This is a genomic window from Terrimonas pollutisoli, from assembly GCF_029360765.1.
GTDB classification, from domain to species: Bacteria; Bacteroidota; Bacteroidia; order Chitinophagales; family Chitinophagaceae; genus Terrimonas_B; species Terrimonas_B pollutisoli.
In genome coordinates, this window is record NZ_JARKNA010000027.1 from 1 (window position 1) to 55,289 (window position 55,289).

A 55,289-nucleotide genomic window follows, 5' to 3' on the forward strand; every position below is an offset into this window, starting at 1 on the left:
AAATAAAGGCGTTGTTTTTAAGAAAAATACATGCAGTGACCTTTAAGGGGTTCCTGCTAAAACTGGTGATGTTTATTCTGGCTTTTACCCTGAATAAGCTCACCCTTTAACTAGCAACTTGAATTAAATAGTGCAAAATGATCGTGGATATAAACGAATACAAAAAAGAATAAACTGGTAGTGAAAACATCAAGAAGCCTTTCAGCAATACCTACATTGAGATTAGCGATCGATTCAGCATATTGAAACAAATTTTTTCCCCTGCGCTTTGAATAATAATACTCCAACCCGATGAAAAATAAAAACATTGGAATTGCTAATCTGAGCAAATTTAGTTTCATACCTTAAGTTTGGTAGTCTACTAATTTTATAGACTAACAAACATAGGCTTTTAAAAGATGAGTACCAAACTTTGCCGGCCAAAAAGACCGTTAATGTTGTTCAACGGATTGAGCCACTCCTCCGAAGAAATTTTGGAGATCAGTGAACATGCCTTTGAATACAGGAACCACTGACGCAAAACCATCAATCACTTTTGGTCCCAACGGGTGAATATAGGGGTAACTTACAGAATTGGCGGTAGTGGCTGGTTGTAACAGGTTGATCGGCCCGGCATAAAAAAGGACTACGCTAAAAACAAGAACGTAAATAGCAATGTATAATAATATTCCTCCGAGCCTGTTCACCCAGCCCAGCATAGAAATTTCAACTGTTTTTTGAATAAGGTTTGCACCAAGCCGGATCAATAATACGACCAATATAAAAACTACCGCAAAAGAAATGACAGGCAGCCATGCATCAGAAACTTTTAGGGCTGTACCAATATAACCGGCTGCCACAGTAGAAAGTTTCATGGCTGCGGCCAGTCCAATAACGACAGCAATAAAAGAAAAAACGCCTACTATCAAACCCCTTTGATAGCCTTTTATTATTGCCAATGCTAAAACAACAATTAAAAGGATGTCAATAAACATGCTGTGGGTTTACCTGCATAACGTGAAGGCGGATAGATTTAGTTCTTCCAGATCTATAAAAAAATATTAAACTTAATATGGGCTCTTATTTAGTCAAAAGCTCTTTTACCAGGGCTGAAATAGTTTTCCCATCAGCCTTTCCGGCAAATTGCTTGCTTGCTATTCCCATCACTTTGCCAAGGTCAGCCGGTGAACTGGCGCCGGTTTCAGCAATGATCTTACTTAAGGCCTCTTTTAATTCCTCCGCCGAAAGTTGCTTTGGCAAAAATTTTTCAATTATCTCTATTTCTTCTTTTTCCTTTTGAGCCAGTTCCGGACGGTTTTGTTTTTCAAAAATCTCCAGCGAATCTTTACGTTGCTTCACCAATTTCTGCAAGAGCTTTATTTCATCTTCTTCCTTCAATTCACCGCCGGCGCCTTCAGAAGTTTTAGCAAGAAGTATAGCGGCTTTGATTGCACGAAGGCTCCGCAATGCAGCTTCGTCTTTTGCAAGCATTGCTGCTTTCAGTTCAGCCATAATTTTTTGTTCGAGAGCCATATAAAAAAGTTTATAGTTTATTGTTTGCGGTTTATAATTGATATAACCTGTAGTTACAATTTATACTTCATACCGCTGATTTCCGACATCCGGCTTCTGATCTCTTCTAGGCTTTATTTTCTTTCATTTGCTTTTCACGGAATTTCTGGTAAAAATCCTGCGCAAACTTTTTCATTTCGCCTACCATTTCTTTGTGATTGGTCGCTCTGCCGTAAGTATCCGCCATTGTCATCATGGTCTGGTAAAAAAAATCGGCCATTTCATCCACCATCATATCTTTTGTCCAAAGATCGATTCGTAGCGCTGTTTTTTCCGCTCCATCCCAAAAAGACAGCATCATGGCTTTTGCTTTCTGCTCATTATCAACAGTTGTATCAGAAGCATTCCAGGTAATAGCATCGGGAATCCGGTTCTCGTCAGTGTGCACATTAATATTAATACTAGACAAATTCATAAGTGTTTCTAAAATTAAAGGGGGCAAAGGTAATTAAATCATTCCATGGCTTTCAGAATGCCTTGCCAAAAAAGCGTCACGGCTCTTTGCTGGTCATTGACAGCAGCAATCCTTTTACCTTTTTCAATAAGCTGGTTGCGCAATGCTTCATCTTTATATAATAGCATCATCTTTTCAGCAAGTTCCTGGTGACTGGTAATATCCGCATATAAGGCTGCATCCCCGGCTATCTCCTCAAATGCAGAGCCGGGAAAGGTTATCACCGGTACGCCGCTGCTCATCGCCTGGAGTAAAGGAATATACTGATCCTCGCAAGGTGAGGGAAAAACCATTCCATAAGCAGCTCCCAGCAAAAAAGCCAATTGCGTTTCGCCTTCCAATACCACTGTTATTATATCATCACGGTATTTATAACTCCGCAGGCTTTCCATAAATTTCTTATCCATACCGCTTGACGCCAATACAAATTTCCAATCGGCTTTTTGACGCTTTTTAAATACTGAAAATGCCTTTAAAAGATTGGTTAGGTTTTTAAGCGGGGAAACATTGTCAGCATAAATAAGGTAGTTTTTTCCACCGGTATATTGAGCTCTTATCTCTGCTTCTTCGTTTTCGTTAAGGCAGCGAAAGAGATCGCCGGCGACACCATTTATGACATGTAGTTTCTCTTCTTCAACCGGGTAATTGGATAAAATAGCGGCTTTGGAAAAATTTGAAAAGGTGATAATGCTTTCTGCTTTTTCAACAGCTCTTCGCATATACCTTTTTAAAAAAAACAGGTGCATTTTCTTTAGAGGAGAGGAGGGCTGCAAAAAGGAAAGATTTGGCAGCATTATGCATTGTGGAATCCGGGTGTTGAAAGAGCAGTATCCTGCGGATGAAACAAAAATATCAGCTTTATATTTTTTCAAAAGCAAAGGAACTTTGATATCATACCAGTATTTGTGCTGAATACGATTATTAATTTTAGGACCCGCTACAATCGTTCTCACTTTTTCATCGAAGAAAAATTCGGGTGCATGCGGTCGATCGGAAATGAGAATAAAATAATCGTCACATTGTTGCTTTATAAGACAGCGTAATAATTGATATACAAAAAGCGCATATCCATTTGCAGGTTTCCGCGATAAAAGATTTGTATCAATGATTATTTTCATGGCCGCTGCAAAGTTAACCGGTTCGGTATCGGTATTTTACAGGTAAAAAATACTGGCACCAATCGTATTGCTTCTTTGTAAAAAAGGCTGATCACCTGATTTTTTTATCGTTTTAGCTCGAAGCTATTTCCTGTTTCAGGCTTCGACTATTTGCAAGTCATTTTACAGATAAGATTCGCTTATTACTGCACATCAAAACGGGCATTTATACAATTGTACGTTGTTAAACCCAGGTTTACCTTTACATTATAGAGAGAATCCAATAGGCAGGACACAAATCATGGCCTATGAACCGTTTATACAAAAAACTTTTTTTTAAATTACTGTTTTTATTGATCGCCTTTTTTGTTTCACATAAAGGCCACGCTCAGTGCCCGGACGGGTATGGAGCTCCCACCACAAGTGTAGCTTTTGACACCAGCTTCGCTATTCCGGCGGGAAACACATCGATGCCGATTTATCTGCCCAAGTTTGACCCTGCCGATGGCATGGTCAATTGTATGCGGCTTTGCCTTACTATTACTGGTATCGTCGACAGCTTGTCTTTTGAAAACAACCAGGTGGCGCCTCATACTTATACGGCAAGTTATTCCAGAACGGATATGCTAACCGGCCCCGGCCTAAGTACACCTATATTTAACAGTGATGGTAAAAATTATTCATTTTCCCTTTTGGGACAGGACGGAGTACCAGGTTCGGGTCCAGACTTTGGCAAGGTGGTCAATGACACTGTGCTAAATGCCAAATCCAACTGTGTTACCATCACGAATTCAGGAGATCTGACCCAGTTTTACGGCCACGATAGCCTCTTATATAATTATACTATCAATGCCGGGGTGACTATTTCAAGTGGAGGAAATGCCTCAATTGGAATTGCGACTTCCGGACAAGTGAACATTCGTTTTGAATATTGCTATTGCCCGGCCATGGTGCTTCCCTTAAACATTCGCACCTTTAATGTTTATAAATTAACCAATCAAAAAGTGGATTTGAAGTGGGAAGCAGACGATGATCAAGCCAGTTATTACTATGAAGTAGAAGTAAGTAGAAATGGTACAAATTTCTCAAGTATTGGCACTGTCAATAAAAACATTGAGACAATCAGTCCATATAAAATGACATTTACTGCGAACAATGGTGAGACCGGAACGTTTTACTTCAGGATAAAGCAGGTCTACATTAATGGGTATATTCGCTATAGTAATATTCGGCAGGTAGTGCTGGAAAGTTCCGCAAAAACAAAATTTTCTATTTATCCCAACCCCTCAAGGGGTATTGTTGGTATCAAATTTGATAATAAAACGAAAGGAATTTTTAAAGTTCTTGTTTATACTACGTTGGGGCAAATGGCGGTGTCAAGGGATTTAGCTGTTGATTTTGGATCGCCTTATTTGGAGCTGGCAAGATTAGAGCCGGGTGTATATTGGGTTAGGCTTACCGATAAAAAAAGCCTTGAAACCAGCGTAACTCAATTTTTAATTAAATGACCTCTTAGGTGGAAGAGGATGGTGGCTTGTAAAAGGGGCCTTGGTTCGGGGCCCCTTTCTTTTTTTAGCACCCCAAACCCTTAAAGGGGCTTACCGACAATACCGGACTTTCGAATACAAACAACTCATTGTAATCGGTTGAGTCTTGACGGTTGGCGCAATCTGATCTCTTATCCCGGACTTCCGATTTCTTTCTCTACATTTGTTACTCTACTTACAACCATTTATGGAATATAATACGACGAGAAATAACATGGCTATGCGTGAATATGGCAGGCATGTGCAAAAAATGATCGAGCACCTGTTGAGCATTGAAGACCCGGAAAGACGCCAGCGAAATGCACAGGCGGTGATCGAACTCATGGGATTTCTCAACCCTCACCTCAAAAACGTTGAAGATTTTCGTCATAAACTGTGGGATCACTTATTTTTTATTTCGGATTTTAAACTGGACGTAAAATCACCTTACCCTATTCCTACAAGGGAATCACTGAGCGAAAAGCCTCATCCTCTCCCTTACCCTAAGCGATATCCGAGACATTCTCACCTGGGTAAAAACCTGGAAATAGTTATCAAGAAAGCATTGAAAGAAGAAGATCCTGAAAAACGGTCAGGATTCGCCAATGCTATCGCTTATTATATGAAGCTGGCTTATAACAATTGGCATAAAGAAACGGCGCATGACGACGCCATCCAAAGCGAATTGACAGGCATCACTAATGGACAGTTGACCTTTACCAACACACCGTATGTAAAGGCATTCCGCCCACAGGATAACCGGGGAGACAGAGATCGTGGGGGCTACGGTAAACCGAGAGGTAAATTTCAACAACGCAATGGTGGCGGTGGTGGTGGCGGACAATTTCGCAATGACAGGAACGACCGTGGCGACCGTGGCGGCGGCGGGGGTAAGTTTAAGAAAAAACGTTACTAATCATTTATAAAAAATCATCTGAAAAGGTTGACAGGTTTGCTTGTCAACTTTTTCTTTTTTAAGAATAGCAGGCGTAGTTGCAACAGATCTTTGTTACCAATCCTGTCAAATATTTACCTTGCAGCCGTCCTTATTAACTAATAATCTGATCAACTTTTAATCATATCATGCATTCATTCGAAGTACAAGGTGGAAAAAAACTATCCGGCGATATTATTCCCCAGGGCGCAAAGAACGAAGCACTACAAATTATCAGTGCTGTTTTACTTACGCCAGAAAAAGTCACTATCAAAAACATCCCCGATATTCTTGATGTAAACCTATTGATTGAGTTATTAGGTGAAATGAATGTGAAAGTGGAAAGACCACAACGTGACACCTGCATTTTCCAGGCTGATAATGTAAACATTGACTACCTCCACAGTGAAGCATATAAAAAGAAAAGCGGCAGACTTAGGGGGTCGGTAATGTTGGCGGGCCCCATGCTGTCACGCTACAGAAAAGCTTTTATCCCTAAGCCCGGTGGTGACAAAATCGGAAGAAGAAGGCTGGATACACATATTATTGGTTTCGAAAAGCTGGGAGCGACATTCAACTATCACCCGGAAGATGGATTCTTCCATTTGGAAGCACCTGATCTAAAAGGAATGAATATGCTGATGGACGAGCCTTCCGTGACGGGTACGGCCAACATAGTAATGGCTGCTGTAATGGCAAAGGGAACTACTACCATTTATAACGCAGCCTGTGAACCGTATTTACAACAGCTGTGTAAAATGCTCAACCGGATGGGAGCAAAGATCAGCGGAATAGGCAGCAACTTATTGACAATTGAAGGGGTCGATTATCTCGGCGGCACTGAGCATCGCATGTTGCCGGACATGATAGAAGTAGGTTCGTTCATAGGTTTGGCAGCGATGACACAGAGCGATATCACTATTAAAAATGCTGGAATAGAACATCTTGGAATAATACCTGAAAAATTTCAGCAATTAGGTATTAAAATGAATTTTAAAGGCGATGATATTCATATCCCGTCACAGGAGATATATGAAGTGCACCGCTACCTGGATGGAGGTGTATTAACCGTATACGATCATCCCTGGCCCGGCTTTACACCTGATCTTTTAAGTATCGTATTAGTAACAGCCATACAGGCAAAAGGCAGTGTATTGATCCATCAAAAAATGTTTGAAAGCCGTTTATTTTTCGTGGATAAACTGATTGATATGGGGGCCCAGATAATATTATGCGATCCGCATCGTGCCGTTGTTATTGGATTGGAAAGAGAACAACAACTGCGCGGCATCACCATGAGCAGCCCCGATATACGGGCCGGTGTTTCGCTTTTGATTGCAGCCCTTAGCGCCGAAGGAAAAAGCACTATCCAGAATATTGAACAAATCGACAGGGGTTATCAATATATTGATGAACGATTGAAAAAATTAGGAGCCGATATTAAAAGAATTTGAGAAACCTCACCCCAACCCCTCTCCGAGGGAGAGGGGTACGAACCCTCAACCAAATAAGTAAAGTATTGGATACATTTTATTAGACAAACCTGGCAAAAAAATAAAAGAGAAGAAGCTCCATTCCGTTTCATTTCTTTTCTTTGCGCATGAGCTCCTTTCAAAATAAGATCATCATCATCACGGCCCCGTCCGGCGCCGGCAAAACGTCGATCACAAGACATTTGCTGAAAGTATTTCCTCAATTAGCCTTTTCTATTTCGGCCGCCACCCGGGAAGCCCGCAGTTATGAAACCAACGGCGTTGATTATTATTTTATCCCCCTGCAGGAGTTCAAACAAAAAATACAGCACAATGAATTTGTAGAATGGGAGATGGTATATGAAGGAAAATACTATGGTACCCTTAAAAGTGAGCTGGAACGACTCTGGAATAACAATCGTTGCCCTTTATTGGATATTGATGTAAAAGGAGCTATTCATGTGCAACAACAATACCCTGACACTTCACTCACAATTTTTATAGAACCTCCCTCTGTGGATGAACTCAAAAAAAGATTGGAAGGAAGGGGAACCGAAACCGCCGAGTCTTTACAGGCCAGGGTAAATAAGGCTTCGTACGAAATATCTTTCAAAGAACATTTTAATAAATCCATCGTAAATGATGATCTGGAAAAAGCCTGCGCCAAAGCAGAAGAGATCGTGAAAGAGTTTTTGGGGCTATAAGCAAGATTTGCCACCTACTGGCCACCAAAGGCAGCCGTTTATTATCTTTACCCTATGGTGGAATGGAAAACAATAACCTGGTTTGTAATGACCCTGCTGCTGATGGGTTTTTTTGCAGGTATTGAAATGGCTTATTATAGCGCCAACCGGTTAACTATTGAATTAAAGCGCAAACAAGGTGGCACTTCTGCTCACTTATTAAGTAAGTTTATTGATGAGCCGGCCAACTTTATTGGGGCAACCTTAATCGGCTTCAATATTTTTCTTGTTTTTTTCAGTTTGCAGATCAGTACAGTGATGCAACCCGTGTGGAGATATTTTGTAGTAGGGGCAGATATCGTTCACATTTTAATTGAAATTGCTATTGCAACGTTCCTGGTTTTGATTTTTGCCGAATTTATACCCCGTGCCATTTTCAGGGCCCGTAGCAACATTTTGCTCTCCAACCTATCATTGGTTACCGATTTTTTCTTTCAAATGTTTTCACCCATTGCAAAAGGCTTTATCAATTTATCAGAATGGATGCTGAAATATGTTTTTAATGTACGGGTTGATAAACATAAAGAGCCCCTGTCACATAGTGAATTAAAAAATCTTTTTGAACAAAATATTGATGAAGACCGGCAGGACCGAAACGCACAGTTACTGGAAAATGCACAGGAGTTTCCAAAAGTAAAAATTCGCCAATGCCTTGTACCCAGAAAAGAGATTGTGGGAGTAACACTTTCTACCCCGATCGAAGAGGTCAAGAAAAAGTTTGTGGAGACGAAATTGAGTAAACTGGTCGTATATGAAGATGATATAGATCATTTGTCTGGCTACATACACCAGCTTGACCTTTTTAAATTACCCGACAATATTAAGTCGATCCTTTTGCCCATTCCGGCCGTTCCTGAAAGTATGAGTGCAGCCGACCTTATTGGAAAATTTAGCCGGGAAAGAAAAAGTATTGCCTGGGTGGTGGATGAGTTTGGCGGAACAGCGGGTATCATTACTATGGAAGATGTGCTGGAGGAACTGTTTGGTGAAATCCAGGACGAATATGACCGGGAAAAGTTCGTAGAGAAACAGATAGCTGAAAATGAATTTATTTTTTCCGGGAGGTTGGAGCTGGACTACCTGGAGGAAAAATACAATTTTGAATTCCCCGAAAATGAATCGGAAACATTATCGGGTTATATTATAAATTATCATGAAACCATTCCCCAACAAAAAGAACGCATTATCATTGATGATTATGAATTCGATGTTATCAGCGTAAGTGATACCCGGATTGAAATGGTGAAGATGAAGAAACTGAAATGAAGTACGAGGTAAGAGGTCGGAGGTACGATAGTGCCCTGTTGTAGCTATTTTACTCCTTCTTTGCCCATTGCCTATTGCTTATTGCCAATTGCAAACTATAAACTGTCGACCACCAACTGCATACTGCTCCCTATCTTTGCCCCACTTTTTTAAAATACACTATGGCCTTACTGGATTTTTTTAACCGCAGAAAGAAGAATGCCACGGATGAAATGTCATTTATTGACCATTTGGAGGAACTGCGCTGGCATTTGATTCGTTCAGTGGTGGCTATCCTGGTTTGTGCCATTGTTGTTTTTATTTATTCTGAATTTATTGTCGACACCATTCTTTTCGGACCAACAAAACCCGATTTTGTATCTGCGAGATGGATGTGCCGGCTAGGAAATAATATTGGCATAGGTGATGCGCTTTGTTTTCCACCGGTGAAAACTGAGTTTTTGGAAACAACGATGACGGGCCAGTTTATCGCTTCTTTTACAGTAGCCTTTATCGGTGGTTTTATCATAGCTTTCCCTTATGTATTTTTTGAATTTTGGCGTTTTGTCCGGCCTGCCCTTTCGGATAAGGAAAGAAAAAATACAAGAGGCGTCATCTTTTGGGTATCATTACTCTTCTTTACAGGTGTAGCATTTGGCTATTTTATACTGACACCATTTATGGTTAACTTTTATTTTAACTATAAGCTGAGTTCGCAGATAAAGATAATGCCCAGCTTTTCAGATTATCTTGAAAATCTCATCTATACCACTGTAGGTATTGGCGTATTATTTCAAATGCCGCTGTTAATAATGGTGTTGGCCAAGGTAGGCTTTGTTACTGCCAGATTTTTAAGAAAATATCGCCGTCACGCATTTATCATCATAATAATTGCTGCCGCTATTATCACACCATCGACGGATCCATTCAGTCTTACCATAGTTACATTGCCTCTCTATTTATTGTTTGAAGCAAGCATCATCGTTGCTTCCCGCGTCAATAAAAAACAAGATCAACAGCTGGAAGAGTGGAGTTAACTGAGGTATAAAATCGGAGGCCGGAGGTTAAAGGTCGGATATGCCATAAAACACTGCCTACCACCAGCTTCATCTGTCAGGTTCTGAAATGAATACAGTAGCTTTGTGTTTATTGAAGCCTCGTACTTCTTATTTCTGACTTCTAATTTTTTTGTTATGACATCTCCTTTTGACCTTCGCAAACCAATTGCAATTGGCAGTGATCATGCCGGATATGATTACAAAGAAGACCTGATTTCGTTCCTGGAAGGCAAAGGACTTTCATATAAAGACTTTGGTACTTATTCAAAAGATTCTGTTGATTACCCCGATTTTGCGCACCCGGTCGCATCAGCCGTTGAAAATGGCGAGGCCGCTTTTGGTATCCTGTTATGCGGAACTGCCAATGGAGTGGCTATCACCGCCAATAAACATCAAAATATCAGGGCCGCATTGTGCTGGGGCGATGAAATTGCAAGCCTTGTAAGACAACATAATAATGCCAACATTATTTGTATACCGGCCCGTTTTGTACGGGAAGGGGACGCAGAAAAAATGGTCAGTACATTTATCACTACAGCTTTCGAAGGTGGTCGCCACGCAAGCCGGGTGGAGAAAATAGCCTGCGCAGTAAATAGTTAACCACTCATCATATCGTTGGTAACCTCAGACTTTTTATACTTAAGTTTGAGGTTATTTTTTTATTTAAACAATCATCAATGAGAAAATTTCTGCTGCCGGCGCTATTGCTCAGCTGCTTTATTGCAACAGCGCAAAAAAAGAATACACCTGCATATTTTGCTGCCACCATTTCTGCGGAGGATATGAAGAAACACCTGTACATTATAGCTGGTCCTGAAATGGAAGGCCGTGATACTCCATCACCCGGCCTTGAAAAAGCAGCTAATTACATTGAATCTCATTTTAAGTCTCTTGGGTTGCTGCCAGGTAACAAAGACAGCTACCGGCAATTATATCCCCTTTATAAAGACTCAGTAACCAGTACCACTTTAAAAGTGAACGGTGAGGCTTTTGAGCTAAACAACGATTTTCAACCGAATACTATGATCAACCATACTGCTGAAATGCCTTTTTCAGAAGTGGCATTTGCAGGATATGGAATCGTAGATGGCGATATTGACAGTTATAAGGACCTGGATGTAAAAGGAAAACTGGTGATGATATTGGATGGTTCTCCCGCAGGTTACAAACCTTCTGTGTCTGGTTTTAATTCACCGGCCAATGTCTTTTCAAAAATTGGAAAAGCACAGGAAAAAGGGGCATCAGCGGTGTTGATTGTCTATGGGAATTATCCCCGCAAAACCTTCAACGGTTTATCCTCATATAGCCTGCACGGCTATAAGGAAGGCTTTTTACCACTGACATTCACCATATCTGAAGGCATTGCAGAAAAGATCCTGGGCAGTGAAGGCAAAGGCATCCTTGAAAAAATGAAGACCACTCCGCTGGCTTCAAAAATAGTCAAAGCCAATGTAGATCTAGGGTATTTCAAAACCACGTCCACTGTGTATGCATCGAATGTATTGGGACTGATAGAAGGGACCGATAAAAAAGATGAGTATGTTTTGATCACATCGCACTATGACCACGTAGGTAAAAGAAGTGACGGTACTATTTATTATGGTGCTGATGACGACGGGAGCGGAACAACCGGCATTCTTGAGTTGGCTGAAGCTTTTGCAAAAGCCAAAGCGGCCGGTAAAGGCCCAAGAAGAAGTGTTTTATTTATGACAGTAAGTGGTGAAGAAAAAGGATTATGGGGCAGTGAGTATTATGCTAACCATCCTGTTTATCCTTTAGAAAAAACAACTGTTGACCTGAATATTGATATGATCGGTCGTATTGGCGAAGATTATTTAAAAGATAAGGATTCGGTAAACTATGTGTATATCATTGGTGATGATAAACTAAGCACTGACCTAACCCCGATCACCGAGGCGGTGAACAGCAAATATTCTAAAATGAAACTCGACAGAAAATACAATGACCCCAATGATAAAAATCGCTTTTATTATCGCAGCGATCATTACAATTTCGCTGAAAAAGGGGTACCGGTTATTTTCTATTTTAACGGGGTTCATGCTGACTATCACCGGCCTACTGACACACCCGACAAGATCAATTACAAGCTGATGGCAAAGAGAGGACAGTTGGTATTTTATACAGCCTGGGAAATGGCTAACAGAAACGAAATGTTGAAGAGGGATCTTAAGCTCGAAAAGCCAAAAGGGTTCTGATTTTCATCGAAATTTGATAAGAAGGGTGGTCAAAAGGCCACCTTTTTTTATACCGATTAAACCCGCTACCCAACAGCCGGTCTATTTATTGTACCACCACTGAACCACTTAAAAAACATAAACATGAAAACAAGCCCACTTTTTAAACCTTTATTAATCGCTTGTACTTTGATACTGGCCATTTTGATGACTCAATCAGTTTCTGCTCAACGTCGCGACAGAATTGAAGACCGCCTTGACAAGCGGGAAGATGTACGGGATAGGAGAGAAAACAGGAGAGACCGGAAAGAAGACAGGCGTGATCGTCGTGAGGACGTTCGTGATCAAAGAGAAGATGTTCGTGATGCCCGCCACGATGGTGGTATAAGAGATAAAGTAGAAGATATTCGTGACAGCCGTGAAGACGTAAGAGATAGCCGTGAGGATGTAAGAGACAGAAGAGAGGATGTTCGTGACAGAAAAGAAAACAGGAGAGATCGTCGTGAGGACCGCAGAGACAGAAGACACTGATCCCGGTTTTGATCCATACCTCCCATACGATAAAACCCCGATCTCTATTTCGGGGTTTTATTATTATTACTGAATAGCGAACAGAACCCTGAATGAAGCGTCGCAACAAAAGCTCATAGTTATTCTACAGCCTGCAACAAAAACAATCTAATAACTAAAGACTCTTCGGAACACCCCTTTAGGGGATGGGGTTTCACCAACCCAACACCCATGCAAAAATGAGCGGCGCAACAATCGTCGCATCACTTTCTACAATGAACTTGGGGGTTTTGATGTCAAGCTTACCCCAGGTAATTTTCTCGTTTGGTACTGCTCCGGAATAAGAGCCAAAGGAAGTGGTAGAATCACTGATCTGGCAGAAATAACTCCAGAATGGAACATCATGCCACTCCAGATCCTGGTACATCATTGGCACCACGCAAATAGGAAAGTCACCGGCAATGCCACCACCTACCTGGAAAAAACCAACGCCTTTTCCGGAAGAATTGTTTCTATACCAATCCGCCAGGTACACCATGTATTCGATTCCATTTTTTACGGTACTGGCTTTCAGCTCGCCTTTGATGACATAACTGGCGAAAATATTTCCTGTAGTACTATCTTCCCAACCCGGAACCACGATCGGAATATTTTTTTCCGCGGCCGCTACTATCCAGCTATCCTTAGGATCTATTTCGTAATACTGTTTTAACTCGCCACTTAAAATGGTCTTATATAAAAATTCATGAGGAAAATACCGTTCGCCTGTTGCTTCAGCCTCCTTCCATTGTTTCACTAAATGCTTTTGCAATCGGCGAAAAGCTTCTTCTTCCGGAATACAGGTATCCGTAACACGGTTGTAATGATTTTCTAATAATTCCCACTCCTGCTCTGGTGTCAGATCCCGGTAATTCGGAATGCGCTTGTATTTAGAATGTGCAACCAGGTTCATCACATCTTCTTCAAGATTAGCACCTGTACAACTGATGATATCCACTTTTCCCTGGCGTATCATTTCTGCCAGCGAAATACCCAGTTCACCCGTACTCATGGCGCCGGCCAGGGTGATCATCATTTTGCCACCTTCATTCAAGTGTGTTTCATAGCCTTTAGCGGCATCCATCAGTGCAGCTGCATTGAAGTGGCGATAATGATGCTGGATAAATTGCGAAACAGGACCTTTATTCATTTTACAATTATTTTGTAAAACCGCCTTCGGATCATAATAGCATGAGACAATGCGGCATAACCTGCCTTTAGATTTTGGCAGAAACAGAGCCGCAAAAATACAGTTTTGAGCAAACAAAAATGCCCCCTAGCTGCGGGGCATTTTTAAATTGTTGTTACGATTTATCTTTTTATTCTTGTTCTTTCGATCATGCTGCCAAGAGCATCGAATTTAACATTGTACAATTTATGCTTGTATTCTATTTCCATAGAATAACGAATACCTTCTTCATTGTAGATTTCGGACACCTGCAGTACTAGAGGGTCATTGAATATCCGGTTTGCAGACCGTATAACAGACAGTGGCAATTCTTTAAAGAAAATACCGCGAATGCTGCCTACAAATTTTGCATTGGCATCAAAAAAAGCAATGGTTCTGTGATCACCCCAGATAAAAGCCACTTGTGAATAGCCATCCTGTTCGCTTGTCCATTTTACATGGGTGGCGCCTGTAAACATTTTGTTGAAGGCCAGGACGGTTTTAGGTTCCTCTTTAGTTGGGCTGGCAAATGAAGCCATGCTGATTACTATCAGCGACAATGATAGTGTTAAAAGACTCTTTTTCATAAAAAATTAAAGGTTTAAGCCTGCCTCTCGGCAGACAGGGTTAATGATATACGATTATAGAAATTACTTTTTTGAATTTTCAGGGAGGCACGGAATAGAACGATCAACTTGATTATGTTTAAAAAGAAATCCCCGCTTCCCGAAGAAAGCCGGGGATTGTTTTACCACACACCAAAACTAACTGCCTATGAGAAAGAGATACAAGATCAGATCTTTGTTGCTTTTTTGAAAACATTCCACTTACCACTGCAACTTGATTTCAATACAACTTTAGAGTCGGCTTTGTCAAGTGTAATGTAATAGCTGGTTCCTTCATTGTTGGATATTTCAAAGAGGTCAGATATCCAATAACTATTGTAATTCTTTTTAAGACTGGTTTGTAAATTGATGGGAAGTTCGAGTGAGCTGATATTTCTGCTCGTAGCTATTAACTCGCCATCCAGTTGATAAAAAGCCGATACAAACTGATCGTTAAAAACGAAAGAAGCTTTGTAATAATTGCTGGTCGTTGTCCACTGCACATCTTTTGCGCCTGCGAATTCTTTGTTAAAGGAACTTAACACAGTTGAATTTACGTTTTCGTCGCTGGCAAAAGCAGTAAAGCTGCTTATCGCTACGGCCAGCATGATGATGATCTTTTTCATGATTTCTGATTATTTTAATGATTAAGGTTTACTTTAAAAATTCTCCCGATAATTATCGGGATGGTTAGTATGACGGTGTAAAAGTAGATTAGGTTACACCCCTTGACAAGCGAATTAGGATTAATGGAAATGGCTGTTAAACACTGTTAACACAGGTTTCATTTTATTAACCGTACATCCCTATTTTTCTGCCCTTCGTAAGCCGGTGTTCCGCAATTGATACAGTTTTTTATTTTCTTAAACCAAAAATTATTTAGATATTTGTCTAAATACCTAATGAACGAATTGTACAAATGAACACAATTTTTAAAGCCCTCAATGATCCTACCCGCAGGGAAATATTGCAATTATTGCAGGAAAGGGATATGACCGCCGGGGAAATTGTGGAGCGTTTCAAGATATCCGGTCCCAGCATTTCACACCACCTCGATTTGCTAAAGCAGGCAAAGCTGGTAATTGCAGAAAAAGATGGGCAATATGTTTATTATTCATTAAATACAACAGTGGTGGATGAACTCATGAAATGGCTAATGCAGTTCAAAACAAAGAAGCGATAATACGAACTAAAAAAAATTACCAATGACTAAATACTTTAAACTTCTTATCTGGCCGGTTGCTATAGCCCCTCTTATTTATCTCGCCGTTATCTGGCAACAATTGCCGGAGCAGGTTCCCCTGCATTTCGATTGGAAAGGTAATCCCGACAGGTATGGTAATAAAACAGAATTGCTGATCATGATCCTGGTGTTGGCAGCTATGTCTGCAGGCCTGTTCTTTTTGCTGTCAAATATTTATAAGATAGATCCCAAAAAATATGCAGCTGACAATAAAGACAGGCTGAAAAGTATTGGGTTTTGTGTAGGGTTTTTTTTATCCGCATTGTCATGCTTTATTCTATATACTACTGTCAAAGGAAGTTTTGAACTTGGTATCCATTACATATTTGCAGCAGTGGGAATACTTTTCTCTTTTCTGGGTAACTACATGCACACTATAAAACCAAATTATTTTGCCGGCATACGTGTGCCATGGACTTTGAACAACGAAGAAAATTGGCGGAAGACTCATTTACTGGCAGGCAAACTTTGGTTCGCAGGGGGTTTAGCATTGGCGGCACTATGTCTTATTCTACCAGACACAATAGCTATGATCTTATTTTTTATTGCCACCATGATCCTCGTTATCGTACCGGTTATTTATTCGTATCGTTTATACAAAAAGCAAAATGAACTATCCGGGAATAATTGAGCAGGTAATATTTTGTGTCACCAATCAAGCCAGATAAAATAAAAAAGCAGACCAAACGTTGGACTATCCGGTAAAGCCAGTTGACGTATCTTGTTAGCTGAACCTGTTTTATGAATTACCTGGCGCATGCTTATCTCTCCTTTAATGACCCGGAAGTGCTGGTAGGTAATATGATCAGTGACTTTGTGAAAGGGAAAAAAAAGTTCGACTATCCCTTTCGCATCCAGGCGGGCATCATGCTTCATCGCCTCATCGACAGCTTTACGGATGATCACCCCGCTACGAAGGAGGCCAAGGAATTTTTCCGGCCTGATTATCGACTGTATAGCGGCGCATTTATCGATGTAGTTTATGATCACTTTCTTGCTACCGATGAAACGGAGTTTACCGAAACATCTCTTTTCAATTTTTCTCAAACAGTTTACAGTATTTTAGAAAACTACCAGGACTGGTTGCCGGAACGTTTTGCCAGTATGTTTCCATACATGAGAGGCCAGAACTGGCTTTTTAATTACCGTACCCGCTGGGGAACCGAGAAAAGTTTTGGCGGATTGGTGCGTCGTTCTTTGCACCTCCAGGAAAGTGAAACGGCTGCTTATTTGTTTGAAAAACACTACCAACCCTTGCAGTCTTGTTTTCGTCATTTCTGGAAAGATGCTAAACCTTTCATTCACCGGCAGTATGAATCACTAAATGGCTGACTAAAATCAACAAAAGACGGTTGCCCAATATTTGAATCGCTTATTTTTGCAAATACATTTTTTGTCACAGGGGACTATATTTTTGAGCAGCAAACACACGATTTGCGGGATTATATCGTCTCAATTTGTAGATAAACGAATGAGTGTACTACACCCAGCCAGGCGGGCAGGTGATCAAAAACCATAAAAATTATATGAAATGAGCCATAAAAATTTTCGAGTAATTTATACCAACTGCGATAAAAATTTTTATGGCGAATTACATGTGACCCAAAAGCAATAATAATTAACACATGAAAAAGAACTTAGTTTTTTGCATCGGATTATTTTTTACTATGATTGCCTTTGGCCAATCCGAGCTTCCTGCCATAGATAAATCACCACTGGATATTTGTTATTACCCGGTGAAGTATCCAAGTTTAAAAACACAGGATAAAATAACCGAGTCGCCTACGGCAAGGGTTATTTATAGTCGTCCCAAAAAAGAGGGCCGTTCCATATTTGGTGGCCTGGTTGAATATGGAAAGCTGTGGCGGCTTGGAGCCAACGAAGCTACCGAGATCGAGTTTTATAAACCTGTTGTTATTAACAATAAGAAAATTCCAAAAGGTCGTTATACACTCTATGCCATTGTCGAAGAAAAAACCTGGACGTTTATTATCAACAAAGAGACGGATGTTTGGGGTTCTTTCAAATATAACCAGGCAAAGGATGTAATACGGATTACCGCCCCTGTGCAAACATTGGCCGAGCCGGTTGAATCACTGGCTATGACCTTTGAAAAAAATAATTCCACTATGAACCTGGTTGTTGCGTGGGAAAATGTAAAATGTTCATTGCCCATGTCTTTATAAGTTAAGCTATATGAAAGTGATCAAACAAAGTGCGCCTGTATTCCTTCTTTTAAGTTTTATTATTGCTTGCAACCAGGAAGAAAAAAAAGAGCCGGCAGAAGAAACAATAAAACCCAGGGATTCTGTAATCAATACTGTTCCTGAAAACAACACGGTTAACACTTATGCCAGTGTCGATATCTCTCCCATGGACATGAGTTATTTTCCGGTAGATTATCCAAAAATTAAAATGGCTAATGGTGGCAAAATTCCCCCACCGGTAGCAAGAGTTATTTATAGCCGGCCACATTTGCAAAGGCGGGCATTGTTCAATGGCATTTTAAAATATGATGAACTCTGGCGGCTTGGGGCCAATGAGGCCACAGAAATTGATTTTTACCGAAACGTTACCATCCAGGGAAAAAAAATAAAAGCCGGGCGGTATATTTTGTATGGCATTCCTCACGTAGATAAATGGACGATCGTATTAAATAGCAATATTGATACCTGGGGCCTTAAACAGGATACCACCAAGGATGTAGCCCGTTTTGAAATTCCGGTAAGTACAAATGGATCTTCGCTTGAATACTTCACGATGGTTTTTGAAAAAGCAGATAAAGGTGCTAACCTGATCATCGCCTGGGCCGATGTCCTCGCTAAGCTTCCTATCGAATTCTGATTGAATCCAAGGTGATGTTTACTTCGTATTACCCGGTATCTAACCACCGCTCACAATTATTTTCGATATTTACAATATGTGTGGCATTGCCGGTATTATTAGCCCCCCATTCCTGCCTGCCGGCAGGCAGGCCCTAAAGGGGAGTGAAGAAGGTCATCTTCATTTGAAGCAAAAACTTCAGTCCATGACGAATGCCCTTCAGCACAGGGGGCCGGATGGAGAACGAATATGGGCCAACAGCAATGGGTCCGCCGGCCTGGGGCATCGACGTCTATCCATCATTGATCTTAGCGAACAAGCATCACAACCGATGCACTACGATCCGGCTGACCGTTATACAATCGTTCACAACGGCGAGATCTATAACTATCTTGAATTAAGAAAGGAATTAGAGCAGCATGGATTTACATTTCAGACGCAGTCAGATACCGAGGTGATATTGGCAGCCTATGCCCATTGGGAAGATGAGTGTGTTGAACATTTTGATGGCATGTTTGCCTTTGCCATTTGGGATGAAGAAGAAAAAGAACTTTTTGCTGCCCGTGACCGGTTTGGTGAAAAACCTTTTTTCTATCACTTTGCAAACAACGAATTCTGCTTTTCATCTGAAATGAAGGCATTGTGGGCCGCTGGTGTGCAACGATCAGTAAACCTGAAAATGTTGTTCAACTTCATTACCATCGGTTATGTAGACAACCCGGAGCGACCCGAAGAGACGTTTTATGAAAAAATCTTTAAACTTCCTCCTGCCTCAAGGCTCTATTATAGCCAGGCATCCGGCGAACTAAGCATTGAAAAATATTGGGATATTGATACTGAAGTTGAAAACAGCTCTATCACCGATATGCAGGCGATAGAACAATTCACTTACCTGTTTACAAAGGCTATAAAAAAACGATTAAGAAGTGACGTAACCGTTGGCTGCTCATTGAGCGGAGGTCTTGACAGCTCTTCAATAGTTGCCGCAATTTCTCAACTCAACACGCAAGCCGGTCCGCTCAATTCATTTACAGCAATATTTCCGGGGTTTGAAAAAGATGAGCAAGTATTCGCCGGCGAGGTGGCCAACCGGTTTCAATTGCAACAGCATCAATTGGAAATTACGGCTGACGACCTCATTCTGAATTGGGATAGTTTTATGCATCACCAGGAGGAACCCGTATCATCCGCCAGTGCCTTTATTCAATACAAAGTTTTTGAGCTGGCAAAAAAACAAAATATAAAAGTGCTTCTCGATGGCCAGGGTGCTGATGAGGTCCTGGCAGGCTATCATAAGTATTACAAATGGTATTGGCAGGAACTTTTTCAGCGGCGACGGCTGATTAGAAGTAAAGAAATTCCTTCTGCCAGGAAAATCGGTGTTGCTGAAGAATTTGGCTTTAAAAATATAATGGCTTCGCTGCTTCCTGACCTTGCCGCTGTCATACTGGAAAGACAATATCTTTTTAACGCACTTAATCATGAACACCTGCATAAAGATTTTATTCAACTCCAAAGTAAGGAAGCTTATTATACAACGCCTGACCTTGGAACACTGAACGGTGTCTTATATTTCAACACCTGCATCCATGGGCTGCAGGAGCTGTTGCGCTATGCCGACAGAAATTCCATGGCACATGGCCGGGAAATACGGCTACCCTTCTTAAGCCACGAATTGGTAACCTTTATTTTCAGTCTGCCACCGAATTTTAAAATCCGGGATGGATGGACAAAATGGTTATTGCGCCAGGCGATGCAGCAAAAATTACCGCATGATATTGTTTGGCGAAAAGATAAGGTTGGATTTGAACCACCTCAAAAGAAATGGATGCAACATAAAAAACTACAGGATATGATATTTGACAGCAGAAAGCTATTGGTCAAAGAAAAAATACTGTCAGCAACTGCCCTGGCCAGGCCAGTACGGCCATCTGCTGCCTATGAAGTCAATACGGACGACTGGCGCTATTTAACAGCAGGTTGGCTTATGCAATGAAAAATGCCCTGCTAAAAGCAGGACATTTACATTTTAGGGTTCTGCTAAAACACCACAAACTATTTGTCGGCTCTTTTGAATTTTTCGCTTTCCTGCAGGTTGCCGTACACATCAGTCTTAACGATATACCAGTGCTTTTCATCTTTAAGATTGATAGTAAAGCTCACTTCATCGTCAGAAGATGATTCGGTAACACCTGTTATTTCCTTGCCAGCATATTTCTTTTTCAGTTTAGCAACGATATTTGGCAACAATTCATTTTCTGAATAATAGCGGATAGTTCTTATCAGCTTTCCATCTTCAGAATACTGGGCTCTTATCTGGATAAGGTTTACTTTAAAATTTGCCTGTGCATAATCGTCATACTCGTGCCATCTTACATCCTGGGCCGAGGCAAACGTTTCGTTGAAGGCTTTTAATATTTTGTCATTTACTTTAGAAGGAACCGGGGCGGCTATTGCGACAAATCCTGTCAGCAAGAAGGCCAGGACGAGTACTTGTTTCATGATTATTTGGTTTTGAATGATTAATTGATTAAAGCTGACATAAAACTAAACGGCAGCAGTAGCAAAGGCAAGTGATTATCCATTACTGGTATTCAAACCTGTTGCATGTGAAGTATGTATAAAATCACAAAATGTACCCAAGCCATTTAATGAGGATTTGAAAAACTAATTTGCCGGCATGAAACATGATTTCTTATTTTCAAAAAACAACCCTAAGCAATTGTTAAAGGGATAGAGTGGAGGATGAATGGCAAATCGATTATCGGCAAAACTCTTTATTTATTATTTCCCATCTTTGTAGCTATCCTAAATACTTTTTTAATCAATCATTGATATGAAGCTAGCGACTAAGTTTATTCATGCAGGCGCAGTACCTGATCCTTCTACAGGAGCAATCATGACGCCGATTTATCAAACCTCCACTTATGTACAGGAAGCGCCGGGCAAGAATAAGGGCTTTGAATATGCCCGCAGCCAAAACCCCACCCGAAAGGCATTAGAGGAAGCACTGGCGGCCATTGAGAACGGCAAGTTTGGTTTGGCTTTTAGCAGCGGTGTCGCCGCCACAGATGCTGTCATTAAACTATTGGGACCAGGCGATGAGGTAATTGCAGCCAGCGATATGTATGGCGGCACTTACCGGCTTTTTACAAAAGTGTTCGAAAAATTCGGGATCAAATTTCTATATACCGATACAACCAATACGGGGAACATAAAAAAACTGGTAACCCCACAAACAAAACTCATCTGGTTGGAAACACCAACCAATCCATTGATGAATATAACCGACATTAAAGCAGCAGCGGATATTGCAAAAGAAGCGAAGGCCCTTCTTTGTGTTGACAATACATTTGCATCACCTTATTTACAGAATCCTTTGGATCTTGGCGCCGATATAGTCATGCACTCATCCACTAAATACCTGGGAGGCCATAGCGATGTAATTCAGGGAGCACTGGTAATGAATGATGTTGAGCTAAGAGAAAAATTATATTTTATTCAAAAGAGCTGTGGTGCTGTTCCCGGGCCTATGGACTGCTTCCTTGTTTTGAGAGGTATCAAGACCTTACATGTAAGAATGCAACAGCATTGTTTAAATGGGGAAAAAATTGCCCATTGGTTGCGCAATAATCCGGCAGTCGCAAAAGTATATTGGCCCGGCTTTCAAGACCAGCCTGGTTATGCAATTGCCACGAAACAAATGCGTGGATTTGGCGGAATGATCAGCTTTACGTTAAAAGATGACAGTGTAGAAAATGCTATGCGAGTTTTGTCATCAACGCACCTGTTTTCTTTGGCAGAAAGTCTTGGGGGTGTAGAGTCACTTATCAATCACCCTGCATCCATGACACATGCTTCTATTCCAAGAGAGGAACGGATAAAAAACGGACTGACCGATTCATTGATCCGGTTAAGTGTCGGTATCGAAGACGCGGATGACCTGATAGCAGATTTGGATAGAGCTATTGGTTAAGAAAAAAGGTAAGGACCCGGAGGCCAACAATCTGACTTCTTACCTCTAACCTCCTTTCTTTTTGGCATTGTATCTGCAAAGTATTAGTAGAATTAAAATGCTTTTTGATCATTTAAATTTATTCACTATGCTTTATATTATTGCTGTAATCCTGATAATTGGTTGGCTTCTGGGTTTTTTCGTTTTTTCCGCAGGCGGACTTATTCATATTCTTCTGGTGATTGCGATTATCGCAATATTACTTCGCCTGATCAGAGGTGACAGGCTCGTCTGACAACATAAAGTGGTTTAACTTTATGCATGAATACTACAAACCTGAAAGATTTTTTCGATAAGAAGGTTGATGAATACAATCAACCTTTTTTTATTAAGGATGATCCCGTTTCTATCCCTCACCTGTTTACCAAAAATGCAGACATTGAAATAGCAGGATTTTTTGCAGCTATTTTCGCCTGGGGCAACAGAACTACCATTATTCAAAAATCCCTGGAGTTGTTAAAGAGAATGGACATGCAGCCATACGAATTTTGTCTGAACCATGATTTGGGAGGATTAAAAAGATTGTCTGGATTTAAGCACCGAACGTTTAATGATACTGATCTGCTCTACTTCGTTGAATTCCTGAAATATCATTATAGTAAACAGGATAGCCTTGAATCAGCTTTTACTATGCATGGTGGCAGCATTGAAAAAATGTTAACTGGCTTCCATCATTATTTCTTCTCTCTCGAACATATTCCCAATAGAACAAAGAAACATATTGCCAGTCCTGAAAAAGGTTCAACGTGTAAACGGCTGAATATGTTTTTACGCTGGATGGTTCGCAAAGACAGTAAAGGTGTAGATTTCGGCATTTGGAAAAACATTTCACCTTCGCAGTTGATCTGCCCGATCGACCTGCATGTCGCAAGAGTGGCGAAACGTTTTAACTTATTGCAAAGAAAACAAGTTGACTGGCAAGCAGCTGTTGAATTAACCGGTTATCTGCGTAAATTGGATAAAGATGACCCCGTGAAGTATGATTTTGCGCTTTTCGGTTTAGGGGTAATTGATAAATTTTAACCCAATGTCCGCTGCAGACAAAAATATTATTGCGGCCATCAATTCAACATTTGGCGTAGCATTGCCTGAGAGTATCTCTTTGAATAAATTGAGAGAAGAACTGGCCGCATATATTAATACGCTTGTTCAAAGTGATTTTAACAAATTGGTTCAACTGCTTTACAGGATCGATGTCAATGAAGCAAAATTGAAATCGATGCTAAAACAAAATCCCGGCGCCGATGCAGGGCTGATCATTGCCGACCTTATCATCGAAAGACAAAGACAAAAATTACAGTCCAGGAAATCTTTTACGAAAAAGGATAATGAAATAAACGAAGAAGATAAATGGTAGTTTAATAAAAAAGGAGGATTTGCCTCCTTTTACTAATTTTTTCTTTTTTCAAACATCAGGTCCTTTACTTTTTCTTTGTCCTCTTTTTCCTTTTTAAGATCGAACATAGTTCCAAATACATGGTCCCAAATAGTGGAACTCACGCCAAATCCATTATGCTCGTTTTTATAGTGATGCAGGTGATGATTTCGCCAAAGCCCTTTCATCCACTTGAACGGAGGATTCCATGCATGAATAGCATAATGCATAGTGCCATACATAAGATACCCTAAAATAAAGCCGGGGAAAAACATGAAAGTGTTTTCCCGTATCAATAAATACATCAAACCGAAAATGGCTGAAGCAATGATGATGCTTGGAACCGGCGGCATAAACAAGCGTTGCTTATCTCTTGGATAATGATGGTGATTGCCATGCAAAGTATAAGAGATCTTTTGCGCTACCGGATTTTCACTCACCCAATGGAAAATAAAACGGTGTGCGATGTATTCAAAAAATGACCAGAAAAACATACCTCCCAAAAAAGTTAGGATGACCCTTGACAGGGAATAATCCAATCTTGTATTGCTATAATAAAGCATATAAGCAATAACGGGCAAATACATTCCCCAAATTACCAGGGGATGTGTTTTGGTCAGCATTTCCAGGTAATCGTTTTTAAAGAGGCGTGCCTGGCCTTTGTTATTAATTTTCTCGAAGTGCATGCCGCAAAGATAGGAAAAACCCAATGTGGCGTGTGGCTTTACAAAGCTGCCATACATGATTTTAATCAAGCTTTAAGAGTTGATCAACCGTCTGAAACTGATATCCTTTTGCTTTAAGATATTTTATTAACCCAGGCAATCGTTTATAAAATTTATCGGTACGTGTTGGATCAGTGCCGATATGAAGTAGCAAGATAAAACCCTTGAGACCGGCTGGCTTTTCCAGTTCATAATTAATAATCGACTGATAAATTTCTTCGCTACTCCGGTAATTTCTCATTTCTGGAGTAGTATAGTCAGCATTACTTTTTGTTCCGGGAGTAAAGTTAATCAACTGGAATCCCAAAGTTTTCGTCCATCCACCTATGGCGTCATTATACCATTCATAAGGAGGAAGAAAAAAATGAGCTTTTTCTTTTTTAATGCCGGCCCGGTCCATCTCGTTGTAATTGTCCAGCAGATCTTTTGTAAACTCCTCGTTGGATACAAGTAAACTATCCCTTTTATTCCAATCACAGTACAATAAATGCCTGTCGGAATGAGCACCCAAATAATGCTTTTCATTTTTTAGCTGCTGAACGAACTTCTTAAATAAATTATTACGATAAAAATCTCCGGTAAAGAAAAAAGACGCCCTGACCTTTTCTTTTTTTAATGACTGAATAATATCATCAGCTCCTTCGGCAAACTCATGACCGGTAAAAACAATAGCCAGATTCTTCTTCGCGGTATCTCCGCGAATGATTGCGCCATGAGACCTCCCCCAACCCCTTCCGGTAGAGGGGACTTTGCCAGACTCTGATAATTTGTTACTTAATGATTCTTCGAAAGTCTCTCCGCCTGTGGCGGAAGATTTAGCGGAGGTCACTTCTGCCTCCTTTGCAGCCAGCAAATAAATCAACGAAGCGGTACCATCCATGGTGGGCTCATTGGTACTGTAATCGCCATAATCATCATGATATACAACAAGGTCACTTTGAAATTCGGCATATTCATCCGGGTCACTCAGCCTGATTCCGATCAGGTTTTTATAAATATTTCCATAAACAGGGCCATCAACAAGGCCTCCATCAATCGGGTAATTTTTTAGATGAGTGAATGCTGAATGCGGGTCAACCGATGTATCACCCCATGATGGCAGACCATAAACCATGCTTGTTCCCCAGGGATTGCAGCCAAAGAGCCAGTCAAAATTGGCTTGCTCCAGTTCTGAAAATGTATTATCACCAGTCAACTCCCTGTACCAATAACATTGAATAGCAAACGATACAGTTAAATTATTGCTGCACCAGATAAAAGGAATGCCGCGATAGAAAGCGTTTGCTTTTGCTTTGTTCCAAACCCTTTGAATACCCATCCTATAATAGCCGACAATTGTATCTCTGCGCCAACCTTTTAATTGTTTAGCTAATTCGTAGTGACCAATATTTATGAATGGATACCATTGGTAATGATTAGCTGTGTCAGCGCCAAGCCAAGGTGTGATAGGTTCCTGTCTGGCGTATGCAAATGCATCAATAAGATTGGAGGTTCCCGAATTAGCTACTGTTGCTAATTCAATATCATCAACCCAATTTTCTTCTGCATATATGTAGGGAGACTTTACTGAGGCCGATTGAGTTACTCCTTTTTTCCTCAATGCAAAAATATAGGCTGATAAAGATTTTAGATAAAGGCGTTGACCATATTCGTGATTTTCTTTTTTAAAAATAACTGCTCCCAGTGAGAATGCACTTGAAAATTTACCTGCGGTAGAAGAAGTTCCTTTGGTATTATTCATAAACTTACCTCTCTGCTGCGGCTCCCCACTTACAAAATACACGGGACGTTCATACCCTCTTCCATAAAAGCTGTCCATCTTCGGGATCCGCATACCCATATGATCACGGTCATCGGCTATTTGATTAAACAACCAATCATCTTTCGGGTGCATTTTTAATAACCAATCCAGTCCCCACTTAGCTTCATCCAATACATCGGCCAGTCCATTTTTACCGTCCAGGCCATTCGCCAGTTTTTCATCCGCGAAGACCTGTGGAAAATCCCGGTACGACATCAATAAATGATACGTAGCATTTGCAGACGTGGCGGAATATTGCAAATAATCAGATGCATCATGCCAACCGCCGACAACATCAATTCGTGTGCTGTCTTTTATGCCGGCCTTTTCGCCATACAAAACATAACCATCCCGGGTATGGCAACTATCTTTCAAAAAAGGATTAAACCCTGATCGCTGCTGGCGCATATAACGCAAACAAAAATCAGCGGCGCCTTTATAAACATCTTCTCCGATTTCAAATTCTGGCGATTGGGTACCGCCTGCCTGCAAATAATACCGTCCCGGTTTTTTGAAAAACGAAAAGTTTAGCCGGTAGGTTTGTTTAAATGGTCCATATTCGCCAAACGGGTTTCCAACCTTACCGGAAGTAGCAATTTTTTTTGTGATTGCATCGATCAATTGCCAATTGCTAACACTTCGACTATCGCTCAGTGTCGATTGCTCTTTGCTTCCCCATACAGCTACTTTGACGCCACCGGGAGTATAGCCTAATTGATTAATTCTGATCCAGGCTTTGGGAGCCTGCTTCCTTCCTGTTGTAGTAAATGAAAACAACAAAACAATAAACAACAATCGATACATAACTGATACTTTCAATTGAAAATGGAAAAGTTACACAACTTTGATCATTCCATACAATGCGTTTATTTGCGTGTAGCACCTAATAATAACTAAAAACTTTTCCTTTCTTTGCTGCCAAATTGAATGCTGCTATGAAGCTAGTTACCTACCTTAAAGACAATCACGAGCAACTGGGCGTCTTAATCAACGGGTTTGTCTATGATATGGAAGTGTTACACCCCGACCTCCCCAACAGTATGAATATGTTTTTGACGTATTGGGAAGACTCTTACCCGGTGGCCCAGGCTGGCGCATTGATGCTGCAGGAAGGAACAAGAACAAGCAATAAACGACAATCCATAAACGAAGTGCAACTGTTAGCTCCGGTACCCTTTCCCACTTCCTGCCGCGATGGCTATGCGTTTCGCCAGCATGTAGCAGCTGCCCGCCGCAATCGTAAGGTCGAAATGATCCCGGAGTTTGATCAATACCCGATTTTTTATTTCACCAATCATCACAGCATACAGGGACCCGGCGAGGTTAGGTGCATGCCGGATCATTTTGAAAAACTGGATTTTGAACTGGAGGCAGCCATTGTTATATGCAAACATGGACGAAACATCAGGGCGGAAGAAGCTGATGAATATATCGGCGGGCTGATGATTATGAATGACCTGAGTGCACGGAGACTTCAAATGGAAGAAATGTTGCTGAATCTTGGTCCTGCAAAAGGAAAAGATTTTTCAACAGCAATAGGCCCCTGGCTTGTGACATTAGATGAGCTGCATGAATGGGAAACTCCTGGCAAGGAAAATCACAAAGGCAAAAGCTGGAACTTGAAGATGAAATGTTGGGTAAATGGTCAACAAGTAAGCGAAGGCAATTTGGGCGATATGGATTGGACCTTTGCAGAGATTATTGAACGAGCTTCTTATGGCGTAGATCTGTACCCCGGCGATGTAATTGGTAGCGGTACGGTAGGAACCGGTTGCTTCCTGGAATTAAATGGCACAGGCAAATTAAATGATCCTAATTATATTGAGCAATGGCTGCAGCCAAATGATATTGTTGAAATGGAAATTGATGCATTAGGAAAATTGAGTAACACGATTGTGGCGGAAGACACAGACTGGAGCATATTGAAGCAAAAAAAAGCATAATGGTTTTTGATTTAAAAGATTTAAAACCTGCTGAAAAGCAATATTACCTGCAGCATGTAATTGCTCCCAGGCCTATTTGTTTTGCTTCGACCATCGATAAAGAAGGGAATGTAAATCTCAGCCCCTTCAGCTTTTTTAATCTATTCTCTACCAACCCGCCTATAGTTATTTTTTCACCGGCAAGAAGGATTAGAGACAATACGACCAAGCATACTTTGCAAAATGTGCAGGAAGTTCCTGAAGTGGTGATCAATATCGTTACCTATGACATGGTGCAACAAACTTCATTGGCCAGTTGCGAATACCCGAAATACATAAACGAGTTTAATAAGGCGGGCTTCACGGCAATACCTGCAACTCTTGTAAAACCGCCGATGGTAAAAGAAAGTAAAGTCAACCTGGAATGCAGGGTGCTCGAAATAAAACCGCTGGGAACTGAAGGAGGTGCAGGCAACCTGGTTATATGCGAAGTAATGCGGATGCATATTAATGATAGCTTGCTGGATGCTACTTCGACTACCGCCCAGGGTTTGCCAAAAATAGATCAGCGAAAAATCAATCATGTAGCAAGACTGGGTGCCGATTGGTATTGCCAGGTAAACGAACAAAACCTCTTCCTGATCGAAAAACCCAATACCCAGTTGGGCATTGGCATCGATAGCTTGCCTGAAGCCATCAGGAACAGCAAAATACTTTCAGGCAATGACCTGGGGCAGCTAGCCAATGTACAGGAGCTACCTTCGATTGACCCATCCTTTGATGACGACCATTTAAAACAAATCATCCAGTACTATAATCTTAATCCGGATGAGATGGAAAGAGAGCTTCACCTGCATGCAAAAAAACTATTAAGCAAAGGAAAAGTACAGGATGCATGGCAGGTATTACTAGCCAGTGCCCAGTGATACGGTTAAGATAGAAGAGGTGTGAGCTATATAACGGTTCGTTCGCATTAGCTCTATTAATTTACTTCCCCTTCTAGTCTTTTGAAGATATTTCTCTGTCGGCAACTTTCTTTAAAAAGCTACCAATTCAGATAACGCAATTATGACATATTCTTTGTAACTTATGAAAGAGTAGGTTAATTTAGGAGTGAAGCCATAAACTTCTTAATTAACAACCTTCCTTATTCTGCTTCGCCCCTGTGTTCAACGAATTGTGCCTTTTCTGCATGGTCCTTAATACCCCGTCCAAACTTTGCGTCAGTTTAGTGGATATGCTTTTTGTCACTTGTCATATTCAGAGTAAGAAAAGCCTGTTATAGATTCACCCGATAGCCCTGAAAAAAATTTGCATTTTAGCACAATACTTTCCTGAGTTCCGCACTGGGACACCCAATTCTAAATTTTGAATAACTCCAGCAATTTTATCTGTTCCTCGTTAGGAAGGTGCAGCCTGGATTCCGTGGATTTTGAGATTGGAGCTTCGATTGTGATTTTAAATATCGTGTTGGCAATATCAATGGCTTTTTCCGGTGAGAGGTGGCTTTTTGCGGCTTGTAATTGTCGCTCCAGTTCTTTATAAATTTTATATGCACAAAAGGCAATACAGATATGTGCTTCAATCCTATTGCGGAGCCGGTGATAGATGGGTCGTATGCGTAAATCTGTTTTAGATATCCGGAAGGCCTTCTCAATCTTCCATAAGTGGCCATAGTTTACAATCACTTCCTCTTTGTTCATTTTGGTATTGGTGATGTAGCCCTTTAATCCATCCCATTTTTGGTCGGCATGGTATTTATCGTAGTTGATGCTGATTTGTACATCACCATTGAGCTGGAGGTATTTATTATAACCCCTGTTATTGATATTCTGTTTGGTGAGTTTCCCACGGACGATACTGCGTTCTAGTTTTTGCAGGCCCTTCTTTCTATTGGCTGCGTCTTTCTTTGCTCTTGATTCGGAGTAGCTCACTATCAGTTTGGTATGTTCATCTCTTACCAGCTCTGCGCTCTGCCCGTTTTCCAGCGACAACGCCAACACCTGGCGTTTGATGGAATCTTTTTCATTTTTAATTCGTGCGCCAAGAATATATTCATATTGCTTGCTTTGAAGTTCTTGCAGATTAGCATTGGACAACAAACCGGCATCGGCGATGACTACCAGTTTGTCCAGCTTATACTTTGCTTTAAATACTTCAATGACCGGTAGCATCGTATGACCTTCAAACTTGTTACCTTCAAAAATTTCATAGGCCAATGGATAGCCATCAATGCTTACCAGTAGACCCAACAATATCTGTGGATGTTGATGTTTGCCTTCTTTTGAAAAACCTGTTTTGCGAAGATCATCTTCGTCTTCAATCTCAAAGTACAGGGTGGTGACATCGTAAAAAACAATGCTCAGGTCATTGTTCAACAATTGCAGTGTGTGTTGGTAACTGATTTGCTGAATCGTTTCCTTCTGGCTGTCATTTAGTTTATCGAGGTAGCGGTAGATCTTATCGACTTCAATAGAGATGCCCTTGTATTTAAACAGGTAGTCCGTGGTTTTGAGTTTGCTCACTGGATTGACCAGTCGTGCAATCACCAAATGCCGGAATAATTCATCTTTGATCTGTGTAAATCCGATCTCCCCAAACAGTTTTCCCAGGACCAATTCCGGGCCAACCAATTGAATCTGTTTGATGCCTTTGAAAAACAAATCTACAATCTGCTTCTCCTGTTCAATATCAAAATTGAACAACTGTTGCCCGGTAAGCTTGGGAATAAGCTTCTCTGCCTGTCGGACCAAGTCTGCTATCACGGAAGGATCACTTGAACTACCCATCGTCCTGGCAACACGGTATTTGCCAGAACTCTTATCAATAACCTGGACACTAACTAAACCGCTCTTGTTAGGTTTCTTGCGAACAAACATCTCCAAAATTAGGACTGGGACACCCAAAATGGAGGCATCGACTCAATAGCAGCAAGGGTTTCAAAAGAAAACTCTCAATTTTTCAAAAAAGTGCGGAAGTCAGGAAAGAGTAGGTTAATTTAGGAGTGAAGCCATAAACTTCTTAATTAACAACCTTCCTTATTCTGCTTCGCCCCTGTGTTCAACGAATTGTGCCTTTTCTGCATGGTCCTTAATACCCCGTCCAAACTTTGCGTCAGTTTAGTGGATATGCTTTTTGTCACTTGTCATATTCAGAGTAAGAAAAGCCTGTTATAGATTCACCCGATAGCCCTGAAAAAAATTTGCATTTTAGCACAATACTTTTATTGTTACTGGCATTTTCTGTTTTCTCCCAGGAGATAGTTAAAAACCGGGAATATTTTTCTGCCAAAAGCAAACGACAGCGAAGCGGCGCCAGGATAATGCTGATTGGAGGAGCGGCACTTGTCGGCGCCGGATTTTTAATTGGCGACCGGAAAGAATCTTCTTTTGATGATGCCGCTACCGGTGTTATTATAGGCGGCGGCGGCGTATTGCTTATGATTGGCAGCGAACCGGTCTTTATTGCATCTTCAAAAAATAAAAGAAAAGCTATGTCTCTTTCATTTAAAAATGTACCTATTCCGCAAATAAAAAACAGCAGTATGGTATACCAATCCATGCCTGCTGTTTCAATTCAATTGAACTTATAATTATTTTCCTCCAAACACTTTTTTCAAAATATCACTTGTCCTGGCCAATGGGTTAGCCCTGATATTCGCTTCTTCTTTGGCCACCTGGTCAAACAAAGCATCAACCGCCTTGCCTACAACAAATGAAGTAAGATCGGGGTCTACTTTTTTGAAAGTTGTGGGAAATTTATTGTAGCTAGTTACAATATCATCGTAGTATTTTGTGGCTTCTACTTTGTCCAATGAAGTTTGAACAGAAGGAGTAAATGCTGCGATCAATTTTTGAGAAGTCTTTTGTTTGAAATATTGCGTTGCCGCATCTTTATTTCCTTTTACAATATTCAAAGCATCCGTCAGTGTCATCTCTTTAATCGCATCCACAAAAATGGGTTTTGCAAAAGCCACTGCATCTTCAGCACCCCTATTAATGGCAAGAATGGCCTTATCTACCTGCGCACCCATACCCGCACTTCTCAGCGTGGTCTCTATTTTTTTCGCATCGGGTGGCAGCAGCATTTTATAGATTTCGCTGCCAAAAAAGCCATCGGTTTTATTCAGGTTCAACACGGCATTGGTTACCCCCTGTGTTAAAGCTTCTTTTATTCCCTGGCCGGCTTCGGCTTCGGTAACTCCTGAGCCGGTAACCTTTGAAAGTATTTTTGGCAATTTTATTTGTGAAAAAGAAGTGGCCGGTAAAATGGCCATCGTTAAAAACAGAGAAACAAAACAGATTTTCGTTTTCATTTGATATTTTTTATTGTTTTTAGCTCCCGAGGCTATCGGGAGAATTCGCCAAAGAATCATTCCGTTTGTAAGAAGCTATTTTTTGGCTCATTTCATCAGTATTAGTTTAAAAATTGAGGATCAAAATAGTGGCAGAAACCCGTATTTCCAACCATCACCATTTTCTTTGACGATAGTTTAAGACTTTTAGTGTGCTGGCGGGTAAAATTTCTTGCAGGAAGCACTGTTTCAAACGGATTTCCCTGTTTTTTCAATAAAGCGTCAAATATTCAGCGCTTCTTTTCTTCGGCTGATCCGCTCCCGGATAATGCGGAAGAACTTGGATCTCTCCTTTTCACTGACAGCGCTGATGAGGGTGGAACGCTTCATCTGGTTTTGAAGATGATTATAGAGATTTTCATTAAAAGCTATATCTCTTGACAGCATGAAATTGATAGTGCTGTGTGTTATATAGGAAAACTTTAATCCATCCGCTGTTATCAACATAGTATTGTCGCCAAGCAACACTTCATTAAAATACATTCTGAACCGTGCCATCGGTTTTTTCTCAGGATCATTATAATAGAATTTATAACCCAACGCTGCCTGTTCTTCCAGATGATTCCATAATTTTTCAACCGCCTCGTACAGCGCATAAGCATCCCGGTCCGATTGAAATACATGCCCGTCGAGATAAAAATCTATTTGCCGGAAGATTATGCTCATGCTTTCAATATTCCAGATCTCAACGCTGGGTATTTGCTTGTAGAGAGTAAGCACTTTTTGATCAATAGCAAACAATTCGTCGGGGTAATCTGTAACGCTGAATTTTTTTCTTTCAAACTCGGGAAACTGGAAATACGTTTTCAGCCAGAAAAACCATTTGAAAGCGGCTATTTCACGCAAAACAAAATGATGAAATATCGGCATATCCTTGCAGGAGTAATAAAATTCTTTTTCCTTAAAACTGTTGATATACGCCACGTTCTGCAGCAGGCTGGTCATATATTCTTCAAACCGGAATGTTTTTTTATCAAGGTACTGTCCCTGGAACTGGATCGTACCATTGTTTATACTCATCAATTGATCCAGCGAAATGCGATAGTGAATGGCAATTTTATAAAGTTCCTCAAACGTAATTAGCTTTTCACCCCTCATCCGGCGATAGGCACTGTCAGTGCTTATTTCCAGTAATCCTGCTACTTCATCAGCAATAGATGCATCGGCCGGCAATTTCCTTTTAATGGCCTGGAAAATCAGTTGCTGTAGTTCCTGTACGTTCATACTACCGGTTTTGAGTTAAAGATTCTTTTTCCGTTCGTTAATCTTATTCAGCATGATGCCAAAAAATATGTTACGCTGTTTTTCGCTTGTTTCACTGATAATGGTTGATCTTTTCATCAGGTTTCGCAAATCCCCGTGGCAATAATTGCAGAATGCCTGGTCACGGGTAAAAATATAATTCAACCCATCATAGTTGAGAAAAACAGTTTTGGTATTATCTGTTTCCACCATGATCGTATTATCGCCCAGCAGTACACGGTTAAAGAAGAAGGTTAAATTATTCTTTTTCATCTCCCGGCTTTCATCCGGCATAAACTTACTGCCGTATTCTACCTGGTTTTTCAGGTGAAGGAATGTTGCTTCCAGCGATTCATACACCAGCTTTATATCGGAAGCCGATGAAAAATACCCCGAGTCTTTATAAAACTCTATTTGCGAAATGGCTGCATTAACACATTCCGTATTCCAGATCTCGGTTGAAGGTACGCTGTTATAAAGCCTGCTTAATTCCTGGCTAAGTTCTATGATCTGTTTTGAAACACAATTCATAGTAAAATCTTTTCCACTGAAATCAGGATGCTGAATGATCGTTTTCATCCAAAAGAAGTAACGAAAGGCAAGCAGTGGCTCATAATAGAAATTATGAAAAATGGGCATGTCTTTGGTCCGGTAGACGATCTCTTTATGAATAAAACTGCTGATGTATATCATTTGTTTCAGCAATTCTTTGAGATACTGTTCGTAGGTATAGGTTTGGGTATTCACACGAACATTCTGAAAAAGGGTGGAGCCTCCCTGCACGTTTAAAATATGATCCAGCGACAATTTGAAGTAATTACAAAGTTCCCTGGCTTCGTCCAGAACAATCGGTGTTTCGCCCCGGATACGGCGGTAGGCGCTGTCGCTGCTGATATGAAGTATTTCGGCCACGGAATCAACTACGGCTATATGCGGAGGCAAAAGCTCCTTGATCCGCTGGAAAAGAAATTCCTGAGATGGATAGTTAGCCATGGTTGGTGGTTGAGAGGCCAGTTTGCAAAAGCTGCAGAGCCTTTACAGAAAGTTAGACCAATTTATCAAAAACTGCAAATGCCCGGAACCGGGGCAATGTATCAGTTTGCAATTACTTATTCCACAAAGCCGTAAAGAACAGTAAGAAATACTTTGTGATCTCTGTGTCTCTTTGTGTGGGAGACTGAGACACTATCCAAACCCGGCAGTTGCAAAAGTTGCAAGTCAAAGAAACGTTAAGACAAAATTCAATTATATACCCGCTTTGTGGTATAGTAATTTGGCAGTAACAAAAACAAAACATTATGAAACCCGAAATAAACAACCAGGAAATACTGCTTTTTATAGACAGCCGTTTCTGCAGCCGGGAATTTTGCAGCCGCGATACCAAATTGCAGGGACTAAACCTGAACCTTCACAGGGAACAATTGGAAAATGCCTGCTGGGCAGGAATGCTTTTCGAAATGCTTCCCGAATTGAAAGATGCCTGTCCGTTCGGCAACAAAGTTCTTATCTGGGATATTCATTCAGCCGGACATCTTCTGCTGGTAAACCAGGGCCACAGCCCTCAGCCCGTTGAAAAGCCATTTTCCCTGGACCCTTATCTTTTTTTGGATGATGTAAGAAGCAATTGATCCCTTGCGTTTTAGCTATCTTTTGCATCCGCCGGCGATTGCAAATTGGCAGTTGGATGTTCTCAATTGGTATCCGGCCTCGTCACCTGTTTGCAAATGCAGTGCGGTTAGCGACTAATAAGTGAGAACCCGGATGAAAATGAGTCGTTTGCCATAAAAGAGAGATTTATTTGAATTGGTAAATTTTAATACTCAGCAATATGGTTTCAGCTACTGAAATAAAACCCGCTGTCATTTTGCAGCCCTATGTTCGGTGTTATGCACTTCGTGTATTCAATACCGGGGAATCGGTTTTGCAAAAACCATTACATGCATTGAATGAGTGCTATATGACATTCTTTTTAAAGGATAAATTTTGTTATTCGATTGAAGAGAACGGTAGGAAGAAAAAAGTCTCCGACAACGTTTATTTTCTATCTACCCAGTCGGCAGGTTGTGGCTACTTTAAAGGAGATTTTATTTTGTTTAATATCGAATTTAAAGCCAATGGTTTTTTTGCTGTATTTGGCATTCCCCAAAAAATATTAATGAATACTTTTCTACGGGCTGAAGACATTTTCGGAAATGATTATTCTGTAATGAGGGAGCAGTTGGAGTCCTCACAGGATATTGCAGAACTGGGAATGTATATGGACACATACCTGGTAACAAAACTCTTGGCCCAAAAGCATAAACATTACACACCTGTTATTGCAAACGTTGCCAACAATATTTTAAAAAATAATGGGTTAGCGTCCATTGACAGCCTTGCCCTTTATGCAAATATGAGCTTACGGAATTTTGAAAGAAGATTTATTAATGAAGTGGGGATGCCGCCGAAATTATTTATGCGAATCACAAGATTTTATACTGCTCTCCAGGATAAGATGATCGATCCGCAAAAAAGCTGGACCAGTATCTGCTACAACAGAGGCTATTTTGACCAGGCACATTTAATAAAGGAATTCAGGGAGTTTACTTCAAAAGCACCGGAAGAACTTTTCAGAATTACTCCGCTTCTCAAAGAAAGCTTTTCGGAAAAAGTGGAGCTATAAAGTTGTCGTTTATTTACAATCCGGCCTGACCCTGTTAAAATAATTTTGGGTATGAAATGATTTTAGAACATTATCACCGTGATGCTGCTGAATTAAAGAGCTGCTGATAAAATTGAAAAAGCCCTTCTAAAGACCAGCTTTAAAAATTGTTCCTGAGCACTGCTATTGATGCAGTGAACTGCTGAATTAAAATAAAATCAGCGCCGGCAAAATCTTTGTCCCCACAGGATCCTTTGCAAAACACATTTTCAGACAATTCATTCATACGATACCCACATAACTAAAAAGGAGAACCCGGAAAATCCTTTAAAGAGTACGGCGCATTTGCCGAAAGGCGACAGGAGTAGGCACTAAAACAAAACTTTTTACTATGAGAAAGTTTGCATGGCTATTTATAACAGCATTAATTGCTTTATCGCCTGCAGTTTTTTCCCAGCCTCAAAAAATTACTATCAAAGGAAAATTAACCGATGATAAAAATAGTCCTGTGGCTGATGCGTCGGTGATGGTAAAGAATGCAGGCAATGGCACTACCACTGATACCAAAGGAAATTTTCAGTTGACCGTTTCTTCTCTTCCGGTTACACTATTGATCTCCCATATCAGCTTTCTGAATGAGGAAATTAAAGTTGATAACACAAACGAAGTGATCATTAGTATGAAGCCTGTTTCCGGATTGCAGGAAGAAGTATTGCTGGTTACAAAAGGCATTCCTACTAAAATTAAGGATGCTCCTTTTTCTGCAGAAATGATCGGCCACCGGCGCATACGGCAGTTGCCCACTACTTCTGCTTACGATGCCGTTGTTTATCTCAAAGGCGCAGACCAAACCAGTTCAAGCCTTACATTTAAAACACCCAGTACCCGTGGTTTTAACGGAAGTGGCAGCACACGGGTAAATCAATTGGTAGATGGCATGGATAACCAGGCCCCGGGGTTAAATTTCTTTGTAGGCAATTTTGCCGGCCTTACTGAACTGGATATGGAGAGTGTTGAATTATTGCCCGGCGCTTCATCAGCATTGTACGGGCCCGGGGGTATGAATGGCACTGTGCTTATTAACAGTAAAAATCCTTTTAAACACCCGGGATTAAGTGTGATGATAAAACCGGGTATTATGCACCTTGGTAAAGGCGGAAGAGAAAATGCTTCTATGTATAATGATTATTCTTTTCGCTGGGCAAAGAAATTCAATGAAAGAGTTGCATTCAAGCTAAGTGCTCAATACATACAGGCAGATGACTGGCTTGCGGGTGATACATCCAACTATTTGCGTTCAGGGACTTCGGGAAAATTGATACCAGGCACAAGGGCAACCGATCCTAACTATGATGGGGTAAATGTTTATGGAGATGAAACTTCAGTCAATATTCATGATGTTGCCCTATTAATGGAGACAGGTGGTTTCTTACCTCCCGGTGCTTCACAATTGGTACCTGATCTTAATGCATCCCGTACAGGCTACCATGAAAGAGATATAATTGATCCTAAAACAAAAAATATTAAACTATCAGGTGCATTTCATTATAAACTTACTCACAAAATTGAAGCCCAAATAATGGGATATTGGTCAACCGGCAATACGGTTTACACAGATGATAATCGTTATGCATTAAAAGGAATCAAGATTGGGCAATACAAACTCGAATTGAAACACAAGAATTGGTTTTTTAGAACTTATACAACACAGGAAGATGCTGGTGAAGCATATAGCGCAACGGTAGCTACTCAATACTTTAATGAAGCATGGAAACTGAGCCAGCAATGGTATCCTGAATACGTTGGCGCCTTTGTAACAGGAGCCGGACAAATTTTTCAGTCAGTATTAATGAACGGAGGCACCCTTGCACAGGCGCAGGCAGCAGTAGTAAATGCAGCGCCACAGTTGCATGCCGCAGGAAGAGCATACGCCGACCAGGGCCGTCCTGAAGCCGGTTCAGCTTTATTCAATCAAATCTTTGAACAGGTAAGAAAAACTCCCATCCCCAATGGCGGCATGTTCAAAGAAAAATCACAACTATGGATGACGGAAGGACAATATACTCTGGGTGATGCTGCAAGAAATGCCGAAGTCATCGTGGGCGGAAATTATAAAAAATATATTTTGAACTCGTCCGGCACTTTGTTTATTGATACGTTAAAACCTATTGGCATCAATGAAGTGGGAGCTTACTCACAAATAACTAAAAAACTGTTTCAACAAGCACTTACTTTAATTGCCTCTGGCCGTTTTGATAAGAATGAAAATTTCAAAGCCCAATTCACTCCACGATTTGCTGCGCTGATCAGGCTGGCAAAAGACAATAATCTCCGGATGTCATACCAGACAGCTTATCGCTTTCCCGGTAACCTGGCACAATGGATTCGTCTGGATGTAGGTGGTGATTACCTGCTGCTGGGCGGATTGCCTTGGGTAATGGATTATATGCATGCCGATAAAAACCCTGTTTATCAAATCGGAGGTCCCGCAACTCCATATGAATACAAAGAGTTCAAACCTGAAACGATGCGTTCCTTTGAAATCGGTTATAAAGGAGTAATTAAAAACAAACTGTTGATAGATGCTTATGGCTATGTTGGAAAGTATAAAGATTTTATCGGCAGGATAGGATTGTACCAACCTGCTACCGGCGAAGCTTTTTCCATTACAGTTAACAGCAGCAATAAAGTAAAAACCTATGGCTTTGGACTTGGAATGGATTACAGGATGAACAATAACTATTCAGTATTCTTTAATGCCTACTCTGATGTCATCACCGATGTGCCTTCAGGTTTCAAAGCTTATTTCAACGCACCAAAGTATCGTTTCAATACAGGTTTCGGCAATTCAGGATTGGGCAAAAAAGAATTGTTCAGTTTTAATGTGATGATGCGCTGGCAGGATGCATTTGAATGGGAAGGCGAATTGGCAAATGGCCCGCTGGATGCATTCGCTACTGTAGATGCACAGGTGAGTTATAAACTGTCCAAAATCAAATCAACCTTGAGATTGGGTGGAACTAATATTTTCAATCATTACTACAAAAATGCTTACGCTAATCCAGCCATCGGCGGTTTGTACTATGCCGCTTACATCTATAACTTTTAAACAACTCCAATAAACAGTTTCTCCCGTTAATCATTAAACCACCCCGTCCCGGTATCCAACCCGGGACGGTTTCCTGAACCATTAACCCTGTCTGCCGACAGGCAGGCATTAAACCTTCCCTTTTTATGATTCCCACAATTATTTTCCTGCTGCTGCGCAGGTACGGGAAAACTCATCCCGCAAAAGCCGAGCAGCTTGCGCTCCTGCTGCGAAAAGCAGGTAAATTCTTCTTCATATTCATCTTACTTATTCTTACCTGTTATATTGCTTTTTCTCAAACAAGCCAATTGCAATACAGTGTCAAAAGAAAAGGAGCACAGATTGGCATCATCTCCTTTACGCAACAATTTGTTGGTAACAAAAGAGTGTTTAAAGTAGAATCGGAAATAAAAACCAGGATACTTTTTTTGTTTACAGCCATTGGCCAGGAAGAATCGGTATATGAAAATGGCATAATGATATCATCTTTCGTTTATCAAAAGCTGAATGGTAATGAACAGGTGAATAAGAAAACAACCCTGGTTGGCAGGAATTATATTGTTTCAAAAGGAAATCATTCGGAAACACTGAGCAACTATCCAATTTTTTATAACATGATTTGTCTTTATGCAAAAGAACCTGTTGATGTGCCAAAGGTTTATTCTGACAAATCGCAGCAATTCCTCGATATTCAAACTATAGGCGATCATCATTACAGGATCAAATTCCCTGATGGCAATTACAATGAATATTTCTACCAGGATGGGCTCTGCACAAGAGTAGAAGTACATCACAAGTTTTACCGGTCATCATTTGAACTTATAAATTAAATACAATGATACCGGACATTCAATTCATCATACTGGCAATATGTTATTGCCTGCTCTTCCTTCTTTGCTTTGCTGTTTACAAAATGAAAAGCGAAAACCTGGTATCGGAAAAAGTAATGAATGGTAACTGGCTGCTACTTCATTTGCGTCATGCAGGAGGAATTATCATTACGGCTGTTTTGCCTTCTTTTCTTTTACCTGTCATCAGGGAAGATATATTGGCCTGGCCCGCCCCGGTTGACGTAGTTCAGGTGTTCTTTTTGTCCATAACAGCTTTGCTCCTGGTATTATTAGTGATTCAGAACAATCGTGGCCTACTTGCAGAGAGAGCCGTTGTTTATAAATATGCATTTCTTCAGGCAAGCACTCACCTGCTGTTACGATCTTCGTTTTTGGCATGTTATGAATGGTTTTTCAGGGGCTGCATCCTGTTTAGCTGTATAGAAAACTTTGGCGTTATCGCCGCTATCGGCATCAACCTTGTATTGTATGTACTTATCCATTCATTCAATGGAAAAAAAGAAATGTATGGGTCAATTCCCTTTGGTTTGATTCTTTGTGTATTCACTATTTGGTATCAATCGGTTTGGCCGGCCATTTTGCTTCATTTGATGTTGTCATCATCACATGAAGTTTTTCTCTTGTCAGTTTTTTTTAATAAAAAATCAAAACCTGTTTTATGAAAACCCTGGTTACAGGAGCTACCGGCTACGTTGGCCATAATCTTGCACTCAGTTTGGCGCAGAATGGAAACATGGTCAATATTTTAGTAAGAAACACTAATTCTCCCTTAATTCCACAGCATCCGCTGATAAGAATTTTTGCAGGTGATATAACCAAAAAGGAAACGATTCTTCCTGCAATAGAAAATTGCGACACTGTATTTCATACGGCAGCCCTGGTGCGGTTTTGCTCCCGCAGGCCAACTGATTTTTATGATATTAATGTAGAAGGTACCCGTCACATGCTTGATGCAGCCTTGAAAGCAGGAGTAAAAAAGTTTGTTTTCACCAGCACAGGCGGTGTCATCGGCCCTTCCCTGCATAAAGAAATGAGTGAAAACTATCCCCGTGTTGCCGGGTTTACCAACGATTATGATTTGTCAAAATTTCTTGCTGAAAAATTGGTAAAGGAATATGCAGACCTTGGCTTGCACACAGTGATTGTAACTTCCACCAAAGTGTTCGGTCCCGGCATAGATAAGCATCAGTTAAGTGTGAATAGTGTAATCAGGCGTTTCATCTCCGGCAAAATTTCTTTTTGTCCCCGGCCTGATGATTTTGTTTCAAACTATGTATTTATTGATGACCTGGTAAAGGGGCATCTGCTGGCGGCTGTAAGGGGAATAAAAGGAGAAAAGTATATTATTGGTGGCGAAAACCTTTCTTACAAGGAATTTTTTGAAAAGCTTCGCCAGGTTTCCGGCATGCGAGGAATAATCATTCCCATGCCAAAAAGTATTGCCGCTCTGTACGGCGGTTTGCATTTTATTCAGCGCAGGCTTATTGGTAAAGATCCTTTTTTCAATTCCAAAGCTGTCAGCCAGATCTATTGCAATAAATCTTTTACATCGGCAAAGGCGATAGATGAGCTCGGCTATTCTATTGCACCATTTACCGCGGCATTGCAACGAACCATTCATTCATTTAAAATTGAATTGCATGCAAAACAAAGGTTATACCCTCATTACAGGGTCCAGTGAAGGGCTTGGAAAAGCATTCGCTATTGAATGCGCCAAACGAGGTATGAACCTTATATTGGTTGCACTTCCCGGCCCGGAGCTCTATGCACTGGCAGCACTGATAAAGGCCAACTATCCTGTAGAAGTAGTATGTATTGGTAAAGACCTGTGCAGGGATGAAAGCTGCATGGAACTATATGCTGAAGTGGCCGCATTGAATTTACAGGTGAACATGCTGATCAACAATGCAGGTATTGGCAGCACCATATTATTTGAAGAAGGAAGCCCGGTTTTGTTTGAAAAACAGATACGGTTAAATGTATTGGCAACAACGCTGATCACCCGCCTGTTTCTTCCCATGCTTCAGCGTCATGCCCGTTCTTATATATTGAATGTCGGCAGCCTTGCCTCCTTTTTTTACCTGCCTAAAAAACAGGTATATGGCGCTACAAAATCTTTTATTTATTTCTTCTCTAAAAGCCTGAGAGAAGAGTTAAGCAACAGCAATGTGCAGGTAAGTGTTTTATGTCCCGGCGGTATCAACACCAACCCAACCCTTACACTGATGAATAAGACCGGTAACTGTATTTCCCGCTTGTCGGTAATGAATCCCGAAGAGGTGGTGCCCATTGCTATCAATGGCCTGCTCAGTGGGAAAGAAGTGATTATTCCCGGAAGGCTGAACAATTTTTTCATGTTGCTCGATAAAATGTTACCTGCCTTTTTAAAAAAGCTATTGACGGGCAGTACTATGAAAAAATTAGATACGAACAATCAGCTTAGCAGGTACCTGGCACCTTCAATGGTTACTCTGGTTGTTCCTTCGTCTAAGCATAATCTGAATTAACTATATCAAACAATTTCCATTAATCATTAAACCTTTTTGTGAGCACAAGATCTTTTTATGCAAGCTGGAAGACAAGAAGTTTTTCAGAGATGCAATGCTATGCTGTTTTTCTTTTCCTGCTGAGCCCTGTTAGTTACTGCATCATTCAATCCGAAAATAGTATCGGCATTCTTTTTCATGGATTGCTTTTTATGACCGGCTTTATTGTCTTTACTTTTTTAGAATACATTGCCCATCGTTTCTGGATGTATGGCAAGGAAGAAAAACATCCCGGCAAAAGCCTGGAACAACACATGCATCATCACCGGCACCCAACGGAATTAAAGATCACGACAGGTATGAGAAACTTTTTGTTATTAGCCAATATAGTGTTGATTGCGCTGTCATGTTGGTTAGATAATTACTTTACTTTTTTTGCAGGATGTTATTCCGGGTTTGTTTATTACTGTTTTATGCATGTCTTTTTGCATCAGCCCTGGGCTAAAAAGGTTTTTCCTAATCTGCAGTCATCACATATTCATCACCACTGCAAATACCCTGATCGCTGTTTCGGTACCTGCCACACGGGTTGGGACAAACTATTTAATACCAGTGTGCCAAAAACAGTTAAGATTTCAGACGGGATCATTGATTTCTATTTTAGAAAATCGGGACATTAAAAGCCCTGTTTCCAGTACCTTTGCCGCAATTTTGAAAACAGCGTAATGAGTACACAACAATTGTCCGAACAGGAACAACTTCGCCGCGAAAAACTGGCTGAACTGATCATGATGGGAATTGAGCCCTATCCGGCGCCTTTATATCCCGTAAACTCCAACTCAGTTTATATAAAACAAAACTATTCGGAAGAGAGAAAAGAAGAATTTGCAGATGTATGCGTAGCCGGCCGCATCATGAGTGTGAGAGATATGGGGAAAGCCAATTTTGCCGTGATACAGGATGCATATGGAAAAATTCAATTGTATATCCGCCGCGATGATATTTGCCCCGGGGAAGACAAAAGCCTCTATGATATTGTTTGGAAGAAATTGCTGGATATCAGTGATATCATCGGTGTTAGGGGATATGCGTTTATTACCAAAACAGGCGAAACCTCTATCCATGTTAAGGAACTTACGCTGCTGAGCAAATCGTTACGACCACTGCCCATTGTAAAGGAAGCGGAAGGACAGACCTTTGATGCCGTTACGGACCCGGAGTTTCGCTATCGCCAGCGATATGCTGACCTGATCATTAATCCGTCTATCAAAGAAACCTTTATCAAAAGAACAAAACTGATTAACTCTATCCGGGAGTTCTTAAATGCTAAAGGCGCCCTGGAAGTGGACACACCGGTATTGCAAAATATTCCGGGTGGTGCTGCTGCAAGACCCTTCATTACTCACCATAATGCCCTGGATGTTCCTTTCTATTTGCGTGTGGCCAACGAATTATACCTGAAAAGACTGATCGTGGGTGGTTTTGACTGGGTATACGAGTTCAGCCGCAACTTCCGCAACGAAGGTATGGACCGCACACACAACCCGGAATTTACTATTCTTGAATTTTATACTGCCTACAAAGATTATTTGTGGATGATGGAAACAACCGAGCAACTGCTTGAAAAGGCGGCACTGGATGTTTGCCATTCAACCGATGTGCAGGTTGCCGACACAACCATTTCCTTTAAAGCGCCTTTTAAACGCATCAGTATTTACGATGCGATTAAAGAACACACCGGATTTGATGTTAGCAAAATGAATGAAGATCAAATGCGTTCAGTTTGTAAACAACTGCAAATTCATGTTGACAATACCATGGGTAAAGGGAAACTGATCGATGCCATCTTTGGTGAAAAATGCGAGCATCATTATATACAACCTACGTTCATTATTGATTATCCCGTTGAAATGAGCCCACTGACCAAAAAGCACCGGGACAAACAAGGCCTGGTGGAGCGTTTTGAACTCATGATCAACGGTAAAGAGATAGCTAATGCTTACACCGAGTTGAATGACCCGATTGATCAGCGGGAGCGATTTGAAGAGCAGGTGAAATTGATGGAAAGAGGCGATGATGAAGCTATGTTTATTGATTACGATTTCTTAAGGGCCTTAGAATACGGTATGCCTCCGACATCCGGAATTGGTTTTGGGATAGACAGGTTGTGTATGTTACTGACCAACCAACCATCGATCCAGGATGTGCTTTTCTTTCCGCAGATGCGGCCCGAAAAAATACAGGAACAGGTTACTGCCGAATAATAAAAAACCCATCCGTCGCGGCAGATGGGTTTTTTACTCATGTGGATGATCAGGAATTCGGAGTTTCTTCTACCACTTCAAGCCTATTATCTGCTGAAAACTTATCCCGGTAAGCCTGGAATCTTTCGCTTAGATCGTTCACGGATTCAATTCCCTTGTCAATGCTTTCGTGTACATCGGGTAAAGACTGATCAAGCAGTTGAACACCCAGGTTTATATTTTCCGCTTCGATCTGCGACACTTTTTTAAGTACAGAGGTCTGGCTATTCTTCAGATCATCCAGCTCCCGCAGTATTTTATCCATCATTTCGAGCTTTTGCCTTTTTTCCATAATTGAAAGTTTTAGTATGGAAAACAAAGACTATGCAAAAAAGCCGGGTGGGAATAATAAATTTCTAATGTATTGATTATCTGTCGTTAGAATTAGAGCGATATTTCCCGGACTGCTCAATCAACAAACAAATCCCTGTACAATTTTGCCCCTTCTACAACCGAATACTTGCCTAGATCAGTAATACCCTCGGTTGCAAATACTTCCTCGTCAATAAAGCAATTGCCGGTGTACTGAGCAGAAGGCTTGCTGAAAATATAATAAGCTGCATCAGCTAATATTTCCGGGGTACGGCTCATTTTGGCCAATGCTTCGCCACCTAACAGATTTCTTACCGCCGCTGTGTCGATAGTTGTTTTTGGCCAGAGCGCATTGGAAGCAACATTGTATTCTTTCAACTCGGCAGCCCAACCCATCGCCATCATACTCATATTATATTTAGTAATCGTATATGCGATATGACCCTTCAGCCATTTTGGATCCAGGTTAACCGGCGGTGATAAAGTAAGGATATGGGCATTGGAAGATTTTTTTAAATATGGAATGCAAGCTTTTGTTACAAAAAAAGTTCCCCGAACATTGATGTCATGCATTAAGTCAAATCGTTTGGGGTCAGTCTGTTCGGTAGCACTCAATGAAATCGCCGAAGCATTGTTCACTAAAATATCAATACCTCCAAATCTTTCAACCCCTTTGTCCACTACGTTTTGTATTTGATCTTCAAAGCGTATATCACATTGTACGGCCAAAGCCTGTCCGCCAACTCTCTCCATTTCTTCGGCCGCAGAAAAAATAGTACCGCCCAATTTTGCATTTTCCTCCACAGTTTTTGCCGCAATGATAATATTGGCTCCTTCTTTTGCAAGACGAAGTGCTATAGCTTTGCCAATACCGCGGCTGGCTCCGGTAATTAATACAGTTTTGTTTTTCAAAGACATAGCAATTGATTTTGAAACCGGAAGATACAAAAACAGGTGATGCCCGCAGGTGTTTTCATCGTAGATATCCCTTGTTAGCAGTAAATTCAATAGTTAAAGAATCTGTAAAAATTGCTCTGGCACTAAATGAAAACGTAGATTAGTTTTGAGAATGTAGTTGAACGATACCAATTACAGTCCGTTTTAAGCGTCCCGTTTTTGATCCAAATATCCAACAACTGAAAAAGCCTTTTAAGGCTCGTCCTAACCGAAATGCAATCCCGCTCTCCCAAGAGCGGGATTGGTATTTTAATTCTTCGCCAAACGCAGGAGATGGGCCTGGTTCTATTTGTTATTTATTCAGCAAAGCCGCTATCATTTATTTGCCACGTACCAATTGGCGATTTAAATCGAACCGTTTTCAGATCCTGCGTTGCCTCCATTCCTTTACCGCCCGTTAGATCATTACCAGGTGACTTGTATGTTGCCACGCTATCTGTATAGAAGATTTCTTTGTTCTGGTCCCACCACAAATCGTGACAACGGAGTGTATCGCCCTTCACTGTTATCACTACCACACTGTCCCGCAAATAAACTTTGTTAAGAGTCTCAAAGTATTTTCCATACTTAGCATCGAGCTTTGTTTCAATTTTTGTACTGTCGTCATAAAAATCAACATGGAGCTTCTTGGGAAACTCGACATATTGCGTATCCGTCATCACCCGCAACATTAATGGAGCCACCAGCCTGGCTTTCATCACTCCTCCCTGGCTCATATAGCTTTCCACGTTGGTAGCCTCTTCCTGCATCACTTTATTCCTGGTCCATTTATCAATTTCCTCCTGGCTATTTTCACAACTAACAAAACAGCAGCTCAATAATAGGGCTGCTGCAATAAAATATTTCATTATGGAGGAGACTCCGTTAGTCATATTTTCTTTTTGTAAACCAAAGATCGCTTAACGAAAAGCCGGCTGATAACCTGAAGAGATTTTCTTTTAACACATTGTCATTACCCCCACGTTTGATAAACTCAAACGCCAGGTTGATCAGGGTATACTGTTCATTCTGCCGGTTATAATTACGCAAAGGCAATCCCATGCCAAATGACGCTCCAAATACAGGTATTTTATTATCGTTAAAACGGATATACTCAGGACCAAAAAAAGCACCGGCCCTATAAGCTACGTTGCTGAAATAATTTGCTTTGGGGATGGGTCTTAACTGTGTTCCTATTCTTAACTCCCATTTATCCCGTACCGATGGATCTGCCTGTCCATAAGTCCGGTAATCCGTCCATTTAGTATTTGCATAGTCAATCCCGATTAACCAACCGGCTTTTTTGGCAGATACAAATCTCTCCAAAACAAAACCAGCGGTATAAGAGCTTGGGTAAACAATAGGCCCTTTTAAATTCTTTTGATCCAATACACTGTCGATCCTGATATTGCCGGTTGACTCGTCAAAAAAATAAGTTTCGCGGATAATATCTCTTGAAGCGTCAAGGTCCTGTTTCCAGTTACCATTTAAACCAAAGGTCAGGTACAGATCTGGCTTCAACTTGGTTTCATATTGAAGACCTGCATTGAAATATAGGCTGCCGTAGGTTGTCTTCGTTTGAAAGTTTCCACTGGTATATTGTATCGAATCATTGAGGATTGACCGGCGAACACTATAATCTTGTTTTCCAAAAAGATAGCCTCCATTGATACCCAAACTGAGAGCTTGTGTCTTGCTAAAGTTGATTTTAAAACCTGTTCCGGCTGACGCAAGATAGGAACCGCCATCGCCCTGGTTGACGGTGACCGCTGTATCAATATAGCTGCCTGAACCGGGATCTGTTAGCCGCTCAATCTTGTTGATATTATAACTGATCCTTGTTATGGGTCGCAAGCCAAAGCTAATTCCCCAATTGGGCCTGATTGGCAGACCAACCTGCACATGGGAAAACAAGGCATTACTTGCAGAGAACTTCTCGGTAACATTTGGCTCCCGCAAGGTTCGGTTTTCAAAATTTAGCCCGATATCGAGAATTGCCCGGCCCTTTGCTATTTTTTTAGCGGTTTGCTCCTTTAACGTTTGAAACGAACCATAAGAAGCTGGGTTATTGAAATTGATAGAAAGAACATCAGCGTAGCCCGACGAAATGCTGCCCATTCCGCGGCTGTTTATATTAGTTGAAGGAACAATATCACCTAGTCCATAACGGCTGTAAGGTGAGTTATCCTGGGAAAAAACGTGAACAGAACTCAACGAAAAGCAGGCAATTAGTACGAGGTTTATCTTAATCCGGGAAACTTTTAACACATTGATTTTCTTAGAGGTTATTAACTTCGCTGATGGCATAAAGACCCTTAAATATTAAATCAGGGTCTGCAAATATCTTGTTTTTAAGGTGCGAAGCCAAATGCACTATATCTCCCCCGGTTAACAGCACGTTAAAGTTGTCGAATTTTTTAGCGTATTCATCGATAAATCCGTCGATTTCGTAGGCCATTCCGAGCACAGCCCCGCTTAGCATGTTGCTTTTGGTATCATATCCTATCAATGGTACGTTACTATCTGCCTCCACCAAAGGAAGCTTGGCGGTAAAATGATTCATTGCTTTTAAACGCATTTCCATCCCCGGGGAGATACTGCCACCAACCAATTCGTGATACTTATTGATAAAATTATAGGTGATGCAGGTGCCCAGGCCAATAACAAGATTATTGCGGCGGGGATAAAAATGGACGGCCGCTGCAGTTAAGGCCAGCCTGTCTGCTCCAATTGTTTCAGGCTTACCGACAGGAGTGGTGAAAGCAAGTTTGGTTAAATGACTAAGTCGATGAAATTTTGTCTGCTTTGTCAGCAACTCTTCCATAACAGGATTATGATCGATCACCGACGACAGGATCGACTTGCGGGGATTGAAATCATTAATCAGGGCTTGAATTGTTTGATCCGAATCGTCTTTCAGTACGATTATTTTTTCCAGCCCAGCGTTTTTGAAAACAGCGCATTTGCGCCGGGTATTTCCGAAATCAAAACAGAGAGTGACAGACACGAAAATAAAAAGTTTGAATAAAAATATGATTTTTAATGGCATAAACAGATAACCCGCCTATACGCCTGATTTAAATTTATACGTATATTTATAAAAATCGTTTACGATGACAGTAAAATTAAATCTTACCATTAATGAAAAGGTAGCCGCAAAAAGCAAAAAATATGCGGCTAAAAAAGGAGTTTCGGTCAGCAAGCTGGTGGAAGAATACCTGGATAAATTGACTAAAAAGGAAGAAGAGAAAAAGGAAAAAAATTTTGTAAAGAGAAACGCGGGTACATTGCGTATAAAAATAAAATCTGTTGAAAAAGCGAAAAGCGAATATTTAAAAAATAAATATGAACTATAAGGTTTTCCTGGATGTTAATATTCTTATAGACTTTTTTGACGGAAGCAGGCAACATCATGAACCTGCAAAACATTTAATGGAGCTGATCGAAGATGAAACGATAACAGGTTATTTTTCCCAGTCGGTCGTCGACACAACGGTGTACCTGGTACAAAAAGGATATACTCCAAAAGAATTACGAAAAACAATAAAAGAACTCCTTGAAATAGTGACATTGGCTCCTTGTTCTAACAAAACAATTCAGGCGGCTTGTCAGTTGCCAACAAATGATCTCGAAGATGCGGTGCTTTACCAGATTGCCCTTGAAAATCAACTTGATTATTTTATAACCCATGATAAGGCTGCCTATAAGAAATTGAGCAGTCAGGCGCTGCCAGTCGTAACCGCAGGAGAATTCTTCAAAATACTGGCAGAACAATGAAGACTTATTTATCAAGATTAAATCCCGGCAAATCCTTAAAATGTCCGTTGAGTTTTATTTTTTCTTTGAGTTTTTCCATACCGGCTACCGTTGGAATTACCTTAGCCAGGTAGCGTTTTAAATATTCCTGGCGCTGACGCTCATCCAATAAACAAAGCATCTCATACTCCTGTTCGATAGATAAGCCGACGTGATGAGCAATATCAAAACAGCGGATCTGATCGTCTGGCTTTTTAAAATCTTTTTTCACTTTTAACAGCCCATGCAGGTCACGGATACTGGCCATCACTTTACGCATCAGTTCGGGTTTGCCATGCTCATGTGTAGCCGGATAGTTTACGATGGCTCCGCTATATAGTTTATCAGGAATTTCTTTTATCAATTCCAGAATACGAAATACCTGCATTCCCTGCGTTTTGATATCCATTTCACCACTTTCGTAGACCTTGGTCATCTCGGTAATTTGAACCAATGTACCGTTTTCCTGCACTTTGTTATCAATTACTGAAGGAATGCCAAACGGCTTTTTTTGTTCATGACATTCCCTGATCAGTTGTTTATATCTCGGCTCAAAAATATGCAGGTTCAAATCTTCCCCCGGGTATACCACGATGCCTAAAGGAAATATGGGAATGAAATTGGTCATTTCTTAACTATAAAATGAAACTATGAAGTTCCGTAATAACACTGATTAGAGTGCTACTTATTTTTTAACAGTTTCATGGGCGATAACAAAAAATATTCAACTGTAAATCCATGCCAACATTCAATCTTCTTTCTATAAAGGGAAATGGAGTAGTATAAGCTTCTTTGATATGATATCGAAATCCCGCCTTATATATAATTTCCAGGATCAGATGAAGATTTTGGTCCCTATTCTCCATGCTGTGATATTCTATGAACAAATTTTTTACAAATCTCAACTCATCAGCACAGTCGGCAATTACCTTATGCTCGGCTCCTTCTATATCAATCTTTAAAAAATCTATTTCTTCAACCAGGTAGTTTTTAAGCCGGGTTGTCTTTACATCTATGTAGTTGAATTGCCCCGATCTTTCCTGTAATCTTCCTCCTGCTCCGCCTTCAGCCAGGAAAGACAAGGTCTCGTCATCCGCATCCCATACAGCCCGGTTGAGAACCGTCACATCTCCCAGGTTGTAGGACCGGATATTCTTTTCAAGAAATGAAAAAATATAAGGATCCGCTTCAAATCCAATAATTTTTGCACCGGGGAAAAGTGATTTAAAATATAAAATACTCATGCCGATATTGGAACCGCAGTCGATAATAAAAGGAGTCGTCTTGGGTGAGATAAATTTATACACTTCCTCTCTGAACAGCTCTTTTCTTCCCAACCGAAACGAAGCATGGTCATGAACATGTAGGGTGTTCCCTCTGAAAGTAGTTGTATAAGGCGTGAACCTTTTTCTTTTAAACAATTTCATCCGTAGATATTTATTTCCAGGGCTGATGCGCCTTTTTTAAAGGCGGGTAAAGGTATAAAGTTGGTATCATATTCAATAAAGATTCATTTCTTTATACATAATTTCAACCAATTGACAAATGACTTATAAAAGTCTTACTGAAAAGCCGGCTTCAGCTTCCTTTCTATTTTCCATCTGCACTCTTGTCACGAGCAAAGAGGAATACAATATCATGAAACAAAGTTTTGAAGACTGTGGTTTCACTGATCGGTGTGAATACATGATTGCTGATAATTCCAGCGGCAATAAATTCGATGCCTACGAGGCTATAAGGCGTTTTATTGCAGAAGCACAGGGAAAATACCTGGTCATTGTTCACCAGGATGTAAGGTGTATTGACAAAATAGGTCAGTTGGAAAATTGCCTGGACCAATTATCCGCACAGGATGAAAAATGGGCGGTGGCCGGTAATGCTGGTGGTATTGGCTATCATCAATTTGCTCATTATATCAACAATGCAGGAAGAATAATAAAAACAACAAAACTCCCGGCCAGGGTAAGTTCCCTGGATGAAAACTTCCTGGTCATAAAAAAAGAGGCGTCGCTGACAGTTTCTGCTGACATAAAAACTTTTCATCTCTATGGCACAGATATCTGCATCATTGCTGACTTCCTGGGTTACACATCATATGTCATCCCATTTATGGTAAAACATTTAAGCCTCGGCAACCTGAAAGATCTTAAAAAACACGTAGGGGAGTTTGTCAATTTATATGGTAAAAAGATAAGGAGCCGTTATATGGAAACTACCTGCACCAAATTTTATTTGAGTAACTCCGGTTTTAAAAACAAAGTATACAACTCATCGGTTATTTTCTTCCTGGTAAAATTTTGGCAAAAGATCAAATTGGGTTATAAAAGATTATCGGCGCCCAATCCACTTAAAAGAACGATAACAAACGAATAATCTTTTCAGAATCGTATTATTTCTCTTCCTGCTATTGATTGCAACATGCTACTTACAACTTCGTCTACTGACAAGAGTTTTTTGTTAAAAGCTTTTTGATCTAATTCTTTTCTGCAAGCCTGGACACTGTTATAATTTTTAAAAAAAAGCGCCATAGATTTTATATAAGTCCATTTGAAAGTAACAAGATGTACCAGGGCTTCTAAAAACAATTGTACAAACCACAATACTCTTTTCCCTTTTTTTAAATGGATAGCATGCAGGTACATTTTGTTACGGTTATAAATTATTTTAATCCACTTCTTTTTATTTGAGCTATTTATAGTAGCCGATGTCCTATGCCTGCAAACAGCATTGTAGTCAAAGTAACATTTAAATCCAAGCCTCCAGGCCCGGAGTGATAATTCAAAATCCTCTACATAAAAAGGAGAAAACAGTTCGTTGAATCCTCCAATGTCTAAAAAGATTCTTCTATTAAGGAAAGCATTGGCGCCTGATAAATACATTGAGTAGAGTCCGTTGGTCATGGCGGCTTCATCCTTCAGTAAATAGTTGCCTGATGTTTTGATCTTAACGCCGTGAAAGAAAGGATACTTTGCACCATCCTGGATTTTTTCATTATCCCATCCGATGATTCGCCCCATAACACCAAATACATCAGAACGGGTGGTATACTTAAAAAGATGCCTGAAATAATCAGGCTCCAGTTTGACATCACTATTCAATAACAGAACCCAATCATATTTTGCGGAGTAAATGCCTTTGTTAGCGGTGACAGAAAAACCGCTATTGATCTCATTACTTAATATTTTGACAGCAGGAAAATTATTCCTCACTAACTCAACCGACTCGTCTGTCGAACAATCGTCGGCCAAAATGATTTCCGACGCAATACCGCTTTGATTCAACGCCGCTAATACGGTAGGTAGCACCTGTGGCAAAAGAGACAAGCCATTATAGTTTGGAATTACAACTGATATACCCGTTATTGCCGACATGGCCGCAAATATACTACCTGCAATCAGCCATTTTAAATTAATCATTAAGCCTGTTGCTGCTTAACTTTGAACGAAGTAGTCAGCATCATCATGTGGCAAGAATACCTTACCGAAATCAAGAATGGCAATCATAAAACACTGGCCCGCTGTATTTCATTAATCGAAAACGAATACCCGGGTTATGAAGAATTGCTTCAATCATTGCCGCCTTCTCCTACCAAAATCATTGGTATTACTGGCCCGCCCGGCGCCGGAAAGAGCACTTTGGTAGATGCATTGATTGCTTTGCTTGTCGAAAAAGGAAAAGCTGTCGGGGTTCTATGCGTTGACCCCTCTTCACCTTTCAATTTGGGAGCCGTACTGGGTGACAGAATCAGGATGAGTGAGTGGTACACTCATCCCAACATATTTATCCGTTCACTGGCAACACGCGGCTCAATGGGTGGTCTGCACCCGAAGATCATTGAGCTTACCGACCTGATGAAAGCTTTTCCGTTTGATCATATCATTGTTGAAACAGTAGGAGTTGGTCAAAGCGAAATAGAAATCGCGGGGCTTGCTGACTCCACCGTTGTTGTTGTCGTTCCTGAAGCTGGTGATGAAGTGCAAACGATGAAGGCGGGTCTCATGGAAATTGCTGATGTTTTTGTCGTTAATAAAGCTGACCGGCCCGATGCAGATCTGTTTGTAAAAAATTTACGGCAAATGTTGGCGCCGGCTTTTCGAACACACTATCATGAAGTGCCGGTTATAAAAACAATAGCCTCGCAAAAAAAAGGCGTTGATGAATTATTAGATATCATTTTTCATCAATTAAAAAAATCACACCTTACGGATCGAAAATTCTGGCTGCTTGCAGAAAAAGCCTTCTTCCTTATCGAACAAAAACGAATGAAGGGAATTGATAAGTCAATGCTGAAAAAAGAAATCGAAGTTCTTTTTCCAAAAGGCAATTTTAATCTATACCGTTTTATTGCGGATAAATAAAAAAACGAAAGCGGCATTACTGCCGCTTCTGAACTAACTGTTATGAGAATCCACCCTGATACTATGATTTATTGTTTATTCGCATAAAAAGAACCCTCTTCTCCGCCATTGTTCTCCCAGCTTCCTGATAATTTTTTACTGCCTTTGTCAACAAGGGCCGCTACTTCTACCACAGTACCATTCTGGTAATTATAGGTGGCGGAGAAATTATCGCCAGCCAATTGCCAGGTACCAGACGCGGTAACAGTACCATTGCTATTTACCCGTTCTATGGTACCACCCGATTTAATATTTAAGGGCATCTCTATTAACCCGATTTTTAAAAAATTACTTTTCCCGGTTATTTTTTTGGATGCGTCTGACTGGTTTTTTTTGATTTTGTGTTCAACTGAATGATCCTTTCATCTCTTTTTTTGTTTTGA

Annotated in this window: 59 protein-coding genes and 1 pseudogene; 36 read left to right on the top strand and 24 right to left on the bottom strand. The window is 40.7% G+C overall.

The window, feature by feature from the left end:
- Nucleotides 1-110, top strand: a pseudogene (locus P2W73_RS24705) (IS982 family transposase); the annotation flags it as partial.
- Here P2W73_RS24705 and P2W73_RS24710 read toward each other — a convergent pair.
- The 5 genes from P2W73_RS24710 to P2W73_RS24730 all read right to left on the bottom strand — a co-directional run bounded on the left by P2W73_RS24710 (nt 111) and on the right by P2W73_RS24730 (nt 3,123).
- Nucleotides 111-341 (bottom strand): hypothetical protein, encoded by a 231-nt coding sequence (locus P2W73_RS24710; RefSeq protein WP_276504782.1) that lies wholly within the window; start codon nt 339-341, stop codon nt 111-113.
- 90 nt (nt 342-431) lie between these two features.
- Nucleotides 432-974: a CvpA family protein gene (locus P2W73_RS24715; protein ID WP_276504783.1), complete on the bottom strand. Its 543-nt coding sequence runs from the start codon at nt 972-974 to the stop codon at nt 432-434.
- A gap of 85 nt (nt 975-1,059) precedes the next feature.
- A complete protein-coding gene (locus P2W73_RS24720; RefSeq protein ID WP_276504784.1) occupies nt 1,060-1,512 on the bottom strand; it encodes a GatB/YqeY domain-containing protein in 453 nt (150 codons plus the stop codon).
- A gap of 106 nt (nt 1,513-1,618) precedes the next feature.
- Nucleotides 1,619-1,966: a gliding motility protein GldC gene (gene gldC / locus P2W73_RS24725; RefSeq protein WP_276504785.1), complete on the bottom strand. Its 348-nt coding sequence runs from the start codon at nt 1,964-1,966 to the stop codon at nt 1,619-1,621.
- A 38-nt stretch (nt 1,967-2,004) separates the two neighbouring features.
- On the bottom strand, nt 2,005-3,123 hold the full coding sequence (locus P2W73_RS24730) for a glycosyltransferase family 4 protein (RefSeq protein WP_276504786.1): 1,119 nt from the start codon (nt 3,121-3,123) through the stop codon (nt 2,005-2,007).
- Between the two features lie 287 nt (nt 3,124-3,410).
- On the opposite strand from P2W73_RS24730, the gene P2W73_RS24735 reads away from it, so the two are divergent.
- The 9 genes from P2W73_RS24735 to P2W73_RS24775 all read left to right on the top strand — a co-directional run bounded on the left by P2W73_RS24735 (nt 3,411) and on the right by P2W73_RS24775 (nt 12,806).
- On the top strand, nt 3,411-4,610 hold the full coding sequence (locus P2W73_RS24735) for a choice-of-anchor E domain-containing protein (RefSeq protein ID WP_276504787.1): 1,200 nt from the start codon (nt 3,411-3,413) through the stop codon (nt 4,608-4,610).
- A gap of 226 nt (nt 4,611-4,836) precedes the next feature.
- Complete coding sequence (locus P2W73_RS24740; RefSeq protein WP_276504788.1) at nt 4,837-5,544, top strand: DUF4290 domain-containing protein; 708 nt, start codon at nt 4,837-4,839, stop codon at nt 5,542-5,544.
- A gap of 167 nt (nt 5,545-5,711) precedes the next feature.
- Nucleotides 5,712-7,016, top strand: a complete 1,305-nt coding sequence (murA, locus tag P2W73_RS24745) for a UDP-N-acetylglucosamine 1-carboxyvinyltransferase (RefSeq protein ID WP_276504789.1) — start codon at nt 5,712-5,714, stop codon at nt 7,014-7,016.
- A gap of 146 nt (nt 7,017-7,162) precedes the next feature.
- Nucleotides 7,163-7,738: a guanylate kinase gene (gene gmk, locus P2W73_RS24750; protein WP_276504790.1), complete on the top strand. Its 576-nt coding sequence runs from the start codon at nt 7,163-7,165 to the stop codon at nt 7,736-7,738.
- A 54-nt stretch (nt 7,739-7,792) separates the two neighbouring features.
- Entirely contained in the window at nt 7,793-9,043 is a 1,251-nt protein-coding gene (locus tag P2W73_RS24755; protein WP_276504791.1) for a hemolysin family protein, read from the top strand.
- A 161-nt stretch (nt 9,044-9,204) separates the two neighbouring features.
- Nucleotides 9,205-10,059: a twin-arginine translocase subunit TatC gene (gene tatC / locus P2W73_RS24760; RefSeq protein ID WP_276504792.1), complete on the top strand. Its 855-nt coding sequence runs from the start codon at nt 9,205-9,207 to the stop codon at nt 10,057-10,059.
- A gap of 156 nt (nt 10,060-10,215) precedes the next feature.
- Complete coding sequence (gene rpiB / locus P2W73_RS24765) at nt 10,216-10,680, top strand: ribose 5-phosphate isomerase B (protein WP_276504793.1); 465 nt, start codon at nt 10,216-10,218, stop codon at nt 10,678-10,680.
- A 77-nt stretch (nt 10,681-10,757) separates the two neighbouring features.
- Nucleotides 10,758-12,296, top strand: coding sequence for a M28 family peptidase (locus P2W73_RS24770; RefSeq protein WP_276504794.1), 1,539 nt, complete (start codon nt 10,758-10,760; stop codon nt 12,294-12,296).
- A gap of 123 nt (nt 12,297-12,419) precedes the next feature.
- A complete protein-coding gene (locus tag P2W73_RS24775; RefSeq protein WP_276504795.1) occupies nt 12,420-12,806 on the top strand; it encodes a hypothetical protein in 387 nt (128 codons plus the stop codon).
- 193 nt (nt 12,807-12,999) lie between these two features.
- Here the strand turns inward: P2W73_RS24775 and P2W73_RS24780 are convergent, their stop codons facing one another.
- The 3 genes from P2W73_RS24780 to P2W73_RS24790 all read right to left on the bottom strand — a co-directional run bounded on the left by P2W73_RS24780 (nt 13,000) and on the right by P2W73_RS24790 (nt 15,223).
- Entirely contained in the window at nt 13,000-13,974 is a 975-nt protein-coding gene (locus P2W73_RS24780; RefSeq protein WP_276504796.1) for a deoxyhypusine synthase family protein, read from the bottom strand.
- 161 nt (nt 13,975-14,135) lie between these two features.
- Nucleotides 14,136-14,579 carry a hypothetical protein gene (locus P2W73_RS24785; RefSeq protein WP_276504797.1) on the bottom strand — a complete coding sequence of 148 codons (444 nt, stop codon included), beginning with the start codon at nt 14,577-14,579 and terminating at the stop codon, nt 14,136-14,138.
- 206 nt (nt 14,580-14,785) lie between these two features.
- The gene (locus P2W73_RS24790; protein WP_276504798.1) at nt 14,786-15,223 is read right to left on the bottom strand and encodes a hypothetical protein; all 438 of its coding nucleotides are present in this window, start codon (nt 15,221-15,223) and stop codon (nt 14,786-14,788) included.
- 293 nt (nt 15,224-15,516) lie between these two features.
- Here P2W73_RS24790 and P2W73_RS24795 point away from each other — a divergent pair, with 293 nt between their 5' ends.
- The 6 genes from P2W73_RS24795 (at nt 15,517) to asnB (ending at nt 20,659) form a co-directional block, all read left to right on the top strand.
- Nucleotides 15,517-15,780, top strand: a complete 264-nt coding sequence (locus P2W73_RS24795) for an autorepressor SdpR family transcription factor (protein WP_276504799.1) — start codon at nt 15,517-15,519, stop codon at nt 15,778-15,780.
- A 22-nt stretch (nt 15,781-15,802) separates the two neighbouring features.
- Nucleotides 15,803-16,471, top strand: a complete 669-nt coding sequence (locus tag P2W73_RS24800) for an SdpI family protein (RefSeq protein WP_276504800.1) — start codon at nt 15,803-15,805, stop codon at nt 16,469-16,471.
- Nucleotides 16,472-16,581: 110 nt separating this feature from the next.
- Complete coding sequence (locus tag P2W73_RS24805) at nt 16,582-17,172, top strand: acyl carrier protein phosphodiesterase (RefSeq protein ID WP_276504801.1); 591 nt, start codon at nt 16,582-16,584, stop codon at nt 17,170-17,172.
- Nucleotides 17,173-17,465: 293 nt separating this feature from the next.
- Nucleotides 17,466-18,026 (top strand): DUF2911 domain-containing protein, encoded by a 561-nt coding sequence (locus tag P2W73_RS24810; RefSeq protein WP_276504802.1) that lies wholly within the window; start codon nt 17,466-17,468, stop codon nt 18,024-18,026.
- Nucleotides 18,027-18,036: 10 nt separating this feature from the next.
- A complete protein-coding gene (locus P2W73_RS24815; protein ID WP_276504803.1) occupies nt 18,037-18,684 on the top strand; it encodes a DUF2911 domain-containing protein in 648 nt (215 codons plus the stop codon).
- A 76-nt stretch (nt 18,685-18,760) separates the two neighbouring features.
- Nucleotides 18,761-20,659, top strand: coding sequence for an asparagine synthase (glutamine-hydrolyzing) (gene asnB / locus P2W73_RS24820; RefSeq protein WP_439145500.1), 1,899 nt, complete (start codon nt 18,761-18,763; stop codon nt 20,657-20,659).
- Nucleotides 20,660-20,718: 59 nt separating this feature from the next.
- Here the strand turns inward: asnB and P2W73_RS24825 are convergent, their stop codons facing one another.
- Nucleotides 20,719-21,165: a hypothetical protein gene (locus P2W73_RS24825; RefSeq protein ID WP_276504804.1), complete on the bottom strand. Its 447-nt coding sequence runs from the start codon at nt 21,163-21,165 to the stop codon at nt 20,719-20,721.
- A gap of 334 nt (nt 21,166-21,499) precedes the next feature.
- Between P2W73_RS24825 and P2W73_RS24830 the strand changes: the two genes are divergently transcribed.
- From P2W73_RS24830 to P2W73_RS24845, 4 genes are all read left to right on the top strand, one after another.
- Nucleotides 21,500-22,639: a cystathionine gamma-synthase gene (locus tag P2W73_RS24830; RefSeq protein WP_276504805.1), complete on the top strand. Its 1,140-nt coding sequence runs from the start codon at nt 21,500-21,502 to the stop codon at nt 22,637-22,639.
- A gap of 127 nt (nt 22,640-22,766) precedes the next feature.
- Nucleotides 22,767-22,913, top strand: a complete 147-nt coding sequence (locus P2W73_RS24835; protein ID WP_276504806.1) for a lmo0937 family membrane protein — start codon at nt 22,767-22,769, stop codon at nt 22,911-22,913.
- 26 nt (nt 22,914-22,939) lie between these two features.
- A complete protein-coding gene (locus P2W73_RS24840) occupies nt 22,940-23,701 on the top strand; it encodes a TIGR02757 family protein (protein WP_276504807.1) in 762 nt (253 codons plus the stop codon).
- Nucleotides 23,702-23,705: 4 nt separating this feature from the next.
- A complete protein-coding gene (locus P2W73_RS24845) occupies nt 23,706-24,035 on the top strand; it encodes a hypothetical protein (protein WP_276504808.1) in 330 nt (109 codons plus the stop codon).
- 32 nt (nt 24,036-24,067) lie between these two features.
- On the opposite strand, the gene P2W73_RS24850 is transcribed toward P2W73_RS24845, so the two are convergent.
- Together P2W73_RS24850 and P2W73_RS24855 are read right to left on the bottom strand one after the other, a co-directional pair.
- Complete coding sequence (locus P2W73_RS24850) at nt 24,068-24,808, bottom strand: sterol desaturase family protein (protein ID WP_276504809.1); 741 nt, start codon at nt 24,806-24,808, stop codon at nt 24,068-24,070.
- Nucleotides 24,801-27,383 carry a bifunctional glycoside hydrolase family 9 protein/polysaccharide deacetylase gene (locus tag P2W73_RS24855; protein WP_276504810.1) on the bottom strand — a complete coding sequence of 861 codons (2,583 nt, stop codon included), beginning with the start codon at nt 27,381-27,383 and terminating at the stop codon, nt 24,801-24,803. Before P2W73_RS24855 ends, P2W73_RS24850 begins: the two co-directional genes overlap by 8 nt.
- A gap of 131 nt (nt 27,384-27,514) precedes the next feature.
- Here P2W73_RS24855 and P2W73_RS24860 point away from each other — a divergent pair, with 131 nt between their 5' ends.
- Together P2W73_RS24860 and P2W73_RS24865 are read left to right on the top strand one after the other, a co-directional pair.
- Nucleotides 27,515-28,522 carry a fumarylacetoacetate hydrolase family protein gene (locus P2W73_RS24860; protein WP_276504811.1) on the top strand — a complete coding sequence of 336 codons (1,008 nt, stop codon included), beginning with the start codon at nt 27,515-27,517 and terminating at the stop codon, nt 28,520-28,522.
- On the top strand, nt 28,522-29,427 hold the full coding sequence (locus P2W73_RS24865; protein WP_276504812.1) for a flavin reductase family protein: 906 nt from the start codon (nt 28,522-28,524) through the stop codon (nt 29,425-29,427). Before P2W73_RS24860 ends, P2W73_RS24865 begins: the two co-directional genes overlap by 1 nt.
- Before the next feature lie 435 nt (nt 29,428-29,862).
- On the opposite strand, the gene P2W73_RS24870 is transcribed toward P2W73_RS24865, so the two are convergent.
- The gene (locus P2W73_RS24870; RefSeq protein WP_276504813.1) at nt 29,863-31,380 is read right to left on the bottom strand and encodes an IS1634 family transposase; all 1,518 of its coding nucleotides are present in this window, start codon (nt 31,378-31,380) and stop codon (nt 29,863-29,865) included.
- 323 nt (nt 31,381-31,703) lie between these two features.
- Here P2W73_RS24870 and P2W73_RS24875 point away from each other — a divergent pair, with 323 nt between their 5' ends.
- Complete coding sequence (locus tag P2W73_RS24875) at nt 31,704-32,093, top strand: hypothetical protein (protein ID WP_276504814.1); 390 nt, start codon at nt 31,704-31,706, stop codon at nt 32,091-32,093.
- Here P2W73_RS24875 and P2W73_RS24880 read toward each other — a convergent pair whose 3' ends face one another.
- The 3 genes from P2W73_RS24880 to P2W73_RS24890 all read right to left on the bottom strand — a co-directional run bounded on the left by P2W73_RS24880 (nt 32,094) and on the right by P2W73_RS24890 (nt 35,090).
- Entirely contained in the window at nt 32,094-32,816 is a 723-nt protein-coding gene (locus tag P2W73_RS24880; protein WP_276504815.1) for a DUF4197 domain-containing protein, read from the bottom strand.
- Nucleotides 32,817-33,077: 261 nt separating this feature from the next.
- Nucleotides 33,078-34,079: a helix-turn-helix domain-containing protein gene (locus P2W73_RS24885; protein WP_276504816.1), complete on the bottom strand. Its 1,002-nt coding sequence runs from the start codon at nt 34,077-34,079 to the stop codon at nt 33,078-33,080.
- A gap of 15 nt (nt 34,080-34,094) precedes the next feature.
- On the bottom strand, nt 34,095-35,090 hold the full coding sequence (locus P2W73_RS24890; protein WP_276504817.1) for a hypothetical protein: 996 nt from the start codon (nt 35,088-35,090) through the stop codon (nt 34,095-34,097).
- A 305-nt stretch (nt 35,091-35,395) separates the two neighbouring features.
- Here P2W73_RS24890 and P2W73_RS24895 point away from each other — a divergent pair, with 305 nt between their 5' ends.
- From P2W73_RS24895 to lysS, 9 genes are all read left to right on the top strand, one after another.
- On the top strand, nt 35,396-35,725 hold the full coding sequence (locus tag P2W73_RS24895) for a hypothetical protein (RefSeq protein ID WP_276504818.1): 330 nt from the start codon (nt 35,396-35,398) through the stop codon (nt 35,723-35,725).
- Nucleotides 35,726-35,925: 200 nt separating this feature from the next.
- The gene (locus P2W73_RS24900; protein WP_276504819.1) at nt 35,926-36,759 is read left to right on the top strand and encodes a helix-turn-helix domain-containing protein; all 834 of its coding nucleotides are present in this window, start codon (nt 35,926-35,928) and stop codon (nt 36,757-36,759) included.
- 370 nt (nt 36,760-37,129) lie between these two features.
- A complete protein-coding gene (locus P2W73_RS24905; RefSeq protein ID WP_276504820.1) occupies nt 37,130-39,847 on the top strand; it encodes a TonB-dependent receptor in 2,718 nt (905 codons plus the stop codon).
- A 125-nt stretch (nt 39,848-39,972) separates the two neighbouring features.
- Nucleotides 39,973-40,656 (top strand): DUF6134 family protein, encoded by a 684-nt coding sequence (locus P2W73_RS24910; protein ID WP_276504821.1) that lies wholly within the window; start codon nt 39,973-39,975, stop codon nt 40,654-40,656.
- Between the two features lie 5 nt (nt 40,657-40,661).
- The gene (locus P2W73_RS24915) at nt 40,662-41,339 is read left to right on the top strand and encodes a CPBP family intramembrane glutamic endopeptidase (RefSeq protein WP_276504822.1); all 678 of its coding nucleotides are present in this window, start codon (nt 40,662-40,664) and stop codon (nt 41,337-41,339) included.
- Nucleotides 41,336-42,358 (top strand): NAD-dependent epimerase/dehydratase family protein, encoded by a 1,023-nt coding sequence (locus P2W73_RS24920; RefSeq protein WP_276504823.1) that lies wholly within the window; start codon nt 41,336-41,338, stop codon nt 42,356-42,358. The genes P2W73_RS24915 and P2W73_RS24920 overlap by 4 nt, the downstream gene beginning before the upstream one ends.
- Nucleotides 42,318-43,184, top strand: a complete 867-nt coding sequence (locus tag P2W73_RS24925; protein WP_276504824.1) for an SDR family NAD(P)-dependent oxidoreductase — start codon at nt 42,318-42,320, stop codon at nt 43,182-43,184. Before P2W73_RS24920 ends, P2W73_RS24925 begins: the two co-directional genes overlap by 41 nt.
- A 38-nt stretch (nt 43,185-43,222) precedes the next feature.
- The gene (locus P2W73_RS24930; RefSeq protein ID WP_276504825.1) at nt 43,223-43,843 is read left to right on the top strand and encodes a sterol desaturase family protein; all 621 of its coding nucleotides are present in this window, start codon (nt 43,223-43,225) and stop codon (nt 43,841-43,843) included.
- Between the two features lie 45 nt (nt 43,844-43,888).
- Complete coding sequence (lysS, locus tag P2W73_RS24935; RefSeq protein WP_276504826.1) at nt 43,889-45,427, top strand: lysine--tRNA ligase; 1,539 nt, start codon at nt 43,889-43,891, stop codon at nt 45,425-45,427.
- A gap of 49 nt (nt 45,428-45,476) precedes the next feature.
- Here lysS and P2W73_RS24940 read toward each other — a convergent pair whose 3' ends face one another.
- From P2W73_RS24940 to P2W73_RS24960, 5 genes are all read right to left on the bottom strand, one after another.
- Nucleotides 45,477-45,758, bottom strand: coding sequence for a hypothetical protein (locus P2W73_RS24940; RefSeq protein ID WP_276504827.1), 282 nt, complete (start codon nt 45,756-45,758; stop codon nt 45,477-45,479).
- 116 nt (nt 45,759-45,874) lie between these two features.
- Nucleotides 45,875-46,696 (bottom strand): SDR family oxidoreductase, encoded by an 822-nt coding sequence (locus P2W73_RS24945; RefSeq protein WP_276504828.1) that lies wholly within the window; start codon nt 46,694-46,696, stop codon nt 45,875-45,877.
- A 335-nt stretch (nt 46,697-47,031) separates the two neighbouring features.
- On the bottom strand, nt 47,032-47,607 hold the full coding sequence (gene lptC, locus P2W73_RS24950; protein WP_276504829.1) for an LPS export ABC transporter periplasmic protein LptC: 576 nt from the start codon (nt 47,605-47,607) through the stop codon (nt 47,032-47,034).
- Entirely contained in the window at nt 47,600-48,982 is a 1,383-nt protein-coding gene (bamG, locus tag P2W73_RS24955) for a BamG family beta-barrel-assembly machinery protein (protein ID WP_276504830.1), read from the bottom strand. Before bamG ends, lptC begins: the two co-directional genes overlap by 8 nt.
- Before the next feature lie 10 nt (nt 48,983-48,992).
- On the bottom strand, nt 48,993-49,721 hold the full coding sequence (locus tag P2W73_RS24960) for a type III pantothenate kinase (RefSeq protein ID WP_276504831.1): 729 nt from the start codon (nt 49,719-49,721) through the stop codon (nt 48,993-48,995).
- A 106-nt stretch (nt 49,722-49,827) separates the two neighbouring features.
- Here P2W73_RS24960 and P2W73_RS24965 point away from each other — a divergent pair, with 106 nt between their 5' ends.
- Nucleotides 49,828-50,070, top strand: a complete 243-nt coding sequence (locus P2W73_RS24965; protein WP_276504832.1) for a DUF6364 family protein — start codon at nt 49,828-49,830, stop codon at nt 50,068-50,070.
- Nucleotides 50,060-50,491, top strand: coding sequence for a type II toxin-antitoxin system VapC family toxin (locus P2W73_RS24970; protein ID WP_276504833.1), 432 nt, complete (start codon nt 50,060-50,062; stop codon nt 50,489-50,491). The genes P2W73_RS24965 and P2W73_RS24970 overlap by 11 nt, the downstream gene beginning before the upstream one ends.
- A 4-nt stretch (nt 50,492-50,495) precedes the next feature.
- On the opposite strand, the gene P2W73_RS24975 is transcribed toward P2W73_RS24970, so the two are convergent.
- Together P2W73_RS24975 and P2W73_RS24980 are read right to left on the bottom strand one after the other, a co-directional pair.
- A complete protein-coding gene (locus tag P2W73_RS24975; protein WP_276504834.1) occupies nt 50,496-51,137 on the bottom strand; it encodes an LON peptidase substrate-binding domain-containing protein in 642 nt (213 codons plus the stop codon).
- Between the two features lie 73 nt (nt 51,138-51,210).
- The gene (locus P2W73_RS24980; protein WP_276504835.1) at nt 51,211-51,936 is read right to left on the bottom strand and encodes an FkbM family methyltransferase; all 726 of its coding nucleotides are present in this window, start codon (nt 51,934-51,936) and stop codon (nt 51,211-51,213) included.
- 118 nt (nt 51,937-52,054) lie between these two features.
- Here P2W73_RS24980 and P2W73_RS24985 point away from each other — a divergent pair, with 118 nt between their 5' ends.
- A complete protein-coding gene (locus P2W73_RS24985) occupies nt 52,055-52,882 on the top strand; it encodes a hypothetical protein (protein WP_276504836.1) in 828 nt (275 codons plus the stop codon).
- Nucleotides 52,883-52,887: 5 nt separating this feature from the next.
- Here P2W73_RS24985 and P2W73_RS24990 read toward each other — a convergent pair whose 3' ends face one another.
- Entirely contained in the window at nt 52,888-53,925 is a 1,038-nt protein-coding gene (locus P2W73_RS24990) for a glycosyltransferase family 2 protein (protein ID WP_276504837.1), read from the bottom strand.
- A 21-nt stretch (nt 53,926-53,946) separates the two neighbouring features.
- On the opposite strand from P2W73_RS24990, the gene meaB reads away from it, so the two are divergent.
- Nucleotides 53,947-54,867, top strand: coding sequence for a methylmalonyl Co-A mutase-associated GTPase MeaB (gene meaB, locus P2W73_RS24995; protein WP_276504838.1), 921 nt, complete (start codon nt 53,947-53,949; stop codon nt 54,865-54,867).
- Between the two features lie 68 nt (nt 54,868-54,935).
- On the opposite strand, the gene P2W73_RS25000 is transcribed toward meaB, so the two are convergent.
- Nucleotides 54,936-55,169: a hypothetical protein gene (locus tag P2W73_RS25000; RefSeq protein WP_276504839.1), complete on the bottom strand. Its 234-nt coding sequence runs from the start codon at nt 55,167-55,169 to the stop codon at nt 54,936-54,938.
- Nucleotides 55,170-55,289: the final 120 nt, after the last annotated feature.

What these genes read in the sequence shown, in the direction of transcription:
- P2W73_RS24730 (WP_276504786.1), bottom strand. Translation starts at nt 3,123, where the DNA reads ATGAAAATAATCATTGATACAAATCTTTTATCGCGGAAACCTGCAAAT.
- P2W73_RS24870 (WP_276504813.1), bottom strand. Translation starts at nt 31,380, where the DNA reads ATGTTTGTTCGCAAGAAACCTAACAAGAGCGGTTTAGTTAGTGTCCAG.
- P2W73_RS24885 (WP_276504816.1), bottom strand. Translation starts at nt 34,079, where the DNA reads ATGAACGTACAGGAACTACAGCAACTGATTTTCCAGGCCATTAAAAGG.
- asnB (WP_439145500.1), top strand. Translation starts at nt 18,761, where the DNA reads ATGTGTGGCATTGCCGGTATTATTAGCCCCCCATTCCTGCCTGCCGGC.
- P2W73_RS24715 (WP_276504783.1), bottom strand. Translation starts at nt 974, where the DNA reads ATGTTTATTGACATCCTTTTAATTGTTGTTTTAGCATTGGCAATAATA.
- P2W73_RS24810 (WP_276504802.1), top strand. Translation starts at nt 17,466, where the DNA reads ATGAAAAAGAACTTAGTTTTTTGCATCGGATTATTTTTTACTATGATT.
- P2W73_RS24970 (WP_276504833.1), top strand. Translation starts at nt 50,060, where the DNA reads ATGAACTATAAGGTTTTCCTGGATGTTAATATTCTTATAGACTTTTTT.
- P2W73_RS24900 (WP_276504819.1), top strand. Translation starts at nt 35,926, where the DNA reads ATGGTTTCAGCTACTGAAATAAAACCCGCTGTCATTTTGCAGCCCTAT.
- P2W73_RS24915 (WP_276504822.1), top strand. Translation starts at nt 40,662, where the DNA reads ATGATACCGGACATTCAATTCATCATACTGGCAATATGTTATTGCCTG.
- P2W73_RS24940 (WP_276504827.1), bottom strand. Translation starts at nt 45,758, where the DNA reads ATGGAAAAAAGGCAAAAGCTCGAAATGATGGATAAAATACTGCGGGAG.
- P2W73_RS25000 (WP_276504839.1), bottom strand. Translation starts at nt 55,169, where the DNA reads ATGCCCTTAAATATTAAATCGGGTGGTACCATAGAACGGGTAAATAGC.
- P2W73_RS24855 (WP_276504810.1), bottom strand. Translation starts at nt 27,383, where the DNA reads ATGTATCGATTGTTGTTTATTGTTTTGTTGTTTTCATTTACTACAACA.
- P2W73_RS24790 (WP_276504798.1), bottom strand. Translation starts at nt 15,223, where the DNA reads ATGAAAAAGATCATCATCATGCTGGCCGTAGCGATAAGCAGCTTTACT.
- tatC (WP_276504792.1), top strand. Translation starts at nt 9,205, where the DNA reads ATGGCCTTACTGGATTTTTTTAACCGCAGAAAGAAGAATGCCACGGAT.
- P2W73_RS24780 (WP_276504796.1), bottom strand. Translation starts at nt 13,974, where the DNA reads ATGAATAAAGGTCCTGTTTCGCAATTTATCCAGCATCATTATCGCCAC.
- P2W73_RS24785 (WP_276504797.1), bottom strand. Translation starts at nt 14,579, where the DNA reads ATGAAAAAGAGTCTTTTAACACTATCATTGTCGCTGATAGTAATCAGC.
- gldC (WP_276504785.1), bottom strand. Translation starts at nt 1,966, where the DNA reads ATGAATTTGTCTAGTATTAATATTAATGTGCACACTGACGAGAACCGG.
- P2W73_RS24815 (WP_276504803.1), top strand. Translation starts at nt 18,037, where the DNA reads ATGAAAGTGATCAAACAAAGTGCGCCTGTATTCCTTCTTTTAAGTTTT.
- P2W73_RS24925 (WP_276504824.1), top strand. Translation starts at nt 42,318, where the DNA reads ATGCAAAACAAAGGTTATACCCTCATTACAGGGTCCAGTGAAGGGCTT.
- murA (WP_276504789.1), top strand. Translation starts at nt 5,712, where the DNA reads ATGCATTCATTCGAAGTACAAGGTGGAAAAAAACTATCCGGCGATATT.
- P2W73_RS24770 (WP_276504794.1), top strand. Translation starts at nt 10,758, where the DNA reads ATGAGAAAATTTCTGCTGCCGGCGCTATTGCTCAGCTGCTTTATTGCA.
- P2W73_RS24755 (WP_276504791.1), top strand. Translation starts at nt 7,793, where the DNA reads ATGGTGGAATGGAAAACAATAACCTGGTTTGTAATGACCCTGCTGCTG.
- P2W73_RS24740 (WP_276504788.1), top strand. Translation starts at nt 4,837, where the DNA reads ATGGAATATAATACGACGAGAAATAACATGGCTATGCGTGAATATGGC.
- P2W73_RS24800 (WP_276504800.1), top strand. Translation starts at nt 15,803, where the DNA reads ATGACTAAATACTTTAAACTTCTTATCTGGCCGGTTGCTATAGCCCCT.
- P2W73_RS24795 (WP_276504799.1), top strand. Translation starts at nt 15,517, where the DNA reads ATGAACACAATTTTTAAAGCCCTCAATGATCCTACCCGCAGGGAAATA.
- P2W73_RS24985 (WP_276504836.1), top strand. Translation starts at nt 52,055, where the DNA reads ATGACTTATAAAAGTCTTACTGAAAAGCCGGCTTCAGCTTCCTTTCTA.
- P2W73_RS24945 (WP_276504828.1), bottom strand. Translation starts at nt 46,696, where the DNA reads ATGTCTTTGAAAAACAAAACTGTATTAATTACCGGAGCCAGCCGCGGT.
- lptC (WP_276504829.1), bottom strand. Translation starts at nt 47,607, where the DNA reads ATGACTAACGGAGTCTCCTCCATAATGAAATATTTTATTGCAGCAGCC.
- P2W73_RS24990 (WP_276504837.1), bottom strand. Translation starts at nt 53,925, where the DNA reads ATGATTAATTTAAAATGGCTGATTGCAGGTAGTATATTTGCGGCCATG.
- P2W73_RS24735 (WP_276504787.1), top strand. Translation starts at nt 3,411, where the DNA reads ATGAACCGTTTATACAAAAAACTTTTTTTTAAATTACTGTTTTTATTG.
- P2W73_RS24720 (WP_276504784.1), bottom strand. Translation starts at nt 1,512, where the DNA reads ATGGCTCTCGAACAAAAAATTATGGCTGAACTGAAAGCAGCAATGCTT.
- P2W73_RS24880 (WP_276504815.1), bottom strand. Translation starts at nt 32,816, where the DNA reads ATGAAAACGAAAATCTGTTTTGTTTCTCTGTTTTTAACGATGGCCATT.
- P2W73_RS24965 (WP_276504832.1), top strand. Translation starts at nt 49,828, where the DNA reads ATGACAGTAAAATTAAATCTTACCATTAATGAAAAGGTAGCCGCAAAA.
- P2W73_RS24830 (WP_276504805.1), top strand. Translation starts at nt 21,500, where the DNA reads ATGAAGCTAGCGACTAAGTTTATTCATGCAGGCGCAGTACCTGATCCT.
- P2W73_RS24895 (WP_276504818.1), top strand. Translation starts at nt 35,396, where the DNA reads ATGAAACCCGAAATAAACAACCAGGAAATACTGCTTTTTATAGACAGC.
- P2W73_RS24840 (WP_276504807.1), top strand. Translation starts at nt 22,940, where the DNA reads ATGAATACTACAAACCTGAAAGATTTTTTCGATAAGAAGGTTGATGAA.
- P2W73_RS24845 (WP_276504808.1), top strand. Translation starts at nt 23,706, where the DNA reads ATGTCCGCTGCAGACAAAAATATTATTGCGGCCATCAATTCAACATTT.
- P2W73_RS24905 (WP_276504820.1), top strand. Translation starts at nt 37,130, where the DNA reads ATGAGAAAGTTTGCATGGCTATTTATAACAGCATTAATTGCTTTATCG.
- P2W73_RS24805 (WP_276504801.1), top strand. Translation starts at nt 16,582, where the DNA reads ATGAATTACCTGGCGCATGCTTATCTCTCCTTTAATGACCCGGAAGTG.
- rpiB (WP_276504793.1), top strand. Translation starts at nt 10,216, where the DNA reads ATGACATCTCCTTTTGACCTTCGCAAACCAATTGCAATTGGCAGTGAT.
- P2W73_RS24920 (WP_276504823.1), top strand. Translation starts at nt 41,336, where the DNA reads ATGAAAACCCTGGTTACAGGAGCTACCGGCTACGTTGGCCATAATCTT.
- P2W73_RS24865 (WP_276504812.1), top strand. Translation starts at nt 28,522, where the DNA reads ATGGTTTTTGATTTAAAAGATTTAAAACCTGCTGAAAAGCAATATTAC.
- P2W73_RS24890 (WP_276504817.1), bottom strand. Translation starts at nt 35,090, where the DNA reads ATGGCTAACTATCCATCTCAGGAATTTCTTTTCCAGCGGATCAAGGAG.
- P2W73_RS24860 (WP_276504811.1), top strand. Translation starts at nt 27,515, where the DNA reads ATGAAGCTAGTTACCTACCTTAAAGACAATCACGAGCAACTGGGCGTC.
- lysS (WP_276504826.1), top strand. Translation starts at nt 43,889, where the DNA reads ATGAGTACACAACAATTGTCCGAACAGGAACAACTTCGCCGCGAAAAA.
- gmk (WP_276504790.1), top strand. Translation starts at nt 7,163, where the DNA reads ATGAGCTCCTTTCAAAATAAGATCATCATCATCACGGCCCCGTCCGGC.
- P2W73_RS24980 (WP_276504835.1), bottom strand. Translation starts at nt 51,936, where the DNA reads ATGAAATTGTTTAAAAGAAAAAGGTTCACGCCTTATACAACTACTTTC.
- P2W73_RS24825 (WP_276504804.1), bottom strand. Translation starts at nt 21,165, where the DNA reads ATGAAACAAGTACTCGTCCTGGCCTTCTTGCTGACAGGATTTGTCGCA.
- P2W73_RS24910 (WP_276504821.1), top strand. Translation starts at nt 39,973, where the DNA reads ATGATTCCCACAATTATTTTCCTGCTGCTGCGCAGGTACGGGAAAACT.
- P2W73_RS24975 (WP_276504834.1), bottom strand. Translation starts at nt 51,137, where the DNA reads ATGACCAATTTCATTCCCATATTTCCTTTAGGCATCGTGGTATACCCG.
- P2W73_RS24835 (WP_276504806.1), top strand. Translation starts at nt 22,767, where the DNA reads ATGCTTTATATTATTGCTGTAATCCTGATAATTGGTTGGCTTCTGGGT.
- P2W73_RS24710 (WP_276504782.1), bottom strand. Translation starts at nt 341, where the DNA reads ATGAAACTAAATTTGCTCAGATTAGCAATTCCAATGTTTTTATTTTTC.
- P2W73_RS24775 (WP_276504795.1), top strand. Translation starts at nt 12,420, where the DNA reads ATGAAAACAAGCCCACTTTTTAAACCTTTATTAATCGCTTGTACTTTG.